Source organism: Pseudomonas sp. GOM7, assembly GCF_026723825.1.
GTDB lineage: Bacteria > Pseudomonadota > Gammaproteobacteria > Pseudomonadales > Pseudomonadaceae > Aquipseudomonas.
Map to the genome: position 1 here is coordinate 5,132,102 of NZ_CP113519.1, position 56,475 is coordinate 5,188,576.

At 64.6% G+C, this 56,475-nt stretch carries 51 protein-coding genes (2 of these 51 only partly in view); 27 read left to right on the plus strand and 24 right to left on the minus strand.

All coding sequences use genetic code 11. The annotated features are described in order from the left end of the window. Positions 1–934, plus strand: the 3' portion of a protein-coding gene (locus tag OU800_RS22870; RefSeq protein WP_268179721.1) for a YifB family Mg chelatase-like AAA ATPase. Its footprint begins 560 nt before the window's first position; only the last 934 of its 1,494 coding nucleotides appear in the window; its start codon lies beyond the left edge, outside the window; the stop codon is at positions 932–934. Positions 935–939: 5 nt separating this feature from the next. Here OU800_RS22870 and OU800_RS22875 read toward each other — a convergent pair whose 3' ends face one another. Further along, positions 940–2,916: a methyl-accepting chemotaxis protein gene (locus OU800_RS22875; RefSeq protein ID WP_268179724.1), complete on the minus strand. Its 1,977-nt coding sequence runs from the start codon at positions 2,914–2,916 to the stop codon at positions 940–942. Between the two features lie 159 nt (positions 2,917–3,075). Next, the gene (locus tag OU800_RS22880; protein WP_268179726.1) at positions 3,076–3,999 is read right to left on the minus strand and encodes a LysR substrate-binding domain-containing protein; all 924 of its coding nucleotides are present in this window, start codon (positions 3,997–3,999) and stop codon (positions 3,076–3,078) included. A 138-nt stretch (positions 4,000–4,137) separates the two neighbouring features. Between OU800_RS22880 and OU800_RS22885 the strand changes: the two genes are divergently transcribed. Continuing rightward, positions 4,138–5,550 (plus strand): NorM family multidrug efflux MATE transporter, encoded by a 1,413-nt coding sequence (locus tag OU800_RS22885; protein WP_268179728.1) that lies wholly within the window; start codon positions 4,138–4,140, stop codon positions 5,548–5,550. On the opposite strand, the gene OU800_RS22890 is transcribed toward OU800_RS22885, so the two are convergent. After that, positions 5,518–7,197, minus strand: a complete 1,680-nt coding sequence (locus OU800_RS22890) for a putative bifunctional diguanylate cyclase/phosphodiesterase (RefSeq protein WP_268179730.1) — start codon at positions 7,195–7,197, stop codon at positions 5,518–5,520. The two genes, OU800_RS22885 and OU800_RS22890, sit on opposite strands and share 33 nt — an antisense overlap. Before the next feature lie 265 nt (positions 7,198–7,462). Between OU800_RS22890 and rep the strand changes: the two genes are divergently transcribed. Together rep and OU800_RS22900 are read left to right on the plus strand one after the other, a co-directional pair. Beyond that, on the plus strand, positions 7,463–9,472 hold the full coding sequence (rep, locus tag OU800_RS22895; RefSeq protein WP_268179732.1) for a DNA helicase Rep: 2,010 nt from the start codon (positions 7,463–7,465) through the stop codon (positions 9,470–9,472). 228 nt (positions 9,473–9,700) lie between these two features. Then, on the plus strand, positions 9,701–10,273 hold the full coding sequence (locus tag OU800_RS22900; protein ID WP_268179734.1) for a xanthine phosphoribosyltransferase: 573 nt from the start codon (positions 9,701–9,703) through the stop codon (positions 10,271–10,273). A gap of 1,053 nt (positions 10,274–11,326) precedes the next feature. Here the strand turns inward: OU800_RS22900 and OU800_RS22905 are convergent. The 3 genes from OU800_RS22905 to OU800_RS22915 all read right to left on the minus strand — a co-directional run bounded on the left by OU800_RS22905 (position 11,327) and on the right by OU800_RS22915 (position 15,276). Beyond that, positions 11,327–12,967, minus strand: coding sequence for a methyl-accepting chemotaxis protein (locus tag OU800_RS22905; RefSeq protein ID WP_442964725.1), 1,641 nt, complete (start codon positions 12,965–12,967; stop codon positions 11,327–11,329). Between the two features lie 222 nt (positions 12,968–13,189). Beyond that, positions 13,190–14,266 (minus strand): FAD-dependent oxidoreductase, encoded by a 1,077-nt coding sequence (locus OU800_RS22910; protein WP_268179737.1) that lies wholly within the window; start codon positions 14,264–14,266, stop codon positions 13,190–13,192. After that, positions 14,263–15,276 carry an AraC family transcriptional regulator gene (locus tag OU800_RS22915; protein WP_268179739.1) on the minus strand — a complete coding sequence of 338 codons (1,014 nt, stop codon included), beginning with the start codon at positions 15,274–15,276 and terminating at the stop codon, positions 14,263–14,265. The genes OU800_RS22910 and OU800_RS22915 overlap by 4 nt, the downstream gene beginning before the upstream one ends. A 161-nt stretch (positions 15,277–15,437) precedes the next feature. On the opposite strand from OU800_RS22915, the gene OU800_RS22920 reads away from it, so the two are divergent. The 3 genes from OU800_RS22920 to OU800_RS22930 all read left to right on the plus strand — a co-directional run bounded on the left by OU800_RS22920 (position 15,438) and on the right by OU800_RS22930 (position 21,319). Next, positions 15,438–16,496, plus strand: coding sequence for a fatty acid desaturase (locus OU800_RS22920; RefSeq protein WP_268179741.1), 1,059 nt, complete (start codon positions 15,438–15,440; stop codon positions 16,494–16,496). A gap of 159 nt (positions 16,497–16,655) precedes the next feature. Next, complete coding sequence (locus tag OU800_RS22925) at positions 16,656–19,499, plus strand: EAL domain-containing protein (RefSeq protein WP_268179743.1); 2,844 nt, start codon at positions 16,656–16,658, stop codon at positions 19,497–19,499. A 794-nt stretch (positions 19,500–20,293) separates the two neighbouring features. After that, positions 20,294–21,319, plus strand: coding sequence for an IS110 family transposase (locus OU800_RS22930; protein WP_268179744.1), 1,026 nt, complete (start codon positions 20,294–20,296; stop codon positions 21,317–21,319). Between the two features lie 442 nt (positions 21,320–21,761). Here the strand turns inward: OU800_RS22930 and rpmG are convergent, their stop codons facing one another. Both rpmG and rpmB read right to left on the minus strand, forming a co-directional pair. Next, entirely contained in the window at positions 21,762–21,917 is a 156-nt protein-coding gene (rpmG, locus tag OU800_RS22935; RefSeq protein WP_012703270.1) for a 50S ribosomal protein L33, read from the minus strand. 10 nt (positions 21,918–21,927) lie between these two features. Continuing rightward, positions 21,928–22,164: a 50S ribosomal protein L28 gene (gene rpmB, locus OU800_RS22940; RefSeq protein WP_003242523.1), complete on the minus strand. Its 237-nt coding sequence runs from the start codon at positions 22,162–22,164 to the stop codon at positions 21,928–21,930. 339 nt (positions 22,165–22,503) lie between these two features. Here rpmB and OU800_RS22945 point away from each other — a divergent pair, with 339 nt between their 5' ends. Then, entirely contained in the window at positions 22,504–24,081 is a 1,578-nt protein-coding gene (locus OU800_RS22945; RefSeq protein WP_268179745.1) for an ABC transporter substrate-binding protein, read from the plus strand. A 52-nt stretch (positions 24,082–24,133) separates the two neighbouring features. On the opposite strand, the gene radC is transcribed toward OU800_RS22945, so the two are convergent. Beyond that, complete coding sequence (radC, locus tag OU800_RS22950) at positions 24,134–24,808, minus strand: RadC family protein (protein WP_268179747.1); 675 nt, start codon at positions 24,806–24,808, stop codon at positions 24,134–24,136. A 144-nt stretch (positions 24,809–24,952) separates the two neighbouring features. On the opposite strand from radC, the gene coaBC reads away from it, so the two are divergent. The 4 genes from coaBC (at position 24,953) to argB (ending at position 30,180) form a co-directional block, all read left to right on the plus strand. Continuing rightward, complete coding sequence (coaBC, locus tag OU800_RS22955) at positions 24,953–26,161, plus strand: bifunctional phosphopantothenoylcysteine decarboxylase/phosphopantothenate--cysteine ligase CoaBC (RefSeq protein ID WP_268179749.1); 1,209 nt, start codon at positions 24,953–24,955, stop codon at positions 26,159–26,161. Positions 26,162–26,163: 2 nt separating this feature from the next. Next, entirely contained in the window at positions 26,164–26,619 is a 456-nt protein-coding gene (gene dut / locus OU800_RS22960) for a dUTP diphosphatase (protein ID WP_268179751.1), read from the plus strand. A gap of 1,236 nt (positions 26,620–27,855) precedes the next feature. Beyond that, positions 27,856–29,250, plus strand: a complete 1,395-nt coding sequence (algC, locus tag OU800_RS22965; RefSeq protein ID WP_268184417.1) for a phosphomannomutase/phosphoglucomutase — start codon at positions 27,856–27,858, stop codon at positions 29,248–29,250. A gap of 24 nt (positions 29,251–29,274) precedes the next feature. Beyond that, positions 29,275–30,180, plus strand: a complete 906-nt coding sequence (gene argB, locus OU800_RS22970) for an acetylglutamate kinase (RefSeq protein WP_268179752.1) — start codon at positions 29,275–29,277, stop codon at positions 30,178–30,180. 105 nt (positions 30,181–30,285) lie between these two features. Here the strand turns inward: argB and OU800_RS22975 are convergent, their stop codons facing one another. Continuing rightward, on the minus strand, positions 30,286–30,888 hold the full coding sequence (locus tag OU800_RS22975) for a DUF4124 domain-containing protein (RefSeq protein WP_268179754.1): 603 nt from the start codon (positions 30,886–30,888) through the stop codon (positions 30,286–30,288). A 21-nt stretch (positions 30,889–30,909) separates the two neighbouring features. Then, positions 30,910–31,551, minus strand: coding sequence for an orotate phosphoribosyltransferase (gene pyrE, locus OU800_RS22980; protein WP_268179755.1), 642 nt, complete (start codon positions 31,549–31,551; stop codon positions 30,910–30,912). 81 nt (positions 31,552–31,632) lie between these two features. Here pyrE and OU800_RS22985 point away from each other — a divergent pair, with 81 nt between their 5' ends. Further along, the gene (locus OU800_RS22985) at positions 31,633–32,412 is read left to right on the plus strand and encodes an exodeoxyribonuclease III (RefSeq protein ID WP_268179758.1); all 780 of its coding nucleotides are present in this window, start codon (positions 31,633–31,635) and stop codon (positions 32,410–32,412) included. A gap of 53 nt (positions 32,413–32,465) precedes the next feature. On the opposite strand, the gene OU800_RS22990 is transcribed toward OU800_RS22985, so the two are convergent. Further along, positions 32,466–32,837: a DUF4870 domain-containing protein gene (locus tag OU800_RS22990; RefSeq protein WP_268179759.1), complete on the minus strand. Its 372-nt coding sequence runs from the start codon at positions 32,835–32,837 to the stop codon at positions 32,466–32,468. A 26-nt stretch (positions 32,838–32,863) separates the two neighbouring features. Then, complete coding sequence (rph, locus tag OU800_RS22995; protein WP_268179761.1) at positions 32,864–33,583, minus strand: ribonuclease PH; 720 nt, start codon at positions 33,581–33,583, stop codon at positions 32,864–32,866. Between the two features lie 186 nt (positions 33,584–33,769). On the opposite strand from rph, the gene OU800_RS23000 reads away from it, so the two are divergent. The 6 genes from OU800_RS23000 (at position 33,770) to OU800_RS23025 (ending at position 39,207) form a co-directional block, all read left to right on the plus strand. Next, on the plus strand, positions 33,770–34,633 hold the full coding sequence (locus OU800_RS23000) for a YicC/YloC family endoribonuclease (RefSeq protein WP_268179763.1): 864 nt from the start codon (positions 33,770–33,772) through the stop codon (positions 34,631–34,633). A 53-nt stretch (positions 34,634–34,686) separates the two neighbouring features. Continuing rightward, positions 34,687–35,307, plus strand: coding sequence for a guanylate kinase (gene gmk / locus OU800_RS23005; RefSeq protein ID WP_268179765.1), 621 nt, complete (start codon positions 34,687–34,689; stop codon positions 35,305–35,307). 150 nt (positions 35,308–35,457) lie between these two features. After that, positions 35,458–35,721 (plus strand): DNA-directed RNA polymerase subunit omega, encoded by a 264-nt coding sequence (gene rpoZ / locus OU800_RS23010; protein WP_037051139.1) that lies wholly within the window; start codon positions 35,458–35,460, stop codon positions 35,719–35,721. Positions 35,722–35,784: 63 nt separating this feature from the next. Next, positions 35,785–37,893 (plus strand): bifunctional GTP diphosphokinase/guanosine-3',5'-bis pyrophosphate 3'-pyrophosphohydrolase, encoded by a 2,109-nt coding sequence (gene spoT / locus OU800_RS23015; protein ID WP_268179768.1) that lies wholly within the window; start codon positions 35,785–35,787, stop codon positions 37,891–37,893. 141 nt (positions 37,894–38,034) lie between these two features. Beyond that, positions 38,035–38,415 (plus strand): RidA family protein, encoded by a 381-nt coding sequence (locus OU800_RS23020; RefSeq protein WP_268179770.1) that lies wholly within the window; start codon positions 38,035–38,037, stop codon positions 38,413–38,415. A gap of 60 nt (positions 38,416–38,475) precedes the next feature. Then, positions 38,476–39,207 (plus strand): hypothetical protein, encoded by a 732-nt coding sequence (locus tag OU800_RS23025; protein ID WP_268179771.1) that lies wholly within the window; start codon positions 38,476–38,478, stop codon positions 39,205–39,207. 18 nt (positions 39,208–39,225) lie between these two features. Here the strand turns inward: OU800_RS23025 and OU800_RS23030 are convergent, their stop codons facing one another. The 3 genes from OU800_RS23030 to OU800_RS23040 form a co-directional block, all read right to left on the minus strand. Further along, entirely contained in the window at positions 39,226–39,846 is a 621-nt protein-coding gene (locus tag OU800_RS23030) for a LysE family translocator (protein ID WP_268179772.1), read from the minus strand. Positions 39,847–39,916: 70 nt separating this feature from the next. After that, positions 39,917–40,717 (minus strand): helix-turn-helix domain-containing protein, encoded by an 801-nt coding sequence (locus OU800_RS23035; protein ID WP_268179774.1) that lies wholly within the window; start codon positions 40,715–40,717, stop codon positions 39,917–39,919. A gap of 2 nt (positions 40,718–40,719) precedes the next feature. Further along, positions 40,720–41,577 carry an NAD-dependent epimerase/dehydratase family protein gene (locus OU800_RS23040; protein WP_268179775.1) on the minus strand — a complete coding sequence of 286 codons (858 nt, stop codon included), beginning with the start codon at positions 41,575–41,577 and terminating at the stop codon, positions 40,720–40,722. A 182-nt stretch (positions 41,578–41,759) separates the two neighbouring features. Between OU800_RS23040 and exbB the strand changes: the two genes are divergently transcribed. The 6 genes from exbB to OU800_RS23070 all read left to right on the plus strand — a co-directional run bounded on the left by exbB (position 41,760) and on the right by OU800_RS23070 (position 48,608). Beyond that, entirely contained in the window at positions 41,760–42,854 is a 1,095-nt protein-coding gene (exbB, locus tag OU800_RS23045) for a tonB-system energizer ExbB (RefSeq protein ID WP_268179776.1), read from the plus strand. Between the two features lie 3 nt (positions 42,855–42,857). Beyond that, entirely contained in the window at positions 42,858–43,277 is a 420-nt protein-coding gene (exbD, locus tag OU800_RS23050) for a TonB system transport protein ExbD (RefSeq protein ID WP_268179777.1), read from the plus strand. Next, positions 43,274–44,017 carry an energy transducer TonB gene (locus OU800_RS23055; protein WP_442446229.1) on the plus strand — a complete coding sequence of 248 codons (744 nt, stop codon included), beginning with the start codon at positions 43,274–43,276 and terminating at the stop codon, positions 44,015–44,017. Before exbD ends, OU800_RS23055 begins: the two co-directional genes overlap by 4 nt. An 87-nt stretch (positions 44,018–44,104) precedes the next feature. Further along, positions 44,105–45,031, plus strand: a complete 927-nt coding sequence (locus OU800_RS23060; RefSeq protein ID WP_268179779.1) for a hydrogen peroxide-inducible genes activator — start codon at positions 44,105–44,107, stop codon at positions 45,029–45,031. A gap of 7 nt (positions 45,032–45,038) precedes the next feature. Continuing rightward, on the plus strand, positions 45,039–47,114 hold the full coding sequence (gene recG / locus OU800_RS23065; protein WP_268179780.1) for an ATP-dependent DNA helicase RecG: 2,076 nt from the start codon (positions 45,039–45,041) through the stop codon (positions 47,112–47,114). A 90-nt stretch (positions 47,115–47,204) separates the two neighbouring features. Further along, complete coding sequence (locus OU800_RS23070) at positions 47,205–48,608, plus strand: aminoacyl-tRNA deacylase and HDOD domain-containing protein (RefSeq protein ID WP_268179781.1); 1,404 nt, start codon at positions 47,205–47,207, stop codon at positions 48,606–48,608. A 187-nt stretch (positions 48,609–48,795) separates the two neighbouring features. Here OU800_RS23070 and OU800_RS23075 read toward each other — a convergent pair whose 3' ends face one another. Then, positions 48,796–49,548 carry a hypothetical protein gene (locus tag OU800_RS23075; protein WP_268179782.1) on the minus strand — a complete coding sequence of 251 codons (753 nt, stop codon included), beginning with the start codon at positions 49,546–49,548 and terminating at the stop codon, positions 48,796–48,798. Between the two features lie 60 nt (positions 49,549–49,608). Then, a complete protein-coding gene (locus OU800_RS23080) occupies positions 49,609–50,004 on the minus strand; it encodes a helicase (protein WP_268179784.1) in 396 nt (131 codons plus the stop codon). Between the two features lie 155 nt (positions 50,005–50,159). Between OU800_RS23080 and OU800_RS23085 the strand changes: the two genes are divergently transcribed. Further along, positions 50,160–50,525: an SH3 domain-containing protein gene (locus OU800_RS23085; protein WP_268179786.1), complete on the plus strand. Its 366-nt coding sequence runs from the start codon at positions 50,160–50,162 to the stop codon at positions 50,523–50,525. Positions 50,526–50,607: 82 nt separating this feature from the next. Here the strand turns inward: OU800_RS23085 and OU800_RS23090 are convergent, their stop codons facing one another. The 4 genes from OU800_RS23090 to OU800_RS23105 all read right to left on the minus strand — a co-directional run bounded on the left by OU800_RS23090 (position 50,608) and on the right by OU800_RS23105 (position 54,122). After that, a complete protein-coding gene (locus OU800_RS23090; RefSeq protein WP_268179788.1) occupies positions 50,608–50,880 on the minus strand; it encodes an HU family DNA-binding protein in 273 nt (90 codons plus the stop codon). 186 nt (positions 50,881–51,066) lie between these two features. Further along, on the minus strand, positions 51,067–52,215 hold the full coding sequence (locus OU800_RS23095) for an NAD(P)/FAD-dependent oxidoreductase (RefSeq protein WP_268179790.1): 1,149 nt from the start codon (positions 52,213–52,215) through the stop codon (positions 51,067–51,069). An 83-nt stretch (positions 52,216–52,298) separates the two neighbouring features. After that, positions 52,299–52,466 (minus strand): rubredoxin, encoded by a 168-nt coding sequence (locus tag OU800_RS23100; RefSeq protein WP_268179792.1) that lies wholly within the window; start codon positions 52,464–52,466, stop codon positions 52,299–52,301. Between the two features lie 162 nt (positions 52,467–52,628). After that, the gene (locus tag OU800_RS23105) at positions 52,629–54,122 is read right to left on the minus strand and encodes an acetyl-CoA hydrolase/transferase family protein (protein WP_268179794.1); all 1,494 of its coding nucleotides are present in this window, start codon (positions 54,120–54,122) and stop codon (positions 52,629–52,631) included. A gap of 349 nt (positions 54,123–54,471) precedes the next feature. On the opposite strand from OU800_RS23105, the gene OU800_RS23110 reads away from it, so the two are divergent. Continuing rightward, positions 54,472–55,347 carry a DMT family transporter gene (locus OU800_RS23110; protein ID WP_268179796.1) on the plus strand — a complete coding sequence of 292 codons (876 nt, stop codon included), beginning with the start codon at positions 54,472–54,474 and terminating at the stop codon, positions 55,345–55,347. Between the two features lie 93 nt (positions 55,348–55,440). Here the strand turns inward: OU800_RS23110 and OU800_RS23115 are convergent, their stop codons facing one another. Next, positions 55,441–56,196, minus strand: coding sequence for an outer membrane beta-barrel protein (locus OU800_RS23115; protein WP_268179817.1), 756 nt, complete (start codon positions 56,194–56,196; stop codon positions 55,441–55,443). A gap of 206 nt (positions 56,197–56,402) precedes the next feature. Beyond that, positions 56,403–56,475 carry the 3' end of a hemolysin family protein gene (locus OU800_RS23120; RefSeq protein WP_268179818.1) on the minus strand. 1,268 nt of this gene lie beyond the right edge of the window, so the window shows 73 of its 1,341 coding nt (coding positions 1,269–1,341); the start codon falls outside the window, past its right edge; its stop codon occupies positions 56,403–56,405.

Below are 56,475 nucleotides of genomic sequence, written 5' to 3' on the forward strand. Positions count from 1 at the left end.
CTACCCCGACCTGGCCGAAGTGCAAGGTCAACTGGCCGCCAAGCGCGCCCTGCTGGTGGCAGCCGCGGGTTCGCACAACCTCTTGCTAAGCGGCCCACCAGGCACCGGCAAGACCCTGCTGGCCAGCCGCCTGCCGGGCCTGTTGCCGCCATTGGAAGAGGACGAAGCCTTGCAGGTGGCGGCGATCCATTCCGTGGCCAGCCATGCGCCGCTGCAGCACTGGCCGCAACGGCCGTTTCGCACGCCCCACCATAGTGCGTCGGGGCCGGCGCTGGTCGGTGGCGGCAGCCGCCCGCAACCCGGCGAGATAACCCTGGCGCACCTGGGCATCCTGTTTCTCGATGAGCTGCCGGAGTTCGATCGCAAGGTACTGGAAGTCTTGCGTGAGCCACTGGAAAGCGGCCATATCGTGATTGCCCGCGCCCGGGATCGAGTCAGGTTTCCCGCGCGCTTCCAGCTCGTCGCGGCGATGAACCCCTGCCCCTGCGGCTATCTGGGCGACCCCAGCAATCGCTGCCGATGCACCCCGGATCAGATCCAGCGCTACCGCGCCAAGCTGTCCGGGCCGCTGCTCGACCGTATCGACCTGCACCTGACCGTGGCCCGTGAGAGCACGGCGCTGCAGGTCAGCAGTCAGGAGGGTGAAAACACCGCACAGGCCGCCGCCAAGGTGGCCGCCGCGCGCCAGCGCCAGCTACAGCGCCAGGGCGTGGCCAACGCCTTTCTCGACCTGCCCGGCCTGCGCCAACACTGCCACCTACCGGACATCGACCGCCAGTGGCTGGAAAACGCCTGCGAACGCCTGGGGCTGTCGCTGCGCGCCGCCCATAGAGTGCTCAAGGTGGCACGCACCCTGGCCGACCTGGAAGGCGCCGAATCCATCGCCCGCCAGCATCTGGCCGAGGCGTTGCAGTACCGCCCCAGCCAGAGCTGAACGGCTCAGTGGAAGCGCTCGACTTCCTGCCGTAGCTGCGCCGCCACCTGATCCAGGGCGCTGGCGGTCTGCGCCAGATTGGCCACCACTTCGCGCTGTTCGCCGTTGGCGTGGGCGATGTTCTGCAGGTTGCCGCTGAGCACGGTGGCAGTGCGGCTCTGCTCCTGAGTGGCCGTGGTGATCACGGCGAACTGTTCGCCGGCGGCGCTGCTGCGCTCGGTGATCTGCGCCAGTGCGGCGGCCACCGTGGAGTTGCGCTCGAGGCCGTCCTGCATCAGTTGCCGGCCCTGCTCCATGGTGGCGATGGCGCTGTTGGTCTCGCTCTGGATGCTGCCGATCATCGCCGAGATCTCGTTGGTCGCTTCGCGGGTGCGGCCGGCCAGGTTGCGCACCTCGTCGGCGACCACGGCGAAACCACGGCCTTGTTCGCCGGCCCGTGCGGCCTCGATGGCGGCATTGAGTGCCAGCAGGTTGGTCTGGTCGGCGATGGAGGTGATCACGCTGACGATGCCGCCGATCTCCTGGGAGCGCTGGCCCAGCGCATCGATCACCCGCGAGGTTTCATTCAGAGCTTCGGCAATTTGCACCAGCGCTTCGGAGGCCTGATCCATGGAAGCACGACCGTTGCGGGTCTGCTGGGCGTTCTCGCTGGCCAGGCGCTCGGTATCACGCATGTTGTCGGCGATGTTCTGCGAGGTGGCACTGAACTCCTCGACAGCGCCGGCCATGCTGCTGATCTCGCCGGATTGCTGATCGATACCTGTGTAGGCCTCGCTGGACAGGGACGACAACGTTTGCGCGCGAGCACTGACATCCTGCGAGGCGTGACGGATGCGCGCCACCATGGTCGACAGGGCTTCACCCATCTGGTTGAAGCTGTGCGCCAGCAGGCCGATCTCGTCATCGCTGGACAGCGCCAGGCGCGCGCTCAGATCGCCCGCCCCCAGTGCATGAGCCTGCTGCACCAGGTCGCCCAATGGCCGCAGCTTGCGGCGCAGCAGCCAGACCACCGCCGCAACCGCCAGCAACAGGGTGATGGCGCTGCCGATGGCCAGCCGCGTGCCGACGCTCCAGGTTACCGCCTGGATTTCCTCGCGCGGCATGCTCGCCAGCACCGTCCAGGGGCCACCGGCGAAAGGCCGGGCGACGCTGTAGAACTCCTGTGTGCCATCGCTCCAGAAGCCGCCTTCACCCGGATGCTCCATCAGCCCGCCGAGGTCGGCAGGCAAGGGCTCCAGGGAATGGCTGCCAGCCGGTTTGACCAGCCACTGGCCCTGTTCGTCGAGCAGCGCCAAAGAGCCGCTGCTACCGATGCGGAACTCGCCCAGCTTGTTGAACTGCAGTTTCTGCGCGTCGGTGTAGTCGAAGCCAACGAAGAGCACGGCGATCACCTGCCCGCTGCCATCGCGCACCGGCGTGTACTGGGTCATGTAATTGCGCCCGAACAGCGCGGCACGCCCCACATAGCTCTGGCCAGCCAGCAGGCGCTGATAGGCCGGGTGCTGGTGATCGAGAATGGTGCCCAGGGCCCGGGTACCATCCTCCTTGGTCAGCGAGGTGGTAATGCGGATGAACTCGTTGCCATCGCGCACAAACACAGTGGCCACACCAGCGGTCATGCGGTTGAAGTCATCGACCTCGGAGAATTCGTTGTTCAGTCTCACGCCGTTGAGGTAGAGCGCGGGCGTCTGCAGACTGCCGACGCCGACCCGCTCGTCGGCGCGCAGTTGCAGCCCGTTGCTGAAGCGCTGCTCGAACAACCCCGCGAGGCGCTGGGTGCTATCACGCAGACTGCCGTGGAAGGTTTCGAGCTGATCGGCCAGCAGGGCGGCCTCACTGCCCAGATGTCTCTCGCGAGTCACCAGGTTGGCCTCGTTGAGCGAGCGCAGGGCGAACAGGGTACTGACGCCGATCAGTATGACCAGCACCAACGCCAGGGTGGCGGCGAGTTGCAGGGCGATGCGGGACCGTGGAGCTTGCATGAGGGCCTCGATGCTTACAGCAGGTCAGAGGGGCGGGAAAAGAGATCGTATCTCTACTACTTTAGTAGTAGCGCAGCAGCTTAACCCACTGTATCAGTAGGTCAATTGCAAATTGCCAGCACCTAGAACCAGTTATCTATTTTCCTGCCCTGCAGCCGCTCAAGAGTCTGCCCGCTGTACCTCGGGCAGGCGCATGGCGGCGACCTGCGCCTGCAGGAAGCGGCATAACCGCTGCAAACGCGTGCGCGCCCGATGAGCACGCGGCCAGACCAGGTAATAGCCCTCACCACTGCTCACGGCGGTGCGCCACGGCAGCCCCAGGCGTCCAGCCTCGACGTCCTCGGCGATCATCAACAGATCACCAATGGACACCCCGTAGCCGCGCCCCGCCGCCATGATGCCCAGTTCGAGCATGTCGAAGACCTGCCCGGTCTTGAGCGGCACCTCGGCGCTCAGCCCGGTGACCTGCAGCCAGCGCCGCCAGTCACGCCGATCCGGAGTGGGATGTAGCTGTTCGGCGGCCTGCAACCGCTCGAGCGACCAGACACCGGCCTGCGTTTCCTGTGCCGCGCACACTGGGATCAGCCATTCCTCGAACAGCAGCGCACTCTCCCATTCGTCGGGGAACTGGCCGTCGGAGAGCAGCACGGAGCAGTCGAAGGGCTCGTGGCGGAAATCCACCTTGTCCACGTCCATCCAGGCACTGGTCAGTTGCACCTCGTCTTCCGGGTGGGCCTGACGGAACTGCGACAGCCGCGCCAGCAGCCAGCGCACGGTCAGGGTCGAGGGCGCCTTCAGGCGTAGCACGGCATCATCCAGGCGCAGACTGGCGCAGGCGCGCTCCAGGGCATCGAAGCCCTCACGCAGGCCGGGCAGCAAGGCCTTGGCCGGCTCGGTCAGCAGCAGGCTGCGCCCACGTCGCTCGAACAGACGGCAGGCAAAGTGCTCCTCGAGGGTGCGGATGTGCCGGCTCACCGCGCTCTGGGTGATGGCCAGTTCCTCGGCCGCGCGGGTAAAGGAGGCATGCCGTGCGGCCGCCTCGAAGGCACGCAGGGCATAGAGCGCGGGTAAGCGACGACTCATGAGGCTATACCATGAGTTTTTATCATGCCTGGCATGGTTATTTTCCTTTTGTGGAGGCCGAATCGAGACCCGAGAATAGCCATCTCCCAGCTCAATGATGAGCCTGGAGCTGTCTATATTGCCGAAGTTTTACTCATCATGAAAAACCCTCTTGGGCATGAGGCGCGGGCGCTGCTGCGCCTGGCCGGCCCGCTGATTTCCGCGCAACTGGCGCACGCGCTGATGATCTTCACCGACACGCTGATGATGGCGATGCTCGGCCCGCAGCAACTGGCCGGCGGCGCGCTGGGCGCCACCTGCTATTTCATCTTTTCGATCTTCTGCAGCGGGGTGATCGCCGCCGTCGGCAGCCTGGTGGCCATCCGTCATGGGGCGGGCGATAGCGCGGGCGTCACGCGCCTGCTGCAGAACGGTCTGTGGCTGGCCCTGGCGCTGGCCATCGGCAGCGCACTGTGCCTCAACGGCCTTGGCCCTCTGCTGCCGCATCTGGGCCAGAATGCCGGCGCTGCCGAGCAGGCCATGGCGTTCCTGCATCCGCTGTCGCTGGCCTTGCCCGGCTACCTGTGCTTCCTGACCTTGCGTGGCTTCACCAGCGCCATTGGCCATCCCGGCCCGGTCATGGCCATCAGCATCGCCGGCACGCTGGCCAACTTCGCCATCAACTACGCACTGATCCAGGGTTGGTTCGGCTTGCCCAGCCTGGGCCTGAGCGGCATCGGCATGACCACCGCACTGGTCAGCAGCGGCATGGCCCTGGCGTTGGCATTGCACATCCTGCGTGCGCCCCTGTACCGGCACTACGCACTGCGCGCGGCTCTGGCCCGACCGCAACGCAGCGAGCTGCAGGCGCTGCTGCGCCTGGGGCTGCCCATCGGCGGCACCTATGCGGCCGAGCAAGGCCTGTTCACCTTCGCCACGCTGTGCATGGGAGCGCTGGGCAGCGTGCAACTGGCCGCGCACCAGATCGCCATGCAGACGGTAGCGCTGGCCTTCATCGTGCCGCAGGGGCTGTCCTATGCCGTGACCTACCGCGTCGGCCTGCATCACGGAGCCGGGCGGCCGGGCCTGTCACGCCTGAGCGGGCGGCTGGGCATGGGCCTGGGTGCAACGCTGATGCTGCTGTTCGCCCTGGCCTTCTGGCTGCTGCCGGAGTGGATCATCGGCCTGTTTCTCGACCGCGATGACCCGGCCTTCGCCGAGATCATCGGTCTGGCCGTGACGCTGCTGGCGATTGCCGCCTGGTTCGAGCTGTTCGACGGCCTGCAGAGCATCGCCATGGGGGCGATCCGCGGCCTCAACGATGGCCGTACCACCCTGCTGATCGGCCTGGCCGGTTACTGGGGCGTCGGCGCGCCGCTGGCCTGGCTGCTGGCATTCACTCTGGGCTGGGGCGCCCAGGGCGTCTGGTGGGGCCTGGCAGCCGGCCTGGCGGTCACCGCCAGTGGCCTGCTGCTGGGCTTCGAGTACAAGAGCGCGCGCCTGTTTCGCGACAGCCCAGAGCCGTTCGGCAGCGCCCGTCTACACCAGGACGGGGGTGTCGGGCAGGCGTAGCTGGCGCATGCCGAATACCAGGAAACGGGCCAGATCGGCCAGCGGCACGGGCTTGCTGATCAGATAGCCCTGTACCTGACCACAGCCGAACTGGCGCAGTAGCTGCAATTGCTCGGTGTTCTCCACGCCTTCGGCGACCACTTCCAGGTTGAGGCTGTGGGCCAGGTTGATCATGGCACGCACCAGTTGCCGGTTCTCGGCGCGTTCGCTCATGCCAGCGACGAAGCTCTTGTCGATCTTCAGCAGGGCGATGGGCAGACTGTTGAGATGCACGAAGGAGGAAAAGCCGGTGCCGAAGTCGTCCAGGGAGAAGCGCACGCCAAACCGCCCGAGTGCCGACATGGTCTCCAGCACCTGATCGCTACGGCGCATCACGGCGGTTTCGGTCAGCTCGAACTCGAGCCATTGCGCGTCCACCCCACGTACCTCGATCAGGCGGCTCAGGGTGGCCAGAAGCTGGCTGTCCTGGAACTGGCTGAACGACAGGTTGACCGCCATGTGCAAGGGCGGCAGGCCACGCCCGCGCAGCCATTGCATGTCGCGCAAGGCGCGGGAGATCACCCAGTAGCCGAGCGGCACGATCAGCCCGGTCTCCTCGGCCAGGGGCACGAACTCGCTGGGCGGCAGCAAGCCTCGCTCGGCATGGCGCCAGCGCACCAGCGCCTCCACCCCGACGATGCGCCCGCTCTCCAGGCACAGCCGTGGCTGGTAGTGCAGCTCCAGCTCGTCACGACGCAAGGCCCGACGCAGCTCGCTTTCCAGTTCGACCAGGTTGCGCGCGCTACGGCTGAAGCGTTCGTCATAGACACGGAAGGCGCAGCCGGATTGGCCCTTGGCCTGCTGCATGGCGGTGTGCGCCCGCCATAACAGCGGGTCGACGCCCTCGCCGGCCCGCGCATGGGCGAATCCCAGGCTGCAACCGATCAGCAGGCTCTCGCCATCGACCCAGTAGGGCTCGGCCAGCGCCTCGGTGATGCGTTCGGCCAAGCCTTCGAGCCGCTGCGGGTCGCGACGCATGTCCAGCAGCAGGGCGAATTCGTCGCTGCCCAGACGCGCCAGGTGGTCACCGGGCTGCAGCAGTTCCTTGAGGCGCGTCACCACCTGCACGATCAAGCGGTCACCGCCCTGATAGCCGAGGGCGTCGTTGGCGTGGCGGAAGTTGTCCAGATCGAGATGACCGAGCACCCAGCCACGGCCCCCGTGCTCGCTCAGATGGGCCACGAGCAGCGTCTGCAAGCCCTGACGATTGGCGATACCGGTCAGTGGATCCTGTTCGGTCAGGCGTTGCAGGGTCTGCTTGAGAGTGCCCTGCTCGTGTGCGTAACGCAGGCAGCGCCTGAACACTTCGGGATTCAGGCTGCCGCGTACCAACCAATCGCTGACGCCGACGGGCTCCTGTGCCGGTTCCTGCTCGAGCAGAAGAATCACCGGCAGCGAACAGAGATTGGGGTCGGGCAATAGCTCCGGCGTCGCCAGCAGCAGGCTGACCGCCGAGTCATCGCAGAGGTGACGGGCCACCTCCCACGAAGGCGCCGTGATCAAGGGTGACGGGCTGCCCAGCACGCGCAGTTGGGCGCGCAGCAATTCGGCCCAGTCGGCTGCCTGCGCCAACAGCACCAGGCGTACGGGTTCGATGAGCATGGACAAGCAAACTCCCCCCAAAACACAAGTATGACGGCGAACCCTGCTCGCCTGGCCGCGTCGTAACCGACGTCTAATCAAGGACATCCGTGTAAAAGGTGGAGTACATCCTGAGCTATAGCCAAAAAACCGGCAAGTACTCTGTTCCCTCGCCATGAAACAAACAATCCATGACAACCCGGTTGCATGGCGCCCCCAAGTGGCGAAGGGCACGGCAGATCTCCCTGGGCCTGTTAGAATGCGCGGCTTCCTTTTACCGGCAAGTGATCCCATGTCCCGACTCAATCCCCGGCAGCAAGAAGCCGTGAACTACGTCGGCGGCCCCCTTCTGGTGCTGGCCGGCGCGGGTTCCGGCAAGACCAGCGTGATCACGCGCAAGATCGCCCACCTGGTGCAGAACTGCGGTATCCGCGCCCAGCACATCGTCGCCATGACCTTCACCAACAAGGCCGCGCGCGAGATGAAGGAGCGCGTCGGCACCCTGCTCAAGGGCAGCGAGGCGCGCGGCCTGACCGTGTCCACCTTCCACAACCTGGGCATGAACATCATCCGCAAGGAATACGCGCGCCTGGGCTACAAGCCCGGCTTCTCGATCTTCGACGACGGCGACATCAAGGCGCTGCTCAGCGACATCATGCAGAAGGAATATTCCGGCGATGACGGTGCCGACGAGGTGAAGAACCTCATCGACAGCTGGAAGAACGACCTGATCCTGCCCGACGAAGCCCTGGCCAAGGCGCGCAATCCCAAGGAGCAGACCGCCGCCATCGTCTACCTGCACTACCAGCGCACGCTCAAGGCGTACAACGCGGTGGACTTCAACGACCTGATCCTGCTGCCGGTCAAGCTGTTCCAGGAGCATGCCGACATCCTGGAAAAGTGGCAAAACCGCATCCGCTACCTGTTGGTGGACGAATACCAGGACACCAACGCCAGCCAGTACCTGCTGGTGAAGCTGCTGGTGGGCATGCGCAACCAGTTCACCGTGGTCGGCGACGATGACCAGTCGATCTATGCCTGGCGCGGCGCACGCCCGGAAAACCTGATGCTGCTCAAGGAGGACTATCCGTCCTTGAAGGTGGTGATGCTGGAGCAGAACTACCGCTCCACCAGCCGCATCCTCAAGTGCGCCAACGTGCTGATTGCCAACAACCCGCACGTGTTCGAGAAGCAACTCTGGTCGGAGATGGGCCATGGCGACGAGATCCGCGTGATCCGCACCCGCAACGAAGACGCCGAGTGCGAGCGCGTGGCCCTGGAGATCCTCACCGAGCACCTGCGCACCCAGCGCCCCTACAGCGAATTCGCCATCCTCTATCGCGGCAACTACCAGGCCAAGCTGATGGAGCTGAAACTGCAGCACCACCAGATCCCCTATCGTCTGTCTGGCGGCACCAGCTTCTTCGCCCGCCAGGAGGTGAAGGACCTGATGAGTTACTTCCGTCTGCTGGTCAACCCGGACGACGACAACGCCTTCCTCCGGGTGATCAACGTGCCGCGCCGCGAGATCGGCTCCGCCACCCTGGAAAAGCTCGGCAACTACGCCAACGAGCGCAAGATCAGCATGTACGCCGCAGCCGGTGAGATGGGTCTCGGCGAGCATCTCGATGCGCGCTTCACCGAACGCCTGCAGCGCTTTACCAAATGGATGGATCGGGTGCGCCAGGAGTGCGCGCAGAACGATCCGATCGCCGCCATCCGCAGCATGGTCATGGACATCGACTACGAGAACTGGCTGCGCCAGAACGCCTCCAGCGACAAGGTGGCCGACGCGCGCATGGGCAACGTCTGGTTCCTCGTCGACGCGCTGAAAAGCACCCTGGAGCGCGACGAAGACGGCGACATGACCATCGAAGACGCTATTGGCAAGCTGGTGCTGCGCGACATGCTCGAACGCCAGCAGGAAGAGGAAGAAGGCGCCGAGGGCGTGCAGATGATGACCATGCACGCCTCCAAGGGTCTGGAGTTTCCGTCGGTGTACATCATCGGCTTCGAGGAGGAAATTCTCCCCCACCGGTCCAGCATCGAAGCCGACACCATCGAGGAAGAAAGGCGCCTGGCCTACGTGGGCATCACCCGCGCCAAGCGTAACCTGGCGCTGACCTATGCCGCCAAGCGCAAGCAGTACGGCGAGGTGATCGACTGCTCGCCGAGTCGCTTCCTCGACGAACTGCCGCAGGAGGATCTGCGCTGGGAGGGCCTGGAGGAAGCACCGGTGGAGGTCAAGACCGCCCGCGGCAACGACGCCCTGGCCAACATGCGCGCCCTGCTGAAAAAATAGCCGGGAGCTATTTTTAACGTCGCACAGCGACGGCCCGAAGGGCGGCCGCCAGGGATGGCGGGCCGTAAAAAATGACCGGGAGTCATTTTTAACATCGCGCAGCGATGGCCCGAAGGGCGGCCGCCAGGGACGGTAGATACACAACAAGCGACACCGTAGCCCGGATGCAATCCGGGGAAACCGTCCCGGATTGCATCCGGGCTACGTTCATCTTGAGAGGAATCCCGCGTGCAAGCGCTGAAACAGAAAATTCGCGACGAAGGCATCGTCCTGTCCGAGCAGGTACTGAAGGTCGATGCCTTTCTCAACCACCAGATCGACCCGGCGCTGATGCAGCAGATCGGCCACGAATTCGCCCAGCGCTTCGCCGGACAGGGCATCAGCAAGATCGTCACCATCGAGGCTTCTGGGATCGCCCCGGCGGTGATGGCCGGCCTGGAGCTGGGCATCCCGGTGATCTTCGCGCGCAAGTTCCAGTCGCTGACCCTCAAGGACGACCTACTGATCTCCAAGGTGTTCTCCTTCACCAAGCAGACCGAGAGCACCATCGCCATCTCCTCCCGCCACCTGACGGCCGCCGACAAGGTACTGGTGATCGACGACTTCCTCGCCAACGGCCACGCTGCCAAGGCGCTGATCGACCTGATCCAGCAGGCCGGGGCGCAGGTCGCCGGTATCGGCATCGTCATCGAGAAGTCCTTCCAGGAGGGCCGCGCGCTGCTGGAAAGCGAGGGTTACCGGGTCGAGTCGCTGGCCCGCGTGGCCTCGCTGGAAGGCGGCCAGGTGCGCTTTATCGACTGAGGCACTCGGAGCCTGTTCACGATCTCGCGAGCTGGAGCCATACGAGACCGATGGCGGCGCCGCAAAAACAGGAGCGTCGCGCTCGACTTCACGAGCCGTGAATGAGCAGCACGAGCGGGCGGCGCTCCAACCTGTTTTGCCCCCTTGGGGAGAAGGCTTGGTTGGCACCGGACTGGCAAGTTTGTGTGTGGCTTGTTGGTTATTCGGGTGCTTGTTCCGGCTTGCCGCGTTTTTGTTGATGTTTTTGGTTTCGCCCTCCCGGGCGAGTCACTTTGCGGGCAAAGTAGCCAAAACCTCCGCCCTTTCATCCGGCCCTGGCTGCGCCAGGGTTCGCTCACTCCATCGCCGCTCCAGAGGCCCGCCGCGAAGGGCCATCCCTGGCCCATCGCGGCTCTCGCGACATCCATGTCGCTCAACCTCTTCCTCGACGATTCCGTTCGCCCTCCTGGGCGGGCTCTGCACGCGCCTGAACCTGCGGTAACCCAGAAGTGGCACGGAGTGGTTGCACATGAGGTCAGCCTTAGGGCTGACCTGAATGCCGGCTGCAAGCCGGCAAGCTGTTCACGCATGAAACTGCGCGAATGAAACTATTGGTTTAATTCAACCGCCACATCGCGACTTCACAGCCGCCAGAGCACGCAGGACTAGCCTGGCACACCTGTTCGTTCAGGCGCGCGAATGCCCCCCTCAGGAGGCCGAACGTAGGCATTGCGCAGGGGGCGAGTGGCATGGATGCCACGAGATACCGATGGCGGCCCCGCGTAATGGGCCAGGGATGGCCCATGTACGCCGACCCCGGAGCGATGCCGGAGTGAGGGGAGTCGAGCGAAGCATGACGGGGACGCCTAGTTCCGGATGGCGGGGGTGCGTTTCTTTTGCTTACTTTTCTTTGCGCTGGGCGGCATTCCGATTTCAAAGAAAAGTGAGTCGCCCGAGGGGGCGAAACCTGGAATTTCTGAAAACACCCAATGCGGCGTCCGGAACACCAAACCAGGACAACAAGACCACACACAAACTTGCCAGTCCGGTGTCACAACTGACGCCACGCGGCGCTCATGGCTCGGGCTTATAGCCCAGGCGCAAACCACCCCAATGCCGGCCACGCACCCAGATCGGCACCGACAGGTCGTGCATCAGCTCGCCAGTATCGCGCATGTAGGTCTGCAACAGCAGCGCCTGCTGATGGCTGCCACAGCGAATGCCGGTCCGATCGTTGAACAGGCGCTTGCCACGGCTACGCACGGCATCCACCGCCGGGTCACCGCTCGGCGGCTGGTTGAATGCCTGGTTGTGGGTCGGCACGTAGCCTTCTGGCGTGGTGGCGATGGCGAACACCAGGCCATCGTGACGACTCAGTAACGGTTCCTGCAGCGCTGGCAGCACCTGGTCGGCGTACTGGTCGAAGCGGGTGCGGTATTTCTGCGGCTGGGTGCCGGCAATCGGCTGATACTGCCGGTCGAACAGATCGTCGAGGGTGATGCGACCCGCCTCGATATCGGCCTCGAAGCGTGCGCCGATGGCGGCGGCACCTTCGCGGGCCAGGTCGTAGATGCGCTGGTGATAATCGTCAAGCCCCACCTCGGCGAGCTGCTCGCTGACCGTCTCGGCGAGGCCCACGAGCTGCTCGGCAGCCAGCGCCAACTGCCGTGTCTGGCCCTCGCTGCCCTGCACGTCATCGTGCAGTTGCAAGGCGGCAGCCGAGAGGCTGGCCAGGCGCTGATGATTGTCCGCGGTGCCGGCGCTGATCTGCGCCACCTGCTGCTCCACTTGCCCGGCCTGATCGGCAATGCCGTGCAGGTGCTGACCGGCCTGCTCGATCTGCACCGCCGCCTGCTCCAGCTCGCCGCTCTGGCGCTGGATATGGCTGACCACCGCTTCGCTCTGCTGACGGATATCGGCGACCATCTGGCTGACCTCTTCGGTGGCGCTGGCGGTGCGCGCCGCCAGGTTGCGCACCTCATCGGCCACCACGGCGAAACCACGACCCATCTCGCCGGCGCGGGCCGCCTCGATGGCGGCATTGAGCGCCAGCAGGTTGGTCTGGCTGGCGATGGACTGGATCACCTGGGTGACCTGTTCGATCTGCTCGGTACGACTACCCAGGCCATCGATCAGTTCACGGCTGGCGTGAGTCTGCTCGCTGAGCTGACGCATGCGCGCGATGGCCTGGCTCAACTCGTCCTGCCCACTGCTGCTGGCGCTGCGCACCCGCTCGGCGGCGGCCAGAGTGGTGGCAGAGCGTTCGGCACTGTCCTGCTCGGTGGTGGTGATGGCGGCGGCCGCCTGACTGACCTGCTCTACCGCCGCCAGTTGCGATTGCAGGCGCCCTGCCAGTTGCTGCACCGCGTGAGCCACGCGCGCCGCGGACAGGGCGTTGTGACAAGTATGACGGGAAAGCCCCCGACTGATCTCGGTGAAATCGCTGGCCGCAGCCGAGGTAGGCGGCCTGGCCGTGCTGTCAGGGTCGTCACGGCGCTGCCAGGGCCCAAGCCAGGGCCACAGCGCCAGGATCAACAAGGACGGAATGCTGACGTATGCCGGTAGCTGCATGCGCAGATAGAGCAGCATCAGGGCAGCCAGGCCCAGAGCATGCAGCAGACAGGCGACAGGGGAACGGACAAAAGCAGCTTGCATGACCGACCTCGAAATTCTTGTTCTGGCGCGCATGGCAGCACGAGGAGCGGACGCTTGCATGGACGACCTCCTTGATCATCGCCAGCCTGAACGGCTCAGGGCTCGGCAGATTGACCGACAGCGACCTTCGCGTGATCACCAGCCAAGTAATTCTTGATTCGACCACTCAGCCAACATGACCGCCATGACACTTTGGTCGCAGCCTAGCCTGTACGCAAGAACAACGCTACCTAGGGTCTATTGCCGTTTCGACGCGAGCCGTGCGCGAAACGGCAACAGACCCTAACCAGCCAGGTGATGGCGGCGCATGAAGCGTTCGTCCAGCCAATCCTTGCAGCGTCCGTAGAACTGACCATCGGCGCTCCAGCCACGCCAGTCCAGCAGTGCCCCACCGTCGCCGCTGGCCATCAGCGTCAAGCCTTGACGCGGTACTCGATACAGGCGCAGCGGTCGGCCCTGCAACGCAGCCTGCAGGTTGACCGCCAGCACCCGTCCCTGGCGTGAGGAGTGGCTCAGGCTGCGTGGCACGTCGAGCAGGGTGGCACACTCGCCCACGGCGAAAATCTGCGCGTGCGACTGGCTTTGCAGGCTTTCGCGGATGGCCACGAAGCCTTCCTGATCACAGGCCAGACCCGTCTCGCGCAGCCAGGCCAAGGGCTGGGCGCCGCCGGCGACGAGCAGGCGCCGACCACGCCAAACCGGCTCGTCGCCACTGAGCAGCCAGTCATCGTCGATACGCCCGATCGGGCAGTGTTCGCGTACCTGCACGCCACGCAGGCGCAAATGGCCCAAGGCGCGCATGCGCAGCCCCAGTGACTGCCCATCGAGCAACTGGCCAGCGCAGAACAAGGCCAGCGCCGGCACCTTGTCGGCCAGTACCAGGGCCAGCTCCACGCCTTGCACACCGCCCCCGAGAATGGCCAGGCGCCGAGGCTCGGCCTGCCACTGCTGCCAGCCATCGAGGAGCCTGTCTATGGGCCTGACGGCCAACACCTGCATGGCATCGCCCTGCTGTGGTGGAATGGCCATTCCGGCACCGACGTCGAGCGACAGCCACTCTCCTTGCAGGCGGCGCCCGTCGCCGAGCTGAAGGATCCGCGCGGCGGCATCCAGCGAGGCGATTTCGCCCTGGATCAGATCGACCTTGGCGGCACGACATAGCGGCTGCAGCTCCACCCGGCAGTGCGCCGCGCTGAAGCGGCCACCGAGCAACCCGGACAGCATGCCGGCATACCAGGCATGCGGACCAGGGCTGAGCAAGGCAATGCGACCTTTCGGGCGCTCCACCAGCGCCCAGCGGCGCAGTACGCCAAGATGAGCGTGTCCGCCCCCAGCCAGGATCAGGTCGTACGCGGTCATGGGCTGTTACAGCCATCGCGGTACTGGCTCGGCGTCTGCCCGGTCCAGCGCTTGAAGGCGCGACCGAAGCTGCTGCTGTCGCTGAAGCCAAGCAGGTAGGCAACTTCACTGATCGAATAGCGTGGGTCGCGCATATGCCGCAGCGCCAGAGCGTGACGCGTCTCGCCGAGCAGTACCTCGTAACTGCTGCCCTCCTCGGCCAGGTGGCGCTGCAGGCTGCGCAAACTCAGGTGCAGTGCCTGGGCAATGCGCTCGGCGGATGGCTCACCATCGGGCAACTGCGCCTCCAGGCAACTGCGCACCCGCTCGCTGTAACTGGCCGCCTGTAATTGCTCCAGGCTGCGCCTGAGCACGGTTTCGTTGTGCGCGGCCAGCTCCGGATTGCCGTCGTCCAGCCGTTGTTCGAACGCCGTGCGCGCAAAGCGCAGCAGGCTCTGCTCGGCGTCGAACTGCAGCGGCGCGCGGAACACCGCCTGCCAGGGCGCTGGGTCGGCCGGCCGGGGGCGTTGTAGCTGTACCAGCAACGGTGAGAACTCGCGATTCAGGCGGTTGCGACAACTGCGCACGTAGATCGCGGCGAAGGCGTCCAGCGCTTCGGGCGCCGGTGCCGGGCTGCCCGGCGGAACACGAAAACTGAATTCGTAGGCATCGTCCACTTCGCGCAACTCCAGTTGCAGCGCATCGCTGACCACCCGGTGATAACGCACGATGCGCTCGAACATTTCGCGCAGGCTGCTGCTGGCGATCAGCGCATAGCCGAGGGCATGGAAGGTGGTCGGGCTGACGTACTGCGAGGTTTTCAGGCCCAGCGCCGGGTCACCGCTGGCGGCCACCGCCAGTTGCCACAGGCGCGTGGTCAGCGACAGCGGGCAGCGCGCGTTGGGGTCGTCGAGCAACGCCGGGTCGAGCCCCGCCTCGCGGCACAGAGCAACGCTGTCGAGCCCGAGGGCATCGAGCTGCTTGCGCAGGGCGCGGGTCCAGCTAGCCAGGGTGGAGGGTTCGGCGTTCATGCAGATTGGCGTATCCGGTAGGCAGGTTGGCGTGCAGGGCCGAGCGCTGCGACGCGCGTCACGGCACAGTGAAAGGCACCTTCGGCAACTCCCTGCAGCGCCATCGCCCAGGTTTCTGCAGGTGCTCTGAAGTCACAGCCCAATAACGAGAGGATGTCGGTATGTCCCCTTCTCCCGCAAGCCTTAATGATCAGCAACGCGCCGCTTATATCCGCGAACAGGTGATGGCCCACGGTAACGCCCTGCGCCAGCGTTACCCGATCCTGCAGCATCAGGACGCGCTCGGCGCCGGCATCCTGGCCTTCGCCCTGTGCGGCATGCTCGGCTCGGCAGCGCTTTATATCGCAGGCCATCTGGCCTGGTGGGCCTGCCTGCTGCTCAACGCCTTCTTCGCTTCGCTGACCCACGAGCTGGAGCACGACCTTATTCACTCGATGTATTTTCGCAAGCGACCGCTGCCGCATAACCTGATGCTGGCGCTGGTCTGGCTGGCGCGACCGAGCACCATCAACCCCTGGGTACGCCGCCACCTGCACCTGAACCACCACAAGGTGTCCGGCAGCGAAGCCGACATGGAGGAGCGCGCCATCACCAACGGCGAGCCCTGGGGCATCGCCCGCCTGCTAATGGTTGGTGACAACATGATGAGTTCCTTCATTCGCTGGCTACGGGCGAAGAACCCGCAACAGCGCCGACTGATACTCAGCCGCACGCTGAAAGTCTATGCGCCGCTGGGGCTGCTCAACTGGGCAACCTGGTACCTGTTCCTCGGCTTCCATCTACTGGACTGGGCCAGCGCCGCGCTCGGCGCCCCCATTGCCTGGTCGACCACTACGCTGAGCGTGATGAATGGGGTGAACATCGCCGTGGTGGTGCTGGTCGGGCCCAATGTGCTGCGCACCTTCTGCCTGCACTTCGTCAGCTCCAACATGCACTACTACGGTGATGTGGAGCCAGGCAACGTGATCCAGCAGACCCAGGTGCTCAACCCCTGGTGGCTGTGGCCGCTGCAGGCCTTCTGCTTCAACTTCGGCAGCAGCCATGCGATCCACCACTTCGTGGTCAAGGAGCCCTTCTACATTCGCCAACTGACCGTCCCCTTCGCCCATCGGGTGATGCGCGAGATGGGTGTGCGCTTCAACGACTTCGGCACCTTTGCCCGTGCCAATCGCTGGAGCCGCTCAAGGCAGGCAGCAGAGGAGCGCGCACAGGCGGCGTGACCGAGCCCACTCATGTGTCACGTGATCCCGAGGGATGAGACCCGCCGCGCAATCGAAGCGCCGGTAGTCGGCTAGAATTCATCTGCGCCCGGCCGCCCCTCGGATCCAACCCCATCCATCGGACTTCGGCGCCCTCGTAGTAGCCATGAGGCGCCAAGGATGCTTCGACCGCTTCACTCACTGATATTGCTGCTCTGCCTGGTCAGTGTCTTGCCGGCCTGGGCAGACAGCGCGCTGCCGCTGCTGGAGCTCAGCGCGGCCGATCTGGCCAGGCCGGTGAACATCGAGCACAGCCTGCTGCTGGAAGACCCGTCGGCACGGCTCGGTGCAAATCAAGCCCTGCAAGCTCTGAGCGAGCGCGGTACACCGGTGCTCGGCAGCGCCCGGATCGGCTACTCCAGCAGCACCTGGTGGCAGGCACTGCGCCTGCGCGTGCCCAGCGCCGAGCCGTTGCACCTGATCGTCGCTACCCCCTTTCTCGACCACCTGGATGTCTGGCTGTTCGATGGCGAACATGACCTCGGCCAGATGCACAGTGGCAATCGCATGCCGTTCGCCGCCCGTGGCGAGCCCTATCCACAGTTCATGCTGGCACTGCCGCCTGTCCAGGCCCAGGGCACCTACACCCTGCTGCTGCGCGTCAGCAGTCATTCCTCGATCCACCTGCCGCTACAACTGATCGGCGACTCTCACAGCAAGCCGCTGATCGCACGGAGCTGGCTGCGCAGCGGTTTGCTGGTGGGTGCCCTGTTCAGCCTGGCGCTGTTCTACCTGATCCGCTTCAGTACCCTGCGCGAAACCGCGCAGGCCTATTTCAGCCTCACCGCCCTCTGCGCAGCCGTCTATAACGCCAATCTGTACGGCATCGCCGGCCTGGCGATGGATGCGCCGGCAGAACTGTGGCGCCTGCTGATCAACCTATCCACGGCCGGCATGCTGATCTTCAGCTCACTGTTTCTGGCCTGTGCCCTGCAACTGCCGATGCAGCGCCTGCGCTGGCTGCGCGAGCCCCTCTTCGCGGCCATCGCCTTGGTATGCGTCGGCGGCTACCTGAGCGATCACCCACAGACCTACAGCGTGCTCAATCTGCTGATCCTGCTGACCGGCGCCTACCAACTGCTGCTCTTGCTGCTGGCTTTGCGCCTACGCCGGGCCTACGCCTTGGGCTACCTGCTGTGCTGGAGCGGGGCCCTGTTGCTGATGCTCCTGCTGCCCTTGAGCCGTGCCGGGTTAGCCGCCTGGCCGGCGGGTCTGCACAACCTCAATGCGGCAATGCCGGTGCTCAGCATGCTGATGTTCGGTGCCCTGCTCGACAAGCAACTGGAACGCATGCGCCGCATTCTCACGCACACCCAGGCCCAGGCCATCGACAACCTCGAGCAGTACCACGCCCTGTTTCGCCACAGTGGCGAAGGCATTTTCCGCTGCCGCCGTGACGGTCAGCTCGTCGAGGCCAACCCCAGCCTGATACGCCTGCTGGGCGATGGTGTACAGGGCAGCACGCTACAACGGCTGCTCGGCGAGACCACCTGGAACGAACTGCTGACGGGGCTGGACGAAGCCGGCGGCACGGTCAGCCGCGAGTGCCAGATCCACGACCAGCAGGGTCACGCACACTGGGTCTATCTCTCGCTGCACCGACAACCGGGGCAGGCCTGCATGGAAGGCATAGTGGTCGACCTCAACGAGCGCCGTGCACTGGAAGAGCGCCTGCAGCATCAAGCCAGCCACGACGCACTGACCGGCCTGCACAATCGGCGCGAGCTGGAACGCCTGCTCTCGCAGACCCTGAGCGGCCCAGGCCCGATGCGCTTCAGTCATCTGCTGTACCTGGGCCTGGATCGCTTCAAGCAGGTCAACGACCTGTGCGGCCATCTGGCCGGCGATCAGTTGCTACGCCAGGTGGCTTACCAACTGGGTCATACCCTGCCCAAAGACAGCGCGCTGGCGCGCATAGGCGGCGACGAGTTCGCCATTCTCCTGCACGCTGCGGACGATGACGCGGCCACTGGCCAGGCACAGACGCTGCGCCAGAGCATCGAGCAGTTCGTCTTCACCTGGCAGGGCCGACCCTTTCGCCTCAATGCCAGCATCGGCCTGCTGGCTCTCGACTCCGGCGCACGCGATTGGGAAACCGCACTGAGCTGGGCCAGCAATGCCATGCAACTGGCCAAACATCAGGGGCGCAACCGTGTGCATGCCTTCAACCCCGCCGATGGCGCGTTGCTCGAGCATCAACGTCAGTTGCAGTGGATCACTCGCCTGCGCGAAGCCACCGAAGAGGATCACTTCGAGCTGTTCTTCCAGCCCGTGCAGCCCCTGCAGCAGGCGCGCAGCGGTCTGCACTACGAAGTGCTGCTGCGCTATCGCGATCCACACAGCGGCGAGTGGATCAGCCCCGCACAGTTTCTCGATGCGGCGGCGCGCTACGGCTTTCTCGGCGCCATCGACCGTTGGGTGGTTCGCCACCTGTGCACCTGGCTGGCCGCCAATCCACGGCACCTGCAGGCGCTGGAGCAGGTCAACCTCAATATCAGCGCCGACTCGCTGCTCGACCCGAGCTTTCACGCCCTGCTGCACGACACCCTGCAACTACACGCACTGCCGGCCGCCAAGCTGTGCATCGAGATCACCGAGATGGTGGCCCTGGGTGAACTGGCGGTATCGACCAAGTGGATCGAGGAACTGCGCCGCCAGGGCCTCAAGGTGGCGCTGGACGACTTCGGCAGCGGCTTCGCGTCCTATGCCTACCTGCGCCAACTGCCGCTGGATATTCTCAAGATCGACGGCAGCTTCATCCGTGGCATCGAAACGGATCCGATCAACCAGGCCATGGTCGGCTCGATGCAGCAGATCGCCACGCAACTCGGCCTGCAGACGGTGGCCGAGTTCGTCGAAACGCAGCAGAGCCTGGAGTGCCTGCGCCAACTTGGCGTCGACTATGCCCAGGGCTACCACGTCGGCCGCCCGCAGCCGCTGGCGCAGTTGGCCGATGACGCCTGAAACCCCAGGCAGGAAAATGCTTGCTTGACGACGAGCTGGCGCGTTTGTGTTGGCTTGTTGGTTGTTCGGGCGCTTGTTCCGGATTGTCGCGTTTTTGCTGATGTTTTTGGTTTCGCCCTCCCGGGCGAGTCACTTTTGACGGGCAAAAGTAACCAAAACCCTCCGCCCGATCATCCGGCCCTGGCTACGCCAGGGTTCGCTCACTCCATCGCCGCTCCAGAGGCCCGCCACGGTGGGCCATCCATGGCCCATCGCGGCTTTCGCGACATCCATGTCGCTCAACCTCTTCCACGACGATTCCGTTCGCCCTACTGGGCGGGCTCTGCACGCGCCTGAACCTGCGGTAACCCAGAATTAGCGTGGAGTGTTTGAACATGGGTCAGCCTTAGGGCTGACCTGAATGCCGGCTGCAAGCCGGCAAGCCGTTCAATACATGAAACTGCGCGAATGAAACTATTGGTTTAATTCGACAGCCACGTCGTGCTTCCACTGCTACCAGAACACGCCGCGCATGCTCGGAACAACTGTACGTTCAGGCGCGCTAACTCCCCCTTCAGGAGGCCGAACGTAGGCATTGCGCAGGGGGCGAGCGGCATGGATGCCGCGAGATACCGATGGCGGCCCCGCGTAATGGGCCAGGGATGGCCCATGTACGCCGACCCCGGAGCGATGCCGGAGTGAGGGCAGTCGAGCGAAGCGAGACCCGGATGGCGGGGGTGCGTTAATGAGATGGTCACCCCCACACCCAGCGAGGATTACGCTTCCACTGGGTGTTTTATTTGGAGGCCATCACCATGAATACAGTCGCGTTAGTTGGTATCGATCTCGGCAAGCACAGTTTCCACCTGCATGGGCAGGACAATGCCGGACAAGCTGTCTTTCGCAAGAAGACGACCCGCACGCAAATGATGCGGCTGCTAGGTAACCTGCCAACGTGCACAGTGGTGATGGAGGCCTGTACCGGATCGCACTTTCTGGCCCGGCAACTCATGAACTTCGGGCATGAGGTGAAGCTGATCTCGCCGCAGTTCGTGCGCCCCTTCGTCAAGACCAACAAGAACGACTTCATCGATGCCGAGGCGATCTGCGAAGCAGCTTCACGGCCCAGCATGCGCTTCGTGACACCCAAGACCGAAGCCCAACAAACCCTGTCGGTATTGCACCGAATGCGCGAATCCCTGGTACGCGACCGGACGAAAACGGCTAATCAGGCTCATGGTTTTCTGCTGGAATTCGGTATCAGCCTGCCTAAAGGCCTGTCGCAGGTCAGGCGCCTGCTGTGCACATTGGACGAGCACGAATTGCCGCCTCGTCTGGTCGGGCTGCTGAGGCGTCTGCATGAGCACTTCTGCTATCTGGATGAGCAGATCAAGGCGTTGGACAAGGAAATGGCCAGCCAGCTTGTCGAGGATGATCTGGGCAGCCGCCTGCTGACGATCCCCTGTGTAGGCACAATTACAGCCAGTCTGCTGTGTGCCGAAATGGGCGATGGCAAACAGTATGGCCGTAGTCGTGATTTTGCCGCTTCAGTGGGGCTGGTGCCACGCCAATACAGCACGGGAGGCAGGGCCAATCTGTTGGGCATCAGTAAACGTGGCGACAAGAACCTGCGCCGGCTACTAGTGCAGTGCGCCAAGGTTTATTTGCAGCGCCTGGACTATCAGCAGGGCGCCTTAGCCGATTGGGTACGCTCGCTTCTTCAACGGCGTCACGCGAACACCGTGGCATGCGCCCTGGCCAACAAATTCGCCCGGATCGCCTGGGCAATTGCAACCAATCATTCGCAGTTTGAAGCGAGATCAGGCACTGCCGTCGCTTGATACCCGGTCTTACTGCTGTGATACGAAACACCCTTTCAGGTTTTGCGATGCTGAACAACCGATGACATGAACGGCACACCGGCCTGGTGAAGATCCTGGCAAAAGAATCGGCTTTTGAAGCCGCTGCGCTTATAAGGATCACCCGGCGCGACTCTCATCGTGGCGCGGGGCATACCCTATACAGACGCCGGATAGATTTAGGCAAGCCAATCATCCATCGCTGATCAGCGTTGCAAAAACGGGGGTGACCATAGATTTCTTTTGCTTACTTTTCTTTGCGCATTTCAAAGAAAAGTGAGTCGCCCGAGGGGGCGAAACCTGGAATTCCTGAGAACACCCAAGGCGGCGTCCAGAACATCAACGACTGACCGTCCCAAGATTCCGCGGAGCCATAAAAAACCCGCCGATAAGGGCGGGTTTCTTCGCGGCAAGCGGCGATCAATTACTTGATCTTGGCTTCCTTGTAGATCACGTGCTTACGCACGACAGGATCGTACTTCTTGATCTCGATCTTGTCGGGAGTAGTGCGCTTGTTCTTGTCGGTGGTGTAGAAGTGGCCGGTACCGGCGCTGGACACCAAACGGATCAGTTCACGCATGACTCTCTCCTTAAACCTTTTCGCCGCGAGCGCGCAGCTCGGCCAGCACTACGTCGATGCCACGCTTGTCGATGACACGCATGCCCTTGGCAGATACGCGCAGACGCACGAAGCGCTTCTCCGACTCGACCCAGAAGCGATGATGCTGCAGGTTCGGCAGGAAACGACGACGGGTTTTGTTGTTCGCGTGGGAAATGTTATTCCCGGTTACCGGACCCTTACCGGTAACTTGACAGACTCTCGACATGCCTCAGCCCTCTAAAACCACATGCCCAACCCGGCATGGGTTGGCCGCTTAAACTCAATGTCATTGGCGCTCGGCGCCGCGTTTCTCGAGGGTCTTACCGGGCGCACTGGATAGCGCAAGAACCGGGCCCCTAGAAAAGAGCGCTGCTTTATACCAGAAAGCCTTGGGCGCAACAAGGAAAAACGCAGGATAAAACGCAGCCTCGAGCGGCCAAGCGCCGTAGGCATGAGGCTTCGCTCGCCAATGACCGCTCGTCGCCTGCAAACGGTATTCAGCACCGAGCAAATCGACTAGGGTTCATGCATGCCGTCATCACCGGGAACCAATGAGGAGTCGACCATGCGCCTGTTACTCGCCACGCTGTTCTGCGCGCCCCTGCTGAGCCAGGCCGCCACCCTCGCCGTCTGCACGGAAGCCAGCCCGGATGGTTTCGACGTGGTGCAGTACAACTCGCTGACCACCACCAACGCCTCGGCCGACATGCTGATGAACCGCCTGGTGGAGTTCGACGCCGAGCAGGGCAAATTGCTGCCGAGCCTGGCGCGGAGCTGGTCGGTCTCGGACGACGGCCTGGTCTATGACTTCCAGTTGCGCGACGACGTGCAATTCCACCACAGCGCCGACTTCACCCCCAGCCGCAACCTGAACGCCCAGGACGTGCTGTTCAGCTTCCAGCGCATGCTCGATCCGCAGCACCCCTGGCACGAGGTCGCCGCCAGCGGCTACCCGCATGCCCAGTCGATGCAGTGGCCAAGCCTGATCGCCAAGATCGAGGCGCCGGATGCACATAGCGTACGCATCACCCTGAACCGTCGCGATGCCACCTTCCTCGCCACCCTGAGCATGGGCTTCGCCTCCATCTACCCAGCCGAATATGCCGACAAGCTGCTCGCAGCCGGCACCCCGGAGAAGCTCAACAGCGCCCCCATCGGCAGCGGCCCGTTCGTCTTCGAGCGCTTCCAGAAAGACGCCGTGGTGCGCTACCGCGCCAACCCCGACTACTTCGGCGGCAAACCGGCCATGGACAAGGTGGTCTTCGCCATCACCCCGGACAGCAACGTGCGCCTGCAGAAACTGCGCCGTGGCGAGTGCCAGATCGCCCTGTCACCGAAACCGCAGGACGTACAGGCCATCGCCGACGACACCAGGCTGAAAAGCGCGCAGACCGCCGCCTTCATGACCGCCTTCGTCGCCCTCAACAGCCAGCATCCACCACTGGACAAGCCGCAGGTACGCCAGGCCATCAACCTGGCATTCGACAAGGCCAGCTACGTCAAGGCCGTGTTCGAGGGCAGCGCCGAGCCGGCCAATGATCCCTACCCGCCCAATACCTGGAGCTACGCCAGCGAGCTGCCCGGCTACCCCCATGACCCGGACAAGGCCCGCGCCCTGCTGGCCGAAGCAGGCCTGCAAGATGGCTTCAAGACCACCATCTGGACACGCCCCAGCGGCAGCCTGCTCAACCCCAACCCCAATCTCGGCGCACAACTGCTGCAGGCCGACCTGGCCCAGGTGGGCATCGACGCCGAAATCCGCGTGATCGAATGGGGCGAGCTGATCCGCCGGGCCAAGGCCGGCGAGCATGACCTGCTGTTCATGGGCTGGGCCGGCGACAACGGCGACCCGGACAACTTCCTCACCCCGCAATTCGCCTGTGCCTCGGTGCAATCCGGGTTGAACTTCGCCCGTTACTGCAATGAAACGCTGGACACGTTGATCGCCGAAGGCAAGAGCAGCAGCGACCAGGCCGAGCGCAGCCGCCTCTACCACCAGGCGCAGAAGATCATCCAGGAGCAGGCGCTATGGCTGCCGCTGGCACATCCGACGGCGTTCGCCCTGCTCAGTGCCAAGGTTCAGGGCTACCAGGTCAGCCCGTTCGGCCGGCAGGATTTTGCCTCGCTACAAATGGCGCCGTAAGCCGTCATCATGATGGGCTAAAGCCCACCCTACGCGCTGTAGGAGCGCCGCCCTACATCCAGCCCAGCTCGGCCATGGACAGCGGCTCGCCATCGCCGACGATGAAATGGTCAAGCACACGCACGTCCACCAGCGCCAGGGCATCCTTGAGGCGCTGGGTCAGTACGCGATCGGCCTGGCTCGGCTCGCAGACGCCAGAGGGGTGGTTGTGGGTGAGGATCAACGCTGCGGCATTGTTGGCCAGGGCACGCTTGACCACCTGCCTGGGATAAACGCTAGCGCTGTCGATGCTGCCACGAAACAGCACCTCGAAGGCCAGCACTCGGTGCTTGGAGTCGAGGAACAGGCAGGCAAACACCTCATGCGGCTCATGGCGCAGTTGCGCTTTGAGGTAATCGCGCACCGCCTGCGGACTCTCCAACGCCGAATCTCGGCGCAGGCGCTCGGCCAGATGGCGCCTGGCCATTTCCAGTACGGCCTGCAATTGTGCGTACTTGGCCGGGCCCAGGCCCAGGTGCTGGCTGAAATCTGGCAGTTCAGCCTCCAATAAGGCGCGCAGGCTGCCGAACTCGGCAAGCAGGCGCCGCGCCAGCTCCACCGCGCTACAGCCGGCCACGCCGGTACGCAGAAAGATCGCCAGCAGCTCGGCATCGGTCAGCGCCGCCGCGCCCTGGGCCAGCAGTTTTTCCCGCGGGCGCTCTGCCGCAGGCCAATTGCGAATGCTCATTCTCATACACCTCCCTGTCGAGTCAGGCGCCCGCTGTTCCGCTGCGGGCGCTGTGCTATCGTAGCCCATCTTTTTTGCCTGCGGTCGGCCTGGGGAGGCGTTGGCCGCATGGCGCACATTCATCCGTCCAGACAAGGCAGGCCTATGCAGCGGCTGTATCGCAAACGCATCATCGTCGGCGTAGGGGGCGGTATCGCCGCCTACAAGAGCGCTGAACTGGTTCGCCGGCTCAAGGATCAAGGCGCCGAAGTGCGTGTGGTAATGACCCAGGGCGGCCGTGAATTCATCACCCCGCTGACCCTGCAGGCCCTCTCCGGCCACCCCGTTCATCTCGATCTGCTCGACCCGGCCGCCGAAGCGGCGATGGGCCATATCGAGCTGGCCCGCTGGGCCGACCTGATTCTCATTGCCCCGGCCACCGCCGACCTGATCGCGCGCCTGGCCCAGGGCATCGCCAACGACCTGCTGACCACCCTGGTGCTGGCCACCGATGCGCCCGTCGCCCTAGCCCCGGCGATGAACCAGGCCATGTGGCGCGACGCCGCCACCCAGGCCAATCTGGAGTTGCTGCAGCAGCGCGGCATGCGCCTGTTCGGCCCGGCCTCCGGCAGCCAGGCCTGTGGCGATGTCGGCCTCGGGCGCATGCTCGAACCCACCGACCTGGCCAGCCTGGCCGCCGACTGCTTCCAGCGCCAGGCCCTCGACGGCCTGCACATCCTGATCACCGCCGGGCCGACCCAGGAAAACATCGACCCGGTGCGCTACATCACCAACCACAGCTCCGGCAAGATGGGTTTCGCCCTGGCCGAGGCCGCTGCCGAAGCCGGTGCCAAGGTCACCCTGGTCAGCGGCCCGGTGCACCTACCGACGCCGGACCGGGTCAGCCGCATCGACGTGATCAGCGCCCGCGACATGCTCGCCGCCTGCGAAGCGGCGATGCCCTGCGACGTGCTGATCGCCGCCGCCGCCGTGGCCGACTACCGCCCGGAAGTGGTCGCCCAGCACAAATTGAAGAAAGACCCCAGCAGCGGCGAGGGCATGCTCCTGCAAATGGTGCGCAACCCGGATATCCTCGCCACCATCGCCGGCCGCGAGGATCGCCCGTTCAGCGTGGGCTTCGCCGCCGAAACCGAGAACCTGCTGGAGTACGCCTCGCGCAAATTGCGCGACAAGAATCTCGACCTGATCGTCGCCAACGATGTGGCCAACCCCAGCATCGGCTTCAACAGTGAAGAGAACGCCATCACCGTGATCGACCGTGAGCTGCAGCAAACCAGCTTCGCCCAGACCAGCAAGGGCAAGATCGCCCGCCAGTTGATCACCCTCATCGCCGACCGACTGAACAAGAACTGACCATGCACGCTCTGCAAGCCAAGATCCTCGACCCCCGCCTCGGCCAGGAATTTCCCCTGCCGCAGTACGCCACGCCAGGCTCCGCTGGCCTCGACCTGCGCGCTATGCTCAAGGAGGAGATCGTCCTCGAGCCGGGGCAGACCGTACTGATCCCCACCGGCCTGTCGATCTTCGTCGCCGACCCCGGCCTGGCGGCGCTGATCCTGCCGCGCTCGGGCCTGGGCCACAAACACGGCATCGTCCTCGGCAACCTGGTCGGGCTGATCGACTCGGACTACCAGGGCGAGCTGATGGTGTCGTGCTGGAACCGGGGTCAGGACAGCTTCCGCATCGCCATTGGCGAGCGCATCGCACAATTGGTGCTGGTGCCGGTGGTACAAGCACGTTTCGAGCTGGTCGAGGAATTCGACCAGACCCAGCGTGGCGCTGGCGGCTTCGGCCATTCCGGCAGCCACTGATCGCCGTCATCGACAACGACTCGCCGAGGAGCCCAACGCGTGAAACTCTTCAAGCGTAACGCCAAGGAAGCCGCCACCGCCGTCAACTCCGCGCCGCCCAAGGCCGGTAAACCGTCTGGCAGCCCCGCGCTGGGCGCGCTGCTGCCGGGCTTGCTGGCCACATTGCTAGGCATCGGCGCTGGCGGTGCCCTGCTCTGGCTGGTACAGAACAGCGAGACTCAGGCACGCCAGAGCGAACTGCTGCAAGCCATCGGCAGCAGCCAGGCCAGCGCCGTGCAGCAGGCGCTCAAGCAACTGCAGGCCGACACCCTCGCCGCCGCACGCAACCCGGAGCTGTTGCAGGCCCTGCAGAGCGGCGACAGTGCGCAGATCCGCCAGGCCGAACAGCGCCTGGGATACTGGGCCGGCGTCGTCGACGCCCACCTCAACCGCCGCGGTGAGGCGGTACAGGACAACAACCGCGCCGCACCGATGAACTTCGCCGGCCTGGACATGCTGCGCCGCGCGGAAAACGGCCAGCGCCCAGCAGTCGAGGCCTACCGTGTCGGTCAGCGCTGGCTGGCCTACAGCGCCGTGGCCCTCGGCCAGGGCGAAGGCCAGCCGGCACAAGGTACGCTGCTGCTGGTGGTGGACCTGGCCCGCCTGCTCGATAGCCTGCCGCAATTGCCGGCCGAGCTGGGCCAGGTGCGCCTGCAGCAGCAGTTCGCCAACGCCCCCACCCAGCTCCTGCTACAACGTGGCCAGGCCGAAGCGGACAGCGTCCAGACCTTCGCCACTGGCAATCCGAATTGGCAACTGCTGTTCAGCCCTGGGCCGGCACTGGCCCAAGGTGGCGTGCCGCCGCTGATGCTCGGCCTCGCGGCGCTGCTGGCCCTGGGCGGCGCGCTGATCGGCCTGATTCTGCTGCGCGGCAGCCTGTTGCGACGCCTCGACAACGATGCAAGCCAGCTCAGGCAAATGCTCGAAGAACTCTCTGCGGGCAAAAACGTCAAAGCCTTCAGCCTGAGCCTGCCGGCACTCGACGGTCTGGCCCAGAGCCTGGCCCGTCTGCCACGCCGCAGCAGTGAAAGCGCCGCCGGCAGCGCCCCCGCAAAAGCAGCACCGGCGGCCACCGCCACTCAGCCCGCCTTCAGGCCCGCCGAGCTGGTCGACCCGCTGTTTCAGGACACCGATATCCTCGATATCGACATTCTCGATGAAGACCAGGATCTCCTGGGATTGGAGCAGAGCACCGCAATGACCACTAGCCAAAGCGCCCCGAAACTTCCCGCCGACATCTTCCGCGCCTACGACATCCGTGGCGTGGTGGGTGACACCCTGACCGCCGAATACGCCTACTGGATCGGTCGCGCCATCGGTTCGCAGAGCCTGGCCCAGGGTGAGCCCAAGGTCATCGTCGGCCGCGACGGCCGCCTCTCCGGCCCCGAGCTGCTGCAGCAACTGGTACAGGGCCTGCTCGATTGCGGCTGCGAAGTCACCGACATTGGCATGGTGCCCACCCCGGTGGTGTACTTCGCCGCCAACGTGCTGGAAGGCCGCTCGGCGGTGATGCTCACCGGCAGCCACAACCCGCCGGACTACAACGGCTTCAAGATCATCATCGCCGGCGACACCCTGGCCAACGAACAGATCCAGGCGCTCAAGCAGCGTCTCGACGACAACGACCTGGCCAGCGGCGTCGGCAGCGTGCAGCAGGTCGACGTGCTGCCGCGTTACTTCAAGACCATCCGCGACGACATCGCCCTGGCCAAGCCGCTCAAGGTGGTGGTGGACTGCGGCAATGGCGCCGCCGGGGTGATCGCGCCGCAACTGATCGAGGCGCTGGGCTGCAGCGTGACCCCGCTGTACTGCGATGTCGACGGCACCTTCCCCAACCACCATCCAGATCCGGGCAAACCGGAGAACCTGGTCGACCTGATCGCCCGGGTCAAGGCCGAGAAGGCCGACCTGGGCCTGGCCTTCGACGGCGACGGCGATCGTGTCGGCGTGGTGACCAACACCGGCAACATCGTCTACCCGGATCGCCTGCTGATGCTGTTCGCCAAGGACGTGGTCTCGCGCAATCCCGGTGCCGACATCATCTTCGACGTCAAATGCACCCGTCGCCTGACCCCGCTGATCAGCGGTTATGGCGGTCGCCCGGTGATGTGGAAGACCGGCCACTCGCTGATCAAGAAGAAGATGAAGGAAACCGGCGCCCTGTTGGCCGGGGAAATGAGCGGCCACATTTTCTTCAAGGAACGCTGGTACGGTTTCGACGACGGTATCTACAGTGCCGCGCGCCTGCTGGAAATCCTCAGCCAGGAAAAACGCGACGCCGAGCAGGTGTTCAGCGCCTTCCCCAGCGACATTTCCACGCCGGAAATCAACATCAAGGTCACCGAGCAGACCAAGTTCGGCATGATCGAACGCCTGCAGCGTGAAGGCCAATGGGGCGAAGCCAACCTCACCAGCATCGACGGTGTGCGCGTCGATTATCCCAAGGGCTGGGGCCTGATCCGCGCTTCCAACACCACGCCAGTGCTGGTGCTGCGCTTCGAGGCCGATACCCAGCAAGAGCTGGAGCGCATCCAGGATGTGTTCCGCGCCCAGTTGCTCAAGGTCGCCCCCGACCTGCAACTCCCCTTTTGATCGACCTGACTCAGGAGCCCCTGCATGACCCTCGAGCGTGACGCCGCCGCCCAGGTTGCCAAGGTACTGTCCGAAGCCCTGCCCTATATCCGCCGCTTCGTCGGCAAGACCCTGGTGATCAAGTACGGCGGCAACGCCATGGAGAGCGAGGAACTCAAGCAGGGCTTCGCCCGCGACATCGTGCTGATGAAAGCGGTGGGCATCAACCCGGTGGTGGTACACGGTGGCGGCCCGCAGATCGGCGACCTGCTCAAACGACTGTCCATCGAAAGCCACTTCATCGATGGCATGCGCGTCACCGACACCGCCACCATGGACGTGGTGGAAATGGTGCTCGGCGGCCAGGTCAACAAGAGCATCGTCAACCTGATCAACCAGCACGGTGGCAGCGCCATCGGCCTGACCGGCAAGGATGCCGGCCTGATCCGCGCGAAGAAGCTCAAGGTCAGCCGCCAGACGCCGGAAATGACCCAGCCGGAAATCATCGACATCGGCCATGTCGGCGAGGTCACCGGGGTCAATACCGAGCTGCTGAACATGCTGGTCAAGGGCGACTTCATCCCGGTCATCGCGCCCATCGGCGTCGGCCCGGATGGCGAGTCCTACAATATCAATGCCGACCTGGTGGCAGGCAAGGTGGCCGAAGCCTTGAAGGCCGAGAAACTGATGCTACTGACCAACATCGCCGGGTTGATGAACAAGCAGGGCGACGTGCTCACCGGCCTGACCACCGAGCAAGTCAACGAACTGATCGCCGACGGCACCATCTACGGCGGCATGCTGCCGAAGATCAAATGCGCCTTGGAGTCGGTGCAGGGTGGCGTCACCAGCGCGCACATCATCGATGGCCGGGTACCGAATGCCGTTCTGCTGGAGATCTTCACCGATACCGGCAACGGCACCATGATCAGCAACCGCAAGCGCCACTAAAAGCAAGCCGCGAATGCGGCTTCCTGATGCATCTCTCCCGCTTGCGGGAGAGGGCAAGGCGGCCGCCACGTCCCATACCCCGTCTAGGAAAGGAACACCAGGCGCTTACTGCTTGCGCTGGCCCCCACCAAACAGCTCAGCCAGACGCGCGCGATCAGCGGCGAAGTCCTTCTCGGCCTGTAAGCGCGACGCCTGATAGCGGTCGATGTCGCGCTGCAGGCGCTCCTGTTCATCCCTCAGACCGCTGATCTGCACCAGCAGATTTTCCGGCACCTGACGCCCGGCGCGCTCGTGCTCGGCCGCCTTGCCCTGCAGGTTGGCCTGCTGGGTACGCACCGACTGCAGGTTGCCACGCGCCACGCGGATCAAGCCATCCAGCTCGGAGAGCTTGCGCTCGCGCGCCCGATCGACGTCATCGAGATTGCTATACAGGCGCAGCAACTGCGCGTCGCTGCTGGCTCGCGCCTTCTCTGCCTGCATACGGGCGAACTCCTCCGGTGTCGGTGCCGGCGGGATCACCCGCAGCACGCGGCCGTGGTCGTTGAGCACCTCGTAGCCCTTGCCGATGAATTCCGGCGGCACGCCCTGGCGGCTGAGCACCGTCACCCCCTTGTCATCGACGTAGCGATACAGCTCGGCGGCCATCCCGGACAAGGGCAGGGTCAGGCTCAGCAGCAGCATATAGCGGGTCAGGCACGGTGCAGACATAAGGGCCACCTTGGTCTGGGGCTAGATTCCGTACTCGGCGCGGTAGGCTTCGACCGCCGGCAGATGTCGTTTGAGTTCAGCATCCCCTGCCAGATATTCCAAGACCTGCTCGAGCGAGACGATGCTCACCACGGGCATGCCGAAATCGCGCTCCACTTCCTGAATCGCCGAGAGCTCGCCTTGACCGCGTTCCTGGCGGTTCAGCGCGATCAGGGTACCGGCGGCCTGCGCGCCCTGGCTCTGGATGATCTGCATGACTTCGCGAATGGCGGTGCCGGCGGTGATCACGTCGTCGACTATCAGCACGCGACCCTTGAGCGGCGCGCCGACCAGGGTGCCACCTTCGCCATGATCCTTGGCTTCCTTGCGGTTGAAGCACCAGGGCAGGTCGCGCTGATGATGCTCGGCCAGTGCCACGGCAGTGGTCGCTGCCAACGGAATACCCTTGTAGGCCGGGCCGAACAGCACATCGAATTCGATGCCGCTGTCGACGATGGCAGCGGCGTAGAAACGCCCTAGCTGAGCCAGCGCCAGGCCGCTGTCGAACAGGCCGGCGTTGAAGAAATAGGGGCTGGTGCGCCCGGACTTGAGGGTGAACTGACCGAAACGCAGAACCCCACGTTCGATGGCGAAGCGAATGAAATCGCGCTGGTACGCTTGCATGAAAAAGTCCCGGACGGCACGGATTTAGCTAAATGAAGTGAGCTCGGGTATCATACACGCACGTGTTTTTGGGGGCCATTTATGCGGATCATCAGTGTGAACGTGAATGGTATTCAGGCTGCGGCCGAGCGAGGTTTGCTCAGTTGGCTACAAGCCCAGAATGCCGACGTGATCTGCCTGCAAGACACCCGTGCCTCCGCCTTTGAAATGGACGACCAAGCTTTCCAACTGGATGGCTATTTCCTCTATGCATGCGACGGCGAAGTGCCCAGCCAAGGTGGCGTGGCACTCTACTCGCGTTTGCAACCCAAGGCGGTGATCAGCGGCCTCGGCTTCGAGATGGCCGATCGCTACGGGCGCTACCTGCAGGCAGATTTCGACAAGGTCAGTATTGCCAGCCTACTCCTGCCCACCGGCCGGGATGGCGACGAGAGCTTGAATCAGAAATTCAAGTTCATGGACGACTTCACCCATTATCTGGACAAGCAACGGCGCAAGCGCCGCGAGTACATCTACTGTGGCTCGCTGCATGTTGCGCACCAGAAGCAGGACGTGAAGAACTGGCGCGACTGCCAGCAGTCGCCGGGTTTCCTGGCGCCGGAACGCGCCTGGATGGACGAAGTGGTCGGCAGCATGGGCTATGTCGATGCCTTGCGCGAAGTCAGCCGCGAAGGCGACCAGTTCAGTTGGTGGCCGGACAGCGAGCAGGCAGAAATGCTCAACCTGGGCTATCGCTTCGACTATCAGCTCCTCACGCCGGGCATGCGTCGCACCGTGCGCAGCGCCCGCCTGCCGCGCCAGCCGCGCTTCTCCCAGCATGCGCCGCTGATCGTCGATTACGACTGGATCCTCAGCATCTGATCTGCAGACATGAAAAAGCCGGCTGACCGCCGGCTTTTTTGTTGCACGCTCGCCTACTTCACCAGGCGCCAACTGAAGGGGTAGCGATAGGCCTTGCCCTCGTTGGCCTTGATACCAGCGATGATGGTCAGCACCAACGCCGCCAGGCCGACCAGCAACAACAGCGGAAAACCGATCACCACGATCATCAGCAAGAAGCACAGCGCCGCCGCCAGGGCGACGCTGATCTGAAAGTTCAGCGCCTCCTTGCCCTGCGCGTCGACGAAGGGATCCATGTCCTTCTTCACCTGCCAGACAATCAAGGGCCCGAGCAGATTGCCGAAGGGAAACACCAGCCCGAGAAAGGCGGCGAAGTGGCAGAACATCGCCCACTGACGCGCCTCCTGGCTCGGAACGGGTTGCGGTACCTGGAACTCTTCGCTCATGCGGCGTCTCCTTATGGCGCGATCGATCAGTCGACCAATGCGACACGTTGCAGTTCAAAGATCTCGTTCATGCCCTTCTGCGCCAGGGCCAGCATGGCGTTGAACTCCTCGGGCTGGAACGGCGCGCCTTCGGCGGTGCCCTGCACCTCGATGAAACCGCCAGCGTTGGTCATGACCACGTTGAGATCGGTTTCGGCCGCCGAGTCCTCCAGATAATCCAGATCCAGCACCGGTTCGCCCTGGTAGATACCCACCGAAACGGCGGCGATCATCTGCTTGAGCGGCTCACCCTTGAGCGCACCGCGCTTCTTCAGCACCTTCAGTGCGTCGATCAGCGCCACCATGGCTCCGGTGATCGATGCGGTACGGGTGCCACCGTCGGCCTGGATCACGTCGCAGTCGACATACAGGGTATTCTCGCCCAGCTTGCTCATGTCCAGCGCAGCACGTAGCGACCGGCCGATCAGACGCTGGATTTCCAGGGTGCGACCGCCCTGCTTGCCACGGCTGGCTTCACGCTGGTTACGCTCGCCGGTGGCGCGCGGCAGCATGCCGTACTCGGCGGTCAGCCAACCCTGGCCCTGGCCCTTGAGGAAGCGCGGCACGCCGGATTCGACGCTGACGGTGCAAATCACCTTGGTATCGCCGAACTCCACCAGTACCGAACCCTCGGCGTGCTTGGTGTAGTTGCGGGTGATGCGGATCGAGCGCAACTGATCGGCGGCGCGGCCACTGGGACGTTTCATCGAGCGATACCTACTTCGTTAAGTGAAAACAGCACGCATTATAGGGGCGGCAGGGCGCCACGACACGCCGAATTGGCCCTGGCAGACGGCGAGCAGGGGCATGCCGGATTGCCAGCGCATGAAATGGGCACTCGCCCTGGGCTACAATCCTGCGCTTTTCGAGCCGAATGTCCGCGAGGTATCCCCATGGTTCACAGCATGACGGCCTTTGCCCGCCACGAGCAGGCCACCGCCCACGGCACCCTGAGCTGGGAACTGCGCTCGGTCAATCATCGCTATCTGGAACCGCACCTGCGTCTGCCCGACGCCTTTCGCGACCTCGAAGGCGCGGTGCGTGAGGCCCTGCGCCAGGGCCTGTCGCGCGGCAAAGTGGAATGCACCTTGCGCTTCGCCGAAGAAAATGCCGGCAAAGCGCTGCAGGTCGACAACGAGCGCGCCCGCCAACTGATCGCCGCCGCCGAACAGGTAGCCGCCCTGATCCAGCAGCCGGCGCCGCTCAACCCACTGGAAGTGCTGGCCTGGCCTGGCGTGCTGGTGGCCGACTCGGCCGATCCGCAGGCCCTGAACGCTGCCGCCCTGACCCTGTTCGGCCAGGCGCTGGAAGAACTCAAGGCGGGCCGTGCCCGTGAAGGGGCGGAACTGGCCAAGCTGCTCAACGAACGCCTCGACGCCATCCTCGACGAAGTCGCCGCCCTGCGCGAACTGGTACCGCAGATGCTCGCCGGCCAGCGCACCAAGATTGAAACCCGCTTCGCCGAGATGCAGGCCGAACTCGACCCGCAGCGCCTGGAGCAGGAGCTGGTGCTGCTGGCGCAGAAGAGCGACGTGGCCGAGGAACTGGATCGTCTGAGCACCCATGTCAGCGAAGTGCGCCGCGTGCTCAAGGCCGGTGGCGCCGCCGGGCGGCGCCTGGACTTCCTGATGCAGGAACTCAACCGCGAGGCCAATACCCTCGGCTCCAAGGCCTTCGATCCGCGCAGTACCCAGGCAGCGGTCAACCTCAAGGTGCTGATCGAGCAGATGCGCGAGCAGGTGCAGAACATCGAGTAACGCCAGCCAGACGGCTGCTATCTTTCGTTCACCGTTTTTCAGGACGCTTTTCCATGGCCATCACCACCGGCACCCTCTATATCGTTTCCGCCCCCTCTGGCGCCGGCAAGACCAGCCTGGTCAAGGCGCTGATCGAGAGCGAACCGCAGATTCGCGTCTCGGTTTCGCACACCACCCGCGCCATGCGTCCGGGCGAGGTGGACGGGGTCAACTACCACTTCGTCGACCATGCACAGTTCAGCGCCATGATCGAGCGTAGCGAGTTTCTCGAGCACGCCCAGGTGTTCGACAACTTCTACGGCACCTCGCAGAAGTGGGTCGAACAGACCCTGGCCGAGGGCTTCGACCTGATCCTGGAAATCGACTGGCAGGGCGCGCAGCAGGTACGCAAGCTGATGCCGCAGGCCAGATCCATCTTCATCCTGCCACCGACCCAGGAAGCCCTGCGTCACCGCCTGACCAACCGCGGCCAGGACAGCGGCGAGATCATCGAGCGCCGCATGCGCGAAGCGGTCAGCGAAATGAGCCACTACGTCGAGTACGACTACCTGGTGATCAACGATGACTTCAACCATGCCCTGAGCGATCTGAAAGCCATCTTCCGCTGCAATCAGCTATGCCAGGCGCAGCAACAGCAACGCCACGCCGGTTTGCTCGGCGAGTTGTTGGCCTAAAAGCAGCGGCACGCTTCAAGCCACAAGCTGCAAGTAAAAGCAAGGCCGAATTGGCTTCTGCTTGTAGCTTGTCGCTTGCGGCTGCTTTACACTATTGAGTCCGCTCGCCCGCTCGGGCCAAGCTTATCCGCACATGTTACGAGGAACACCATGGCTCGCGTTACCGTCGAAGATTGCCTGGACAACGTTGATAACCGCTTCGAGCTGGTCATGCTCGCGACCAAGCGTTCGCGCCAGCTAGCCACCGGCGGCAAGGAGCCGAAAGTGGCTTGGGAAAACGACAAGCCCACCGTCGTCGCCCTGCGCGAGATCGCGGCTGGCCTGGTAGACGCCGAGATCGTCGCCCAGGAAGACATCGTCGAAGAAGAGCCGCTGTTCGCTGCCTTCGAGGAAGAGGCCAACGAGCCTCTGTAAGTCGATGATGCCGGGTCGAAGTTGCGCGGCGCATAGCCAAGCCGGTCATGAGGGAGGCACCCCATGGCTGGCATAGACGCTCTCGCCGACCGACTTTCGACCTACCTCGGCCATGACCAGGTCAACCTGGTGCGCCGAGCCTATTTCTACGCCGAACAGGCGCACGATGGGCAACGCCGCCGCAGCGGCGAAGCCTACGTGACCCATCCGCTGGCCGTGGCCAGCATCCTCGCCGACATGCACATGGATCATCAGAGCCTGATGGCCGCCATGCTGCACGACGTGATCGAAGACACCGGCATCGCCAAGGAAGCGCTCAACGCGCAGTTCGGCGAAACCGTGGCCGAACTGGTCGACGGGGTCAGCAAACTGACCCAGATGAACTTCGAGACCAAGGCCGAAGCGCAGGCCGAGAACTTCCAGAAGATGGCCATGGCCATGGCCCGCGACATTCGCGTGATTCTGGTCAAGCTCGCCGACCGCCTGCACAACATGCGCACCCTCGATGCCATGCCGCACGAGAAGAGCCGGCGCATCGCCAAGGAAACCCTGGAAATCTACGCCCCCATCGCCAACCGCCTGGGCATGCACAACATGCGCGTGGAGTTCGAGGATCTGGGCTTCAAGGCCATGCACCCGATGCGCTCCGAGCGCATCCGCGCCGCCGTGCGCCGCGCTCGGGGCAACCGCAAGGAGATCGTCGCCAAGATCGAGGAATCGATCCAGGCCTGCCTGCAACGCGAGGGCATGGAAGGCGAGGTGATCGGCCGCGAGAAGCACCTCTACAGCATCTACCAGAAGATGCGCGGCAAGCGTAAGGCGTTCAACGAGATCATGGACGTCTACGCCTTCCGTATCATCGTCGACAAGGTCGACACCTGCTACCGCGTGCTCGGCGCCGTGCACAACCTGTACAAGCCGCTGCCGGGGCGCTTCAAGGATTACATCGCGATTCCCAAGGCCAACGGCTACCAGTCGCTGCACACCACGCTGTTCGGCATGCACGGCGTGCCCATCGAGATCCAGATCCGCACGCGCGAGATGGAGGAGATGGCCAACAACGGCATCGCCGCGCACTGGCTGTACAAGTCCAACGATGACGATGTGCCCAAGGGCAATCACGCCCGTGCGCGGCAGTGGGTCAAGGGTGTACTCGAACTCCAGCAGAGAGCGGGTAATTCCCTGGAATTTATCGAGAGCGTGAAGATCGACCTGTTCCCGGACGAGGTCTACGTGTTCACGCCCAAGGGCCGCATCATGGAGCTGCCGAAAGGCTCCACCGCGGTCGACTTCGCCTACGCGGTGCACACCGACGTCGGCAATACCTGCATCGCCTGCCGCATCAACCGCCGTCTGGCGCCGCTGTCGCAGGCGCTGGAAAGCGGCTCGACGGTGGAAATCGTCACCGCCCCGGGCGCCCGCCCCAATCCGGCCTGGCTCAACTTCGTGGTCACCGGCAAGGCACGTACGCACATTCGCCACGCCCTCAAACAGCAGCGCCGCTCGGAATCCATCAGCCTCGGCGAACGCCTGCTAAACAAGGTGCTGGCCAGCTTCGACACACACCTGGAAAAGATCGCCCCGGAGCGCGTGCAAGCCGTGGTTGCCGAGTACCGCCAGGAAGTCTTCGAGGATCTGCTCGAGGACATCGGCCTGGGCAATCGCATGGCCTACGTGGTCGCCCGCCGTCTGCTGGCCGAGAGCGGCGATGCCCTGCCGAATAGCGAAGGGCCACTGGCGATCCGCGGCACCGAAGGCCTGGTGATGAGCTACGCCAAATGCTGCACACCAATCCCGGGCGACCCCATCGTCGGCTACCTGTCTGCCGGCAAGGGCATGGTGGTGCACATGGAAAGCTGCCGCAATATCGTCGACATCCGCCACAACCCGGAAAAATGCATCCAGCTCAACTGGGCCAAGGATGTCACCGGCGAATTCAACGTCGAGTTGCGCGTCGAGCTGGAGCACCAGCGCGGCCTGATCGCCCTGCTGGCCAGCAGCGTCAACGCCGCCGATGGCAATATCGAGAAGATCGGCATGGACGAGCGCGATGGCCGCATCAGCGTGGTACAACTGGTGATCAGCGTGCACGACCGCGTGCACCTGGCACGGGTGATCAAGAAGCTGCGCGCGCTCAAGGGCGTCACCCGCATCACTCGGGTACGCGCCTGACGACAGCGACCAGCCTCATGCTGCAAGCGACAAGCACGCGCTGCTTTCTTGAGCCCGCCATGTGCAATCTGTAGCCTGACAGCCGTCTTTACTTGCAGCTTGGAGCTTCCGGCTTGAGGCTGCCCTTTCAAGGAGTCATTCATGAGCAAGACCGTCATCAGCAGCGACAAGGCCCCCGCCGCCATCGGCACCTACTCCCAAGCGATCAAGGCCGGCAACACCGTCTACATGTCCGGGCAGATCCCGCTGGATCCGGCGAGCATGGAACTGGTGGAAGGTTTCGAGGCGCAGACCGTGCAGGTGTTCGAGAACCTCAAGGCCGTGGCCGAAGCAGCCGGTGGTTCGTTCAAGGACATCGTCAAGCTGAACATCTTCCTCACCGACCTGTCGCACTTCGCCAAGGTCAACGAGATCATGGGCCGTTACTTCGAGCAGCCCTACCCGGCCCGTGCCGCCATCGGCGTGGCCGCTCTGCCGCGCGGCGCGCAGGTGGAAATGGACGCCATCCTGGTGCTCGAATAAGCCCGGCGGCGGGGCTCAGGCCCCGCCTGTTCCCTCTTTATCTCCCATGCGGAGAGCATCATGCGCCTGATCACCCTGCTGTTGTGCAGCACCTTGTTGGTTGGCTGCGCCAGCAAACCGAACGACGATCCCAATGGCACCTGGATCAACCAGGCTGCCATCGATGCCGCGCGCGAAAGCGGCCATCTGCGCGAATCACTGCTGGCCTACGGCCCCAACCTCGAGTGGCATATCGATACCCGGCAACGGCAGGCGACCTACAGCAATGGCTTCGAGCTGGCCGAAGGCAACATCGAGCCGCTGGATCCCCTGCACTGGCAGGTGACCTTCTACGGCAACTACCGCGAGCAGCTCAGCATGCACGAGGGTCAACTCACTCAGGTTGCCAGCGATTACTGGCCAGAGCAGCAGTTCGTCCGGGTGCCGCCAGCCCAGGCTTCGTCGGCCCCGGGTAGCAATTTCGAGCAGGCCCTGTACCGCGCCTACCTGGGCGGCGACTGGATGATCGTGGAAGGCCCCGGCCAGGGCGGCCTGGTGCGCTTTGGCGCGGACGGCAGCCTGCAGGGCCTGCCCGGCGCCGAACGCTACGCGCTGTGCCTGGCCGGTGATTGCGCTGCCATGAGCGGTGACAACGACAGCATCTGGCTGCAACTGGGCGATCAGGGCAGCCCCTGGCTGTTCGTCCATGAGGGCAATCAGCTACGCATCTTCGAGGCGCAGAACCGTGCCCAGTTCGACGAGATGCCCGAGTACCAGCCCGGCCCGCAACGCTGGTTGCTCAAGCGCAAATGATCGCAGGCAGCGCGGCGCTCAGGCCGCGCTGCCGATCAACAACCAGAGCCCAAGGGCCGACAGCAGCACTCCACAGCCTCGATCCAGCCAGCGCACCTGGCGCTGCAACCAGGCTCGCCAGCGCCGATGACGCAGTAGCCGCACCAGGGCCAGATCCCACCCCAAGACCACCAGAGTCATCCACAGCATGGCCAATGCCAGGCCCCAGGCGGGCATTGCCGCTTCGCGCAGCACGCCAAACAACCCGGCATAGAACAAGGGCAGCTTGGGGTTGAGGCTGCTGGCCAGCAGGCCCTGACGCAGGCCGTGCCACCAGTTGCCTTGCGCCAGTTGCTCCGCCGACGACAACTGCAGCTCGCGCCTGGCGAACAGCGCCTGCATACCGAGCCAGATGAAATAACCGCCACCAACCGCCTGCAAGGCCCGCCAGAACGCTCCGCCCTGCCCCGGCAACATCCCCAGCGCGAGCAGCACCAGGATCATGCTCAGCAGGTTGGCCAGGGCGATACCGCTGGCGCAACCATCGGCCTGGCGCCGCCCCTCACCGAGCGCCGTACGGATCAGCAGAAAGAAATCCGGCCCCGGCGACAACAGCGCGGCGAAATGGGTGCCAGCCACCAACAGGAACAACGCGAACATCGCAAAATGACCTCCCTCTGAACAGGAGGTCAGTCTCGCCAGCCCCATGAGCCGCCGTCTTGGAGAAAACTCAGGTCTGCGCGGCGCGCCGGAACTGACCGGGGGTCACGCCAGTGAAACGCTTGAAGGTGCCGGAAAAATGCGCCTGATCGTAGAAGCCCAGGCCCAGGGCCACCGCCAGCGGCGCCTGGTCGCCCAGCAGCAGACGCTTGGCCTCGCGCACCCGGCGCTGCAACAGGTAGGTATGCGGCGGTACGCCATAGGCCTGGCGGAAAGCCTCGATCAGGTGACGCGGATGGCGTTGCACCAATGCCGCCAGTTGCTCAAGGGAAACCGCCTCGGCGTAATGCGCCTCCAGATAGTCGCGCACCCGCGCCGTCACCCCGCCATCACGCGCGGCGGGGCGTGCCGCACGCAAACCACCATGGCGCACGAACACCAGTTCCAGCACGGCCAGCAGCTCGCTTTCCAGGACCAGCGCATCACTGCGCTCGAATTCCCCGGCCAGGCGCGCCAGGGCAGCGGCAATGGCGCCATCATCGGCGGGATTGAGACAGTCAAAACCACCCGGCAGACGCTTGCGCCCGAGCAAGGCCGGCAGCCGCAACTCCTCCACATAGAGCATGCGGTAAACCAGGCGCGGCGACTCGGCATGACCGGTATGCGGCTCCTCGGGATTCATCAGCGACAGGGTGCCGGCCGGCAGAGCGTGGCGCTGACCGCGACACTGGTAGCCACCGACACCCTGGACGATGGCACCGATGGCGAAGGCATCGTGGCTGTGACGCCCGAACGGCTGTCCGGAGAAGTCGGCGTGAAACAGCTCCACACCGGGCAACCAGGGCTTGGCCAGCAGGCGGTTGGCGTCCACCCTCAGGCACCTTGCAGGATCGCGCTGTAGCCTTCGCGGTAGCTGGGATACTGCGGCGCCCAGCCCAGTGCGCGGGCGCGGGCGTTGCTGCAACGCTTGCTGCCGGCACGGCGCACGCGCTGCTCGTCGCTCCAGTGGCTAACACCCAGGCGCTCACGCAGCCAGGCCACCACCTCGTGCAGCGGCGCCGGCTCATCGTCCACGCCCAGGTAGCAGTCGGCCAGAGGCTCGCCACGACCATCGGCTTCGAGCAGATGAGCGAGCAGCCCGGCGGCGTCGTCGACATGGATGCGATTGCCGTACAGCGGCGGCGTCGCGTTGACCCGGTAGCCATTGCGCACCTGATTCAGCAACCACTGGCGGCCTGGGCCGTAGAGCCCGGTCAGGCGCACCGTGGTCGCTGGCAGACCGCTGTTCAGGGCGAGGCGTTCCGCCTCGCGCATGATCACAGCCGAGTAGCTCTGCGCCTCGGCCAGCGAATCCTCGTCGACCCACTCCCCCTCCTGCTGACCATAGACCCCGCTGCTGGACACGAAGAGCAGGCGCCGAGGTCGCTGTCCATGCGTGGCCAGCCAACTCAGCACATGGCGCAAGCCCTCGACGTATGCGGCGCGATAGCCGGCCTCGTCATGCTGGCTGGCAGCGGCGCAGTACACCAGGTAGTCCAGCTCAGCGGTCGGCCAGGCCGCTGGGCAGGTGGCCACCTGCAGGTCGCCCGGCACCGCATGAATGCCCGCCGGCAAGGCCGCGACGTTGCGCCGCAAGCCATGCACCACCCAGCCCTTGTCTTGCAGGCGCAATGCCAGGCGACTGCCTACGTCGCCGCAACCGGCTATCAGTACACGAGGAGATTCGAGCATCGGAGCGCCTCCCAAAAGCCCGAGGATAAAGGGCGCGGCCCGCAAGCGGCAAACTTCAGCGGCAAGGCCGAGCGAGTGTTACATTATCACTTTCACAAACAAGAATTAATTGCAATAATGCACCACTTTCCGCCGCACCTGTGCGACGGTCGACATTGCAATTCACCGTTCAGGTCCACCCCATGAAACCTACCGCTCTCAGCGCCAAGCCCTTCTCGTTCTTCCGTCGCACCCGCACGCTGGCCGCCTTCCTGCTCGGCATGGCCCTGCTGCCCGGTGGCACTGCATTCGCCGAAGAACCAGCCACGCCTGCTGCGGCTGCGACAGCGGCCGAAGCACCTGCCGCGAACGATGCTGCGCTGCCGGCAGCCGTATCGGCAGGCAATGCGGAGCTGGCCAGCAAACTGGAGGCGCTCGGCGCGGATGCCACGCCGCAGCAGATTCGTGAAACGACCCGCCAGACGCTGACCGAGCAGGGGGTGCCGGCCGAGGAGATCGAGAAGACACTGGAGGCCATGGCTCAGGCCGAGAATATCGGCGCAGGGCTGGACGATGCGGCACTCGAGGAGCCAGCCATGGCCCATGACCTCTCTCCCTGGGGCATGTACCAGGGCGCGGACGTAGTGGTCAAAGGGGTGATGATCGGCCTGATTCTCGCGTCCATCCTGACCTGGACCGTGTGGCTGGCGAAGACCGTCGAGCTGACCGTCGCCCGCCGTCGCCTGCGTCGCGAACTGCCGGTACTGAAAGCCGCGCGCACCCTGAAAGACGCCGGCAACAGCATGAACGGCGAGGCGTGCATCTCCCATCGCCTGGTGCAGGATGCTCTGGAGGAAGTGAAGCTATCCGGCAACGTGCAGGGCACCGATGGCATCAAGGAGCGCGTCAGCTTTCGCCTCGAGCGCCTGGTCGCCGCCTGCGGCAGGCAGATGAGCCAGGGCACCGGCGTGCTCGCCACCATCGGTTCCACCGCCCCCTTCGTCGGCCTGTTCGGCACCGTCTGGGGCATCATGAACAGCTTCATCGGCATCGCCAAGACCCAGACCACCAACCTCGCCGTGGTCGCCCCCGGCATCGCCGAAGCCCTGCTGGCCACCGCCCTGGGCCTGGTCGCGGCGATCCCGGCCGTGGTGATCTACAACGCCTTCGCCCGCTCCATCGCCAGCTACAAGGCCCAGGTCTCCGACGCCTCGGCACAGGTGCTGCTGCTGGTCAGCCGCGACCTCGACCACCTGCCGGGCGAGCGCCAGGCACCGCACATGGTCAAGGCAGGGTAAGCCATGGGCATTCATCTCAACGAGAGCGACGATCTGCAGGAAACGCACGAAATCAACGTGACGCCCTTCATCGACGTGATGCTGGTGCTGTTGATCATCTTCATGGTCGCCGCACCGCTGGCGACCGTGGACATCAAGGTGGATCTACCCGCCTCCACGGCCAAACCCGCGCCGCGTCCGGACAAGCCGATCTACCTGAGCATCAAGGAAGACCTCAGCCTGTATCTGGACAACGAGGTGGTCAGCGAGCAGCAGCTCGGCGCCGCCCTGGACAAGCTGACCCAGGCCGACAAGGACAAGACCATCTTCGTCCGTGGCGACAAGAAGGTCGATTACGGTCGCCTCATGGAAGTGATGGACGCCCTGCGTAGCGCGGGCTATCTGAAGATCGGCCTGGTAGGCCTGGAGACGGTCGGTAACTGATGGCCAATGTACGCAAGCTGTCCGGTTGGGGCCTCAGCCTGCTGGTGATTCTCGGCCTGCATGTGGCGATCGGACTATGGATGATGTTCTGGACGGTCAAGGCGCAGCCGCTGGAGTTGCCGCCTGCCGCCATGATGATCGAGCTGGAGCCACTGCCGGCTCCCGCCCCCGCGCCGGCGCCACCACCGCCGCCGGTACAACCGGAACCGGAGCCCGAGCCGCAGCCCAAGGTCGTCGAAGCGCCGAAGCCGAAGATCGCCCTGCCGCCCAAGCCGAAACCCAAGCCCAAGCCGCAGCCTCCGAAACCCAAGCCGCCGGAGCCCAAGCCTGTCAAACCGCAGGAGACCGAGAGCGTCAAGGAAACCGTCGCCCCGACAACCCCGGCGCCCAGCGACAGCAAACCGGCAGCACCGCAGGCCGCCGCCGCGAGTGCGCCGAGTGCGGCCGAACGCACCTGGCAGAGCGAGCTGTTCAACCACCTGGCGCGCTACAAGCGTTACCCGGAGGATGCGCGTCGTCGTGGCATCAAGGGCACCAATCGCCTGCGTTTCGTGGTCGATGCCAATGGCATGGTGCAGTCCTACAGCCTGGTCGGCAAATCCGGCAGCGCCTCGCTGGATCGCGCCACGCTGCAGACCATCCGTCGTGCCCAGCCGCTACCCAAGCCGCCAGCAGAGCTGCTGAACAACGGCACGCTGGAAATCATCGCGCCGTTCTCCTACTCGCTGGAACGACGCTGACGGCCGAGCGCCCAGGCATGCAGCCATGGGCGCTTGGTTCCATTGACTGCAACCGCTATGCTTGCGGCAGTCCAATGGAAAAATACTATGACCCTCACCGAACTGCGCTACATCGTCACCCTCGCTCAGGAGCAGCATTTCGGCCGCGCGGCCGAGCGTTGCCACGTCAGCCAGCCGACCCTGTCGGTGGGCGTGAAGAAGCTCGAGGACGAACTCGGCGTGCTGATCTTCGAGCGTAGCAAGAGCGCGGTGCGCCTGACGCCAGTGGGCGAAGGCATCGTCACCCAGGCACAGAAGGTACTGGAGCAAGCGCAAGGCATCCGCGAACTGGCCCAAGCCGGCAAGAACCAGCTAGCCGCGCCGCTGCGCATCGGCGCCATCTATACCGTTGGCCCCTACCTGTTCCCGCACCTGATTCCGCAACTGCACCGGGTCGCCCCGGACATGCCGTTGTACATCGAGGAAAACTTCACCCACATACTGCGCGACAAGCTGCGCACGGGTGAACTGGACGCCATCATCATCGCCCTGCCCTTCCAGGAAGCCGATGTCCTGACCAAGCCGCTGTACGACGAGCCCTTCTTCGCCCTGCTGCCCGCCGGCCACCCCTGGGCGAAGATGGACAGCATCGACACCAAGCTGCTCAACGACAAGAGCCTGCTGCTGCTGGGCGAAGGCCACTGCTTCCGCGACCAGGTGCTGGAGGCCTGCCCCTCGCTACGCAAGGGTGGCGACGAGCACGCCAAGCACACCACGGTGGAGTCCAGCTCGCTGGAAACCATCCGCCACATGGTCGCCTCCGGCCTCGGCGTGTCGATCCTGCCGTTCTCGGCGGTGGACAGCCACCATTACGCCCCTGGGGTGATCGAAGTACGCCCGCTCAGCGCGCCCGTGCCCTTCCGCACCGTGGCCATCGCCTGGCGCGCCAGCTTCCCACGGCCCAACGCCATCGAAGTGCTGGCCGACTCCGTGCGCCTGTGCTCGGTCGCCCGCCCACAGGCCAAGAGCGCCTGAGGCTGGCGTGAGCGAACTGGCGACGGTACCGGTCACTGCGCTCAAGGGCGTGGGCGCCGCCCTGGCGGAAAAGCTCGCCAAGGTGGGCCTGGAAAACCTGCAGGACGTGCTCTTCCACCTGCCGCTGCGCTATCAGGATCGCACCCGCATCACCCCCATCGGCGCCCTCCGCCCAGGCCAGGATGCAGTGGTCGAAGGCATGGTCGCCGGGGCCGATGTGGTCATGGGTCGCCGCCGCAGCCTGCTGGTGCGCTTGCAGGACGGCAGCGGTACCCTGAGCCTGCGCTTCTTCCACTTCAGCCAGGCGCAGAAGGATGGCCTGAAACGCGGCACCACCCTGCGCTGCTACGGCGAGGTGCGTCCGGGCGCCACCGGCCTGGAGATCTATCACCCGGAATACCGCGCGCAGAATGGCGACGAACCGGCCCCGGTAGAACAGAGCCTGACCCCCATCTACCCCACTACCGAAGGCCTCACCCAACAGCGTCTGCGCCAGCTCAGCCAGCAAGCCCTGGCGCGGCTCGGCCCACGCAGCCTGCCGGACTGGCTGCCCGACCAGCTAGCCCGCGATTACCGCCTGGCACCGCTGGATGAAGCCATTCGCTACCTGCACCGGCCACCGCCGGACGCCGATGTCGAAGAGCTTGCCGAAGGCCGTCACTGGGCCCAGCACCGCCTGGCGTTCGAGGAGTTGCTGACCCATCAGCTTTCCCTGCAACGCCTGCGCGAGCAGGTGCGCACCCAGCAGGCTCCGGCGCTGCCGGCGGCGCAGAAACTGCCCCGGCAGTTCCTCGATAACCTCGGCTTCGCCCCCACCGGCGCGCAGCAGCGGGTCGGCGCCGAGATCGCCTATGACCTGGCGCAGAGCGAGCCCATGCTGCGCCTGGTGCAAGGCGACGTCGGCGCCGGCAAGACCGTGGTCGCCGCACTGGCCGCCCTGCAGGCGCTGGAGGCCGGCTATCAGGTGGCGCTGATGGCACCCACCGAGATCCTCGCCGAGCAGCACTTTCTCAACTTCAGCAAATGGCTCGCGCCGCTTGGCCTGGAGGTCGCCTGGCTGGCCGGCAAGCTCAAGGGCAAGGCCCGCGCAGCGGCTCTGGAGCAGATCGCAGGCGGCTGCCCCATGGTGGTCGGCACCCATGCGCTGTTTCAGGACGAGGTGAAATTCAAGCGGCTGGCACTGGTGATCATCGACGAGCAGCACCGCTTCGGCGTGCAACAGCGTCTGGCCCTGCGCCAGAAAGGCATCGACGGGCGCCTGTGCCCACATCAGTTGATCATGACCGCCACGCCCATCCCGCGTACGCTGGCCATGAGCGCCTACGCCGACCTGGACACCTCGATCCTCGACGAACTGCCCCCTGGTCGTACCCCGGTGAATACCCTGGTGATCGCCGATAGCCGTCGCATCGAAGTCATCGAGCGAGTGCGCAATGCCTGCCGCCAGGGGCGCCAGGCCTACTGGGTATGCACCCTGATCGAGGAATCCGAGGAGCTGACCTGCCAGGCCGCGGAAACCAGTTTCGAGGAGCTTTCCGCCGCCCTCGGCGAGTTGCGCGTGGGCCTGATTCACGGGCGCATGAAGCCGGCTGAGAAGGCGGCGGTGATGGACGAATTCAAGCAAGGCCACCTGCAGTTGCTGGTGGCCACCACGGTGATCGAGGTGGGCGTGGACGTGCCCAACGCCAGCCTGATGATCATCGAGAACCCGGAGCGCCTGGGCCTGGCCCAGTTGCACCAGCTACGTGGGCGGGTCGGCCGGGGTAGCGCCGCCAGCCATTGCGTGCTGCTCTATCACGCGCCGCTGTCGCAACTGGGCCGCGAACGCCTGGCGATCATGCGCGAGACCACCGATGGTTTCGTCATCGCCGAGAAGGATCTGGAACTGCGCGGCCCCGGGGAAATGCTCGGTACACGCCAGACCGGCCTGCTGCAATTCAAGGTCGCCGACCTGATGCGCGACGCCGATCTGCTGCCGGCCGTGCGTGACGCCGCCCAGGCCCTGATGGAACATTGGCCGCAACATGTGGCGCCGCTGCTGGAACGCTGGTTGCGTCACGGCCAACAATACGGTCAAGTGTGACATTCTTCACAATACGCCCGTCGCCACGAAACTGTGCGCACCTGCCCACTGGTTATACTTCGGGCAGACGCGCCAACGCTGGATATCGATATGACTGAAGCCGCTTTCGCTCCCGACGCCTCACTGCAACCGCCTGCCATGATCGTGCAACTGCTGGAAAAGCTCGCCCTGCCCTACCAGGTCATCACGGAGCGCCCTGGCCTGCCGGCCGAGGCACGCGTCCAGGCGGTACTGCTGGAGGACGCCGTCGGCGCCCTGCTGGTGCTCTATCCGCGCAGTCAGTTGCTCGACCTGGCGCGCCTGGCCGAACTCACCGGGCGCCAGCTCACCGCCGTGCGCCCGGAACGCCTGGAGCGCATGCTGGGAAAGCATGCCCTGGCGCTGCTGCCCGGCCTGCCACCCCTGACCAGTTCGCCTTGCCTGTATGAAGAGCGCCTGTTGCAAGCGCCCAAGCTGCTGGTCGACTCCGGCCAGCCCGGCGTACTGCTGGAGATCCCCACGGAAGCCTTCAAGACCCTGCTCAGCAAGGCCAGCGCCGCACGTTTCGGCGAGCCCGTCAGTGCCATTCGCCTGAACCTCGACCGCCCCGACGATGACCGCGCCGAGATCACCCAGGCGGTACAGGCCTTCACCGCACGCCGCATCCAGCAGCGCCTGGAAGAAACCATCGAGATTCCGCCGCTGGCGGAAACCGCACAGAAGATCATCAAGCTGCGCGTCGACCCCAATGCCACGGTGGATGACATCACCGGCGTGGTCGAGACCGATCCGGCGCTGGCGGCACAGGTGGTGAGCTGGGCCGCTTCGCCCTACTACGCGGCCCCCGGCAAGATCCGCTCGGTGGAGGACGCCATCGTCCGCGTACTGGGTTTCGACCTGGTGATCAACCTGGCCCTGGGCCTGGCGCTAGGCAAGACCCTGAGCCTGCCCAAGGATCAACCGCAACAGGCCACCCCCTACTGGCAACAGGCGATCTACACCGCCGCCGTGATCGAGGGCCTGACCCGGGCTCTACCCCGCGCGCAACGCCCGGAGGCAGGCCTGACCTACCTCGCTGGCCTGCTGCACAACTTCGGCTATCTGGTGCTGGCGCATGTCTTTCCGCCGCACTTCTCGCTGATCTGCCGTCACCTGGAGGTCAATCCGCACCTGTCGCACAGCCATGTCGAGCAGCACCTGCTGGGCATCACCCGCGAGCAGATCGGCGCCTGGCTGATGCGCCACTGGGACATGCCCGAAGAGCTGTCCTGCGCCCTGCGTTTCCAGCACGACCCGAGCTACGCCGGGGACAACGCCGCGTTCGCCAACCTGGTGTGCCTGGCCGTGAGCCTGCTGCGCAATCGCGGTATCGGCGCCGGCCCACGCGGCGAGATTCCCGAGGAACTGTTCGAGGCCCTCGGCCTGAGCCGGGAAAAAGCCGAAGACGCCGTGAACAAGGTGCTCAGTGCCGAAGCGGCGCTGCGCGAACTGGCTGCGCAGTTCCCCACGCACTGAAGCCTGCCGCCACGAAGGTACGTAAGGCGTACTCGGCTTTGGCCTCCTGCGTCGCCTGCATCCATGCAGTGCCGCAGGGCGCACCGGGCAGCGCGCCATTTGTGGAGTATTGGACAGGAGTCGTGGCGCCGAACTCGGCATGGCCAGGCGGACTGTTCGCTACGAACGACCGGCGTTCCAGTCCGCCCTACGGCTTGCTCACCGTCTTGCGTAGCTGCTCGCGCCGCTCGCCGAATAGTTCCGGCATGGTCTGCAGGCTGGCCGCAAGCAATGCCTGTACCTCGGGCTGCTCATACAGCGCCGCATAGGCGGCCAACTGGTCGCTGGGCATCTGCCGATAGGCAAAGAGCATGAAGGATTCCACCGCCTGCGCACTGGACTGGTGGATGGCTTCGGCCTGCGCTTGCGTGCGCTCCTGCAGACTTTGCTCGTCCAGATCCTCGCCGCGCGCCAGGAGCGCCAGCAGGGCCTGGGTCTTGCCCACCTCGTAACGCAGCAGGCTGGCCAGTTCGGAGGTATGGGCGGCCTGGTCGAGGCGCTGGATCAACGCCAGTCGTGCGCCTCGCACCGGCTGTTGCCGCAGACGTTCGCGGTAGGCGGCCAGTGCCTCGGGTTGCTCGCCCACTTCGCGTTCGGCCTCAGTGAAACGCTGTGCCAACTCGCCACCAAGTGCGGCCTGGGCCTGCTCAAGCTGTGCCAACTCGAAGCGCACGGCAAGACGCTCGGCCAGTTGCCGGCAAAGCGCCTGTGGGTCGAAGAGGGTCTGCAGGAGCGCATGTTGCGCGGCATCCTGGCCGTGCGACAGCATGGGCGCGCTCTGCTCGCAGAGCAGTTGAATGCCCGCCAGCTCGAAGACGCGCAACATGGCAGGCGCCGAGACGGGCTCGGCACGCGCCAGGCAGGCCGATAGCAACAGGCAGGGCAGGAGCAGGGAGCGCATGATCGAGGCTTCTCGCAGGAACCTGCAGGCAGCCTAGACAATGCCCGGCCTGACGACCAGTCAAGCGGCCTTTTTCGCCGAACCGGCCTTCTTCTTGGGCATCAGGTACTTGGTCAGGCCCTGGAACCACATGACCAATGCCGGGTTGCCCTGAATCTGGATGTCCTTGTTCTGGATGCCCTGCATGAACGCCAGTTGCTTGTTCTTCGCGGTCATGGTGGCGAAGCCGAAGGGGGCGTCCTTGAAGCCGATGGCGAAAGCCGGCTCATTGGCCACGCCACGCTTGCTGCTGACCCGCTGGTTCTTGACGATGTAGTGACGTGCCAGCTTGCCGTCCAGGGTGTGCAACTGGAATACCAGATCACGCCCTTCCAGTTGCTGCTGGAAAGCAGGGTTGTCACGGCTGGCCTTGGCCATCAGCCGGCCCAGCATCCAAAGAAGAAAACGAAATTTCATGCGCAGGCCTCAGGAAACGAAGAGGATGATGGCGCATTGTAGTGTCTTGAACGCCGAACTACAGCCTGCCCAAAGAACGGCTTGCCCGAACCCTTGCTCACCTCTGACCTGCCGCCTAAGGTGACAGACATCCTCCCCATCCGCGTGCAGGTTCCATGCTGAGCGTTCATTATCAGGTCATTCAGGATCACCAGAGCGAATACCCTGAGCCCATTCATTTCGTGAAGGGCACGCGGTTGATCCTGGGCGAGCGCTACGAGGGGCCGGAAGGCTGGGAGGACTGGCGGTTCTGCACGGCACCTGGACAGAAAGGCGGCTGGGTTCCCCTGCAAATTCTCGACAGGATCGATGAGCACTGTGCTCGCGCCCGCGAGGATTACACGGCCAGGGAACTGGATGTGCGCATCGGGGAGCGGCTCATCGGCAGCCGCCATCTGAACGGCTGGGTCTGGTGCGAAAAGCTGGGCAGTCAGGCGTCCGGCTGGGTGCCGCTGGCGAACCTGCGCGAAATCACGCCCTGAAACACGACGCCCTGCAACCGCCTCCACCGACAGGAAGCGCTTGCAGGGCGCCTTGCCTAACGGCCTGCCGAAGCCTGGCTCGTCAGTTGACCGCATCCTTGAGGGATTTTCCCGGCTTGAAGGCCACGGTGTTACTGGCCTTGATCTTCACCGGCTGGCCGGTTTGCGGGTTCTTGCCCGTGCGGGCACCGCGATGACGCTGGACGAATGTGCCGAAGCCCACCAGAGTCACGCTGTCCTTGCGGTTCAGCGCATTGGTGATCTCTTCGAGTACGGCGTTGAGTACACGATTGGCCTGATCCTTGGTCAGGTCAGCCTTCTCGGCAATGGCGGCGGCGAGTTCCGGTTTACGCATAAGTGCCTCTTTGACGGTTTTTTGTTGTTGTGTCCGTGCTGTTCTTCAGAACAGCGCCCAAGGCGCCGCAACAGCTCTGCGCTGCGGCAGACGCAAGCAGAATGGCACGCCAGTTCGCCCGGCGCCAGTACCCCGCCAGGCATTACAGGCCGATTTTCGTGGCGTATCCGACAGAACGCCCGGTATTTAGGCCAACAGCGCTGGCAACTCCTTGTTCAAGGCCAGTTTCTCCTGCACGGCAGCCCCGGTCAGGGCGTAGCCAAGCAGTGCACCGGCGGCATCTCGACATAGCGCCTTGATATCCGCGCCGCTGCCGTCGATCGTCCACTCGCCCTGGCTGCCATGGGGAGGGGGCGACACCACCAGCGGGCAGGCCGGGGTCTTCACCGTCACCGGCATGGGGCCGTAGGCCACCGCAGTCGGCTCGCCGGCCAGGGTCTTGGCCAGGGCCCGCGCGCAATTCATCAACGGCATGACGTAGAGCAGGTTGAGGCCATCGACCTCGGCGCAATCACCCAGGGCGAAGATATTGGCGTGCGAGGTGCGCAATTGCCGATCCACCATCACCCCACGGTTGATGTCCAGGCCAGCCGCTGCGGCCAGCGCGGTACGCGGACGCAGGCCGACGGCGGACACCACCAGGTCGCAGTCGATCAGCGTACCGTCGGACAGATGTGCCTGCAGCGCCTCGCCCTGGTGCTGCAGGCTGGCCAGGGTCGGGCCGAGATGAAAACGTGTGCCCAGCCCTTCCAGCCCAGCCTGTACGGCAGCAGCCGCGGCCGGATGCAGCAGGCCCGGCATCACCTGCTCGCAAGGCGCCACCACGTCGACATCCAGCCCCCCCAGGCGCAGGTCGTTGGCGAACTCGCAGCCGATCAGCCCGGCCCCAAGGATCAGCACGCGGCGCTTGCCTGCCGCGGCTGCACGGAAGCGTGCGTAGTCCTCGAGGTCGTTGATGGGAAAGATGGCGTCCTCGGCATCACCGGCCACCGGCACGCGGATCGGCTCGGCGCCCCAGGCCAGCACCAGGTCGCGGTAAGGCACGGCTTCCTCGCCGATCCACAGGCGCTTGTGGCCCGGGTCGATGCCGGTGATACGGGTATGGGTGCGGATCTCGGCCTTGAGCTGCTCGGCCATGGCGCCGGCCTCGGCCATCACCAGGCCGTCGGCATCCTTGTTCTTGCCGAAGCCGGTGGACAGCATGGGCTTGGAGTAGGAGCGGCCGTCATCGGCGCTGATCAGCAGCAGCGGCGTCTCGCTGTCGAGCTTGCGCCATTCCTTGGCCAGGTTGTAACCGGCCAGGCCGGTACCGACGATGACGACAGGTGCACTCATGGGGGTGATTCCTCACTGCGAAAACGACGCGACGGCCTGCAGGCCGTCGCCATTGATCCGTTGCTCATGCCAGCTCGCCGTGCTCAGACGATCTCGATCATCTCGAAGTCGACCTTGCCCACGCCGCAGTCCGGGCACACCCAGTCGGCGGGCACGTCTTCCCAGGCCGTGCCGGGCGCGATGCCCTCCTCGGGCAGGCCCAGGGCCTCGTCGTAGATGAAACCGCAGACGATGCATTGCCATTTGCGCATGGTTCAGGTCTCCCCGGAAGCTGGCGCATCACACCCTACTGGATCGTGCGCCGGCTGGCCAGATCAGCGCCGGCCGGCCAGTCGGAGGTTGGGTATGACCAGCATAGGGTCTGTGCCGTTTCGACGCGAGTCATGCGCGAAACGACAACAGCCCCTAGCCCATCAGCCTGCGAGCATGCGCCCGGTCTCTTCCAGGTTGATGTGCCACTGCAGCGCTTCGCGCAGGATGTGCGGCGTGTGGCCACCCCGTTGGCAGGCACGCTCGAAGTAGTCGTTCAGTGCGGCGCGGAAGTCCGGGTGCACGCAATTGTCGATGATCGCCCGGGCGCGCTCGCGCGGCGCCAGACCCCGCAGGTCGGCCAGGCCCTGCTCGGTGACGAGGATATCGACGTCATGCTCGCTATGATCGACATGGCTGACCATGGGCACCACGCTGGAGATCGCCCCGGCCTTGGCGATGGACTTGGTGACGAAGATCGCCAGGTGGGCGTTGCGGGCGAAATCGCCACTGCCACCGATGCCGTTCATCATCCGCGTGCCGCCGACGTGGGTGGAGTTGACGTTGCCGTACAGGTCGAACTCCAGCGCCGTGTTGATGCCGATGATGCCCAGGCGCCGCACCACCTCGGGGTGATTGGAGATTTCCTGCGGGCGCAGCACCAACTTGTCCTTGTAGCGCTCCAGGTTACCGAACACATCGGCATTGCGCCGCGCCGAGAGGGTGATCGAGCTGCCCGAGGCGAAGGCCAGCTTGCCGGCATCGAACAGGTCGAAGGTGGAGTCCTGCAGCACCTCGGAGTACATGCTCAGGCCCTCGAACGGCGAGTCGATCAGGCCACACATCACCGCATTGGCGATGGAGCCGATGCCGGCCTGCAGCGGGCCGAGGCTGTTGCTCATGCGCCCGGCGTTCACTTCGCGCTTGAAGAAGTCGATCAGGTGGTCGGCAATGGCCTGGGTTTCGCAGTCCGGCGGCAGCACGGTGGAGGGCGAGTCCGGCTGCTCGCTGATGACGATGGCGGCGATCTTCTCCGCCGGGATGGGGATGGCGGTGGCGCCGATGCGGTCGTCCACCCGGGTCAACGGGATGGGCGTGCGGGTCGGCCGGTAGGTGGGAATGTAGATGTCGTGCAGGCCTTCGAGATTGGCGTTGTGCGCCAGGTTGATCTCGACGATCACACGCTCGGCGAAAATGGCGAAGCTGGCCGAGTTGCCCACCGAGGTGGTCGGTACGATATGGCCCTGCTCGGTGATAGCCAGCGCCTCGATCACGGCGATATCGGGCTTCTTGAGCTGGTGGTTGCGCAGTTGCTCAACGGTTTCCGACAGGTGCTGGTCGATGAACATGACGCGGCCGTCGTTGATCGCCTTGCGCAGCGTGGCATCGACCTGGAACGGCATGCGCCGGGCCAGCACGCCGGCCTCGGTGAGTTGCTTGTCGAGGTCGTTACCGAGGCTCGCGCCGGTCATCAGGCTGATGCTCAGCGGCTGCTGGCGGGCACGTTCGGCCAGCGCCAGCGGTACCGCCTTGGCTTCGCCTGCGCGGGTGAAACCGCTCATGCCGACGGTCATGCCGTCCTCGATCAGGGCGGCCGCTTCGGCCGCCGTCATCACCTTGTCCAACAGCGCAGGCAGCCGCACACGATCACAATGCATCGGAAAAACCTCGAAAGGCAGGGTCGGAAAGAGCGGCAGTCTAGAGCCGCGAACCGCCTTCGCATGCTCGACCAAGGTCGCATTGATGGCTCTAGGGCGCGCCTTTCGTCGGATTCAGTCAGCCCCGCACCAAAGCCAGGCAGGTGCCTGGCTTTGGTGCGGGGCCAAGAGAGTCGCGCCAGTGCAATGCCCATCATTCAGGCACTCGGACGTAGCTGGCACCGGACTTGCTGCCCGAACTCACTCGGCTCGGACACGCAGCCGCGCCAGACGACGCGACGCTGCGCGATGAGCCTCCTCGATGAACAGATGCAGGGCACCTGTGACGGTGCCTGGATGGGAGATTGGGATGCGCCCGGAAGTCGTTCTGCTGCTCGGCGCCAGCTTCTGGGGCCTGGGCTGGATGCCCCTGGAACACCTGGCCAGACAGGGACTGCTCGGCATGCCGGTGGTGGTCTACAGCTACAGCCTGCTATGCCTGCTGGCCGTGCCGGTGCTGCTGGCTCAGCAACGCGCCTGGTGGCCGCAGCGGCGCGCCCTGGCGGTGGTCTGTCTGTGTGGCGGCTGGGCCACTGCCGGACTGGTCGGTGCCCTGTCCGAAGGCGACGTGGTACGCGCCATGCTGCTGTTCTACCTGGCGCCGGTATGGAGCCTGCTGGGCAGCCGCCTGCTGCTCGGCGAACGGCTCAATGCCAGTCGCTGCGGCGCGGTGCTGCTGGCCATATGCGGCATCACCCTGACCCTGGGCATCGATGCCGACACCTTCCGTCCGCTGCAAGGCAGTGACTGGCTGGCGTTGTCAGCCGGCATCGCCTTCGCCGCCAACAACCTGGCCACCCGCTCCGCCGGGCAGGTTCCACTGGCCAGCAAGACGCTCGCCGCCTTCGTCGGGGCGGCGCTCAGCGGTGGGCTGTTCTGCTTGCTGCAGGAGATCGCGCTGCCGGCGGTGGCCCCCATGCAGTGGCTGCAGCTTGGCCTGTTCGGGGTGTTCTGGCTGATCGCCATGTGTGCCGCGCAATATGGCTTCAGCCACGTCGAAACCAGCCGCGCGGCGGTGCTGGTGCTGGTCGAACTGGTGGTCGCGGTACTGACCGCCGCGGCCTTCGGCGAGCGCCAGTTGGGGCCGGGCGAATGGTTCGGCGGCGCCCTGGTGCTGATCGCCGCGCTGCTCGCTGAACGGCCTTCGCGCCCCGTAGCTGCCGTGGGCTGCGAGGCCAAACCATGACCACTTCGCTGTGAGATTGCCCCGCAGCGCTAGCACCACCCTGAAACGCGGTGCGCCCGGACGAACCGGGCGCTGCGGTACTGCCTACCAGGCCTAGAATGCCAGACCGACGCGCAGGCCCACCTGCTCCTGCTTGAGCTTGCTGCGCTCGGCCAGCTCGCTGTTGCTGTCCAGCTCGTAGCGCGTCTGGGTGTAGTACAGGCTGGTGCTGATCGGGACATTGTTGATGCCCTTGTTCCACAGCATGGTCAGCTCGCCATAAGGGTTGACCTTGTCCTTGAGATCCACCGAGTCACTGTCGCCATCGACCTTCAGACGTGCCTCGGAGTTGATCGAGTAGCGTGCCCCGACCTCCAGGCGCAGGGTGTAGTTCGGCGTCAGGTAGTTGTAGCCCAAACCCGCCTTGGCGAAGGGCGACTTGCTGGTGAGCTTGACGTTGCTGTCGAACGGGCCGACGTCATCCTGCTCGATGCGCCCCCAGTCATAACCGCCGCCGACGATCAGGTCGACGTAATTGTTGGTGCTCAGTGCCGCACGCAGGCCAAGGTCGATATCGGCCCGCGCGGACTTGTATTCGACATCATCCTTGTCGCGGTACTGGCCTTCGATGCCGGCCTGGTAGATGAAGCCTTCCTGCCCCGTCAGCTTGTTGCCGAAGTGGTAGAACAGGCCGCCCTGGTTGAGGCGTTCCTTGTCGCTGTCGTCATCCACGGTGAGTTTGTACTGGTTGTGCGAGGCGATCACGCCGAAGGTGGAGATCGGGTCGGTGACCGAATCGGCATAGGCCTGCGAGGCGCCCGCCAGGCACAGGGCAAGAGTCGCTTTCGGGGTCATTCTGGTCAGTTGCATGGCTATATCCTTGGCAATGAGTGAATAACGCCGCTCACCAAAATGGTGCGACGCAAACTCCTAGACTGCCCCAGGCGACTGCGATTCGGTAAATACGATGAGTGGTTGCGAAACTGAACGAGGCCTGACACCAGACGCTTCGCATGGGAGGAATCGAGCAAAAGGAGGTCGCCTGCCACCGTCCGAGCGAGCGGTGGCAGGCGCAGTCAATCGATCTTCAGCACCTTGGCCAGCACCACCTTCGGCCCCTTCATCTTCTTGACGATGATGCGCAGACCC

What these genes read in the sequence shown, in the direction of transcription:
- OU800_RS22910 (WP_268179737.1), bottom strand. Translation starts at nt 14,266, where the DNA reads ATGACCGCGTACGACCTGATCCTGGCTGGGGGCGGACACGCTCATCTT.
- OU800_RS22875 (WP_268179724.1), bottom strand. Translation starts at nt 2,916, where the DNA reads ATGCAAGCTCCACGGTCCCGCATCGCCCTGCAACTCGCCGCCACCCTG.
- OU800_RS23030 (WP_268179772.1), bottom strand. Translation starts at nt 39,846, where the DNA reads ATGTTCGCGTTGTTCCTGTTGGTGGCTGGCACCCATTTCGCCGCGCTG.
- OU800_RS22945 (WP_268179745.1), top strand. Translation starts at nt 22,504, where the DNA reads ATGCGCCTGTTACTCGCCACGCTGTTCTGCGCGCCCCTGCTGAGCCAG.
- algC (WP_268184417.1), top strand. Translation starts at nt 27,856, where the DNA reads ATGACCACTAGCCAAAGCGCCCCGAAACTTCCCGCCGACATCTTCCGC.
- OU800_RS23100 (WP_268179792.1), bottom strand. Translation starts at nt 52,466, where the DNA reads ATGCGCAAATGGCAATGCATCGTCTGCGGTTTCATCTACGACGAGGCC.
- OU800_RS23060 (WP_268179779.1), top strand. Translation starts at nt 44,105, where the DNA reads ATGACCCTCACCGAACTGCGCTACATCGTCACCCTCGCTCAGGAGCAG.
- OU800_RS23000 (WP_268179763.1), top strand. Translation starts at nt 33,770, where the DNA reads ATGGTTCACAGCATGACGGCCTTTGCCCGCCACGAGCAGGCCACCGCC.
- exbD (WP_268179777.1), top strand. Translation starts at nt 42,858, where the DNA reads ATGGGCATTCATCTCAACGAGAGCGACGATCTGCAGGAAACGCACGAA.
- OU800_RS22920 (WP_268179741.1), top strand. Translation starts at nt 15,438, where the DNA reads ATGTCCCCTTCTCCCGCAAGCCTTAATGATCAGCAACGCGCCGCTTAT.
- OU800_RS23085 (WP_268179786.1), top strand. Translation starts at nt 50,160, where the DNA reads ATGCTGAGCGTTCATTATCAGGTCATTCAGGATCACCAGAGCGAATAC.
- radC (WP_268179747.1), bottom strand. Translation starts at nt 24,808, where the DNA reads ATGAGCATTCGCAATTGGCCTGCGGCAGAGCGCCCGCGGGAAAAACTG.
- OU800_RS23020 (WP_268179770.1), top strand. Translation starts at nt 38,035, where the DNA reads ATGAGCAAGACCGTCATCAGCAGCGACAAGGCCCCCGCCGCCATCGGC.
- argB (WP_268179752.1), top strand. Translation starts at nt 29,275, where the DNA reads ATGACCCTCGAGCGTGACGCCGCCGCCCAGGTTGCCAAGGTACTGTCC.
- OU800_RS22930 (WP_268179744.1), top strand. Translation starts at nt 20,294, where the DNA reads ATGAATACAGTCGCGTTAGTTGGTATCGATCTCGGCAAGCACAGTTTC.
- OU800_RS23115 (WP_268179817.1), bottom strand. Translation starts at nt 56,196, where the DNA reads ATGCAACTGACCAGAATGACCCCGAAAGCGACTCTTGCCCTGTGCCTG.
- exbB (WP_268179776.1), top strand. Translation starts at nt 41,760, where the DNA reads ATGAAACCTACCGCTCTCAGCGCCAAGCCCTTCTCGTTCTTCCGTCGC.
- OU800_RS23095 (WP_268179790.1), bottom strand. Translation starts at nt 52,215, where the DNA reads ATGAGTGCACCTGTCGTCATCGTCGGTACCGGCCTGGCCGGTTACAAC.
- OU800_RS23040 (WP_268179775.1), bottom strand. Translation starts at nt 41,577, where the DNA reads ATGCTCGAATCTCCTCGTGTACTGATAGCCGGTTGCGGCGACGTAGGC.
- gmk (WP_268179765.1), top strand. Translation starts at nt 34,687, where the DNA reads ATGGCCATCACCACCGGCACCCTCTATATCGTTTCCGCCCCCTCTGGC.
- coaBC (WP_268179749.1), top strand. Translation starts at nt 24,953, where the DNA reads ATGCAGCGGCTGTATCGCAAACGCATCATCGTCGGCGTAGGGGGCGGT.
- rph (WP_268179761.1), bottom strand. Translation starts at nt 33,583, where the DNA reads ATGAAACGTCCCAGTGGCCGCGCCGCCGATCAGTTGCGCTCGATCCGC.
- OU800_RS23075 (WP_268179782.1), bottom strand. Translation starts at nt 49,548, where the DNA reads ATGCGCTCCCTGCTCCTGCCCTGCCTGTTGCTATCGGCCTGCCTGGCG.
- pyrE (WP_268179755.1), bottom strand. Translation starts at nt 31,551, where the DNA reads ATGCAAGCGTACCAGCGCGATTTCATTCGCTTCGCCATCGAACGTGGG.
- rpmG (WP_012703270.1), bottom strand. Translation starts at nt 21,917, where the DNA reads ATGCGTGAACTGATCCGTTTGGTGTCCAGCGCCGGTACCGGCCACTTC.
- OU800_RS22915 (WP_268179739.1), bottom strand. Translation starts at nt 15,276, where the DNA reads ATGAACGCCGAACCCTCCACCCTGGCTAGCTGGACCCGCGCCCTGCGC.
- OU800_RS22925 (WP_268179743.1), top strand. Translation starts at nt 16,656, where the DNA reads ATGCTTCGACCGCTTCACTCACTGATATTGCTGCTCTGCCTGGTCAGT.
- OU800_RS23110 (WP_268179796.1), top strand. Translation starts at nt 54,472, where the DNA reads ATGCGCCCGGAAGTCGTTCTGCTGCTCGGCGCCAGCTTCTGGGGCCTG.
- OU800_RS22985 (WP_268179758.1), top strand. Translation starts at nt 31,633, where the DNA reads ATGCGGATCATCAGTGTGAACGTGAATGGTATTCAGGCTGCGGCCGAG.
- OU800_RS23105 (WP_268179794.1), bottom strand. Translation starts at nt 54,122, where the DNA reads ATGCATTGTGATCGTGTGCGGCTGCCTGCGCTGTTGGACAAGGTGATG.
- OU800_RS22990 (WP_268179759.1), bottom strand. Translation starts at nt 32,837, where the DNA reads ATGAGCGAAGAGTTCCAGGTACCGCAACCCGTTCCGAGCCAGGAGGCG.
- rpmB (WP_003242523.1), bottom strand. Translation starts at nt 22,164, where the DNA reads ATGTCGAGAGTCTGTCAAGTTACCGGTAAGGGTCCGGTAACCGGGAAT.
- spoT (WP_268179768.1), top strand. Translation starts at nt 35,785, where the DNA reads ATGGCTGGCATAGACGCTCTCGCCGACCGACTTTCGACCTACCTCGGC.
- rep (WP_268179732.1), top strand. Translation starts at nt 7,463, where the DNA reads ATGTCCCGACTCAATCCCCGGCAGCAAGAAGCCGTGAACTACGTCGGC.
- OU800_RS23025 (WP_268179771.1), top strand. Translation starts at nt 38,476, where the DNA reads ATGCGCCTGATCACCCTGCTGTTGTGCAGCACCTTGTTGGTTGGCTGC.
- OU800_RS23080 (WP_268179784.1), bottom strand. Translation starts at nt 50,004, where the DNA reads ATGAAATTTCGTTTTCTTCTTTGGATGCTGGGCCGGCTGATGGCCAAG.
- OU800_RS22975 (WP_268179754.1), bottom strand. Translation starts at nt 30,888, where the DNA reads ATGTCTGCACCGTGCCTGACCCGCTATATGCTGCTGCTGAGCCTGACC.
- OU800_RS23090 (WP_268179788.1), bottom strand. Translation starts at nt 50,880, where the DNA reads ATGCGTAAACCGGAACTCGCCGCCGCCATTGCCGAGAAGGCTGACCTG.
- rpoZ (WP_037051139.1), top strand. Translation starts at nt 35,458, where the DNA reads ATGGCTCGCGTTACCGTCGAAGATTGCCTGGACAACGTTGATAACCGC.
- dut (WP_268179751.1), top strand. Translation starts at nt 26,164, where the DNA reads ATGCACGCTCTGCAAGCCAAGATCCTCGACCCCCGCCTCGGCCAGGAA.
- OU800_RS23070 (WP_268179781.1), top strand. Translation starts at nt 47,205, where the DNA reads ATGACTGAAGCCGCTTTCGCTCCCGACGCCTCACTGCAACCGCCTGCC.
- OU800_RS22905 (WP_442964725.1), bottom strand. Translation starts at nt 12,967, where the DNA reads ATGCAAGCGTCCGCTCCTCGTGCTGCCATGCGCGCCAGAACAAGAATT.
- OU800_RS22880 (WP_268179726.1), bottom strand. Translation starts at nt 3,999, where the DNA reads ATGAGTCGTCGCTTACCCGCGCTCTATGCCCTGCGTGCCTTCGAGGCG.
- OU800_RS22885 (WP_268179728.1), top strand. Translation starts at nt 4,138, where the DNA reads ATGAAAAACCCTCTTGGGCATGAGGCGCGGGCGCTGCTGCGCCTGGCC.